A 41,905-nucleotide genomic window follows, 5' to 3' on the forward strand; every position below is an offset into this window, starting at 1 on the left:
GGTGCAATTCTGTAGGTTGAATATCCATTATTCGGGTAAACCCGTCAGTGGCTTTTCCTCCTGCCTGTTCCACTATAAATGCCATTGGGTTACATTCGTATAATAACCTAAGTTTCCCATTATTAGCTTTAGAACTTTTTGGATAGATAAAAATTCCGCCTTTAATCATATTTCGGTGAATATCTGAAACCATAGATCCAATATACCTGGAGGTGTAAGGCCTATCCTCCTTTTCTTCCTGGCAATATTTAATATACTTTTTCACACCAAGGGGAAAATGCACATAATTACCCTCGTTCATAGAATAAATACTTCCGTTTTCCGGGAATTTTATATCGGGATGCGACAAGTACCAGGAACCTAAAGCTGGATTCAAGGTAAAGCCATTAACCCCACAACCAGTAGTGTAAACCAACATAGTAGAAGTACCATAAATTATATAACCGGCCGCCACTTGCTTGTTGCCAGGTTGCAAAAAATCTTCTTTGGTAACCGGTGTACCAATTGGGGTGACCCGTCGGTAAATGGAAAAAATAGTCCCTACGGAAACGTTCACATCAATATTTGAGCTTCCGTCCAGAGGATCCATAAGTACAACATACTTATTTTGGTTATCCATATTTTTTCCAGAAATAGTAATAAAATCGTCGTTTTCTTCGGAAGCAATTCCACAAACAATCTCGCGATTAATCAGGGTTTGAATAAAAGTTTCATTGGCGTAAACATCCAGTTTTTGCTGATCTTCCCCCTGGATATTGGTGTCCCCCTGCAAGCCTAAAATATCTACAAGTCCGGCCTTATTAACCTCATGGTTTACCACTTTAGCCGCCAAACGTAAAGACCTGATTAAACGGGAAAGTTCCCCTGAAGAATAGGGAAACGCGGCTTGATTATCTATAATAAATTCGCCTAGAGTCTGATTTTTCTTAACCATTACGTACCAATATCGTTATTTGTATCAAAATTATTCATTTTTCTGAGTTACTAAAACGTTTTCGTGAATTATATATTGAAAAATCATCAAATAAAAGTTGCTTTTGGCTAGGCTTCGTGAATTTTTCGACTGCTATTTCTAGAAAATAGCTGTTTTGAAATTTCATTCTTTATTTTTGTGTCTAAAGCGATAAAAATGGAATTTAAAATTAGAAAAGCAAAGCCGGAAGATATGCCAGCGGTTTTAGAGCTTATACAGGAACTTGCCGAATTTGAAAAAGAACCCGATGCGGTAATTATTTCTGCAGAAGACCTTAAAAGAGATGGTTTTGGCCCCAACCCCTCCTTTACTTGTTTTGTAGCTGAAGCCGCCGGGAAAATTGAAGGTATGGCCCTATGTTATTTTAGGTATTCTACCTGGAAAGGAAAAACCGTTCACCTGGAAGATCTGGTAGTTAGGGAAAATATGCGTGGCAAAGGCTTGGGAAATGCACTTTACAAGCGGGTTATTGAATTTGCTAAAGAAGAAGGTGTAAAGCGTACCGAATGGGTGGTTTTAGATTGGAACACCCACGCCAGAGACTTTTACAGCCGTAGTGGAGCTACCGTTTTCACCGATTGGTGCACCGTACAAATGGAAGAGGAAGCAATGGATGAATTCCTTGAGAAATCACGTTAATAATACGCTAAGCCGATATTAATCGGCCTTTTTATTAAAATCAATTCCTACTTTTGTAGAAACACCAGACTTATGGAATACGTGATACGCGAAGCTAAGCGGGAAGATATGCCCGCGGTTTTGGAGCTTATAAAAGAACTTGCCGCCTATGAAGAAGCTGCAGATCAGGTTGAAATTCGTGTGAGCGATCTTGAACACGAAGGTTTTGAAGAAAGCAATTTTAAATGTTTTGTAGCCGAAGTAAAAGGGAAAATTGAAGGAATGGCGCTGGTTTATTTTAGGTTCTCTACCTGGAAAGGCCGTACCGTTCACCTGGAAGACCTTATTGTTCGCAAAAAGATGCGTGGTACCGGACTTGGAGGCGCGCTATACAAAAGAGTTGTAAAATACGGTCACGATAATAATGTGAAACGTGTAGAATGGGTAGTTTCTGAAGGCAATAAAAATGCCCAGGAATTCTATGAAAATACCGGAGCAGATATTAAGAAAAACTGGTACACCGTGCATATGGATGAAACCGGAATCCAAAAAAATATCGATTAAAATTTTATGAAAGTTTTTAAGTTTGGAGGCGCATCAGTGAAAGATGCGGCAGGGGTAAGAAATGTTAAGAATGTACTGGACAAGACCGGAAATGGGCCGAAGGTAATCGTGATTTCGGCAATGGGAAAAACCACCAATGCCCTGGAAATTGTAATTAAAGATTATCTATTTGAAAAGCAAATCCCTCAAAGCCTCCAGGCTGTGGAAGATGCCCATTTTGAAGTTATCAATGAGCTTTTTTTAGATCCACAGGCTTCAATTTTTAATAAAGTAACCGCAGCTTTTACCGAACTTAAGAATTTTCTTCTGCATAATAAATCAGAACAATACGACTTTGTTTACGACCAGGTAATTTGTTACGGGGAGTTAATTTCTACCTTAATTGTTAGCGAATATCTAAATTCCCAAAACATAAAAAACAACTGGCTGGACGCCCGGGAATTTGTAAAAACCGATAGCGTTTACCGGGATGCCGGTGTAAACTGGGAAGAAACCCAGGAAGCTATTCAGCAAAATTTAAATATAAATCAGGTAAATATCACCCAGGGTTTTATCGGTTCAGACCCTAATAATTTTACCACCACACTTGGTAGGGAAGGAAGTGATTACACGGCTGCAATTTTTGCTTATTGTTTAAATGCAGAAAATGTAACCATTTGGAAAGATGTTCCCGGTGTTCTAAATGCCGATCCGCGGGAATTTGAAAATCCTGAATTGCTTCAGCAAATCTCGTACGAGGAAGCCATAGAACTGGCATTTTATGGTGCTTCTGTAATTCACCCAAAAACATTGCAGCCACTTCAGCAAAAAGAGATTCCGTTGTTTGTAAAACCCTTTTTAAAGCCGGAAAGCGAAGGCACCAAAGTTGGGAAAGGCCAGCTAATTTTTCCGGAAATACCATGTTTTATCGTTAAAAAAGATCTGGTTTTAATTTCTCTTTCTACCCTGGATTTCTCTTTTATGGTAGAGGAGAATATAAGCGAGGTTTTTCGGCTTTTTCATCAGTATCAAATGAAAGTTGATTTAATACAGAATTCTGCCATTAGTTTTTCGGTTTGTGTAGATAATAAATTCAACCAACTGGAGAAATTACTTCAACATTTAAAGGCCAGGTTTAAGGTAAGTTTTGTGCCCGGGGTTTCTTTGTATACCATTCGGCATTTTAATGATGAAGCGAGAAAAAGCCTTGAAAAAGACAAGGAAATCTTACTAAAACAACTTACGCACAATACCCTTCAAATTGTTACCCGCAAATAAAAATTTCTATCTTTATTCTTACTAACTAATTTAATTTTAAATGGGAATTGTAAGCTCCCGGGAAGTCGCCAGGGTGATGAACCTCGAAAAACTAGGCCCTTTAGGGACATCTATGGGCTGGCTAATCCTAAGAACCACAAAACTTTCCCGGCTTAATAGGGAATACCAGAAACGAAAAAGTCTTAACGGAATTGAATTTATAGACTCGATTTTAGAAGGCTTTGAGATCGATTTTGAAATTCCCGAAAAAGACCTGAAACGAATTCCAAAAACAGGTGCGTTTATAACAATTTCGAATCATCCTCTCGGCGGAATAGACGGAATGATCCTGATGAAATTGTTGCTAAATCAACGCCCGGATTATAAGATTATCGCCAACTTTTTACTTCATCGTTTAGATCCGCTGAAGCCTTACATTCTGCCTGTGAATCCGTTTGAGGATCATAAAGAAGCAAAATCCAGTTTAGGAGGAATTAAAGAAGCGATTTCCCATTTAAAAGATGGCCACGCGCTGGGAATGTTTCCGGCGGGTGAAGTTTCTACTTATAAAGATGAAAAAGTAATTGTAGATAAACCCTGGGAACCAGCGGCGATGAAACTTATCCAAAAAGCGCAAGTTCCCGTGGTGCCAATTTATTTTCACGCCAAGAATTCCACCTTTTTCTACCGGCTGGCCTCTATGAGCGATATTCTGCGTACTGCAAAACTACCTGGTGAAATACTTACGCAAAAGAGACGAAAAATAAAAGTGCGCATTGGTAATCCAATTTCTGTAGAAGATCAATTAGAACATACTAATTTGGAAGCTTTCACGGCTTTGTTGCGCCGAAAAACCTATATGCTGGCTAATGTTTTTGAACGAAAAAAGCTTTTTGAAAAAATTCCAAAGCACCTGAAACTTCCAAAATCTCCAAAAAAGATCGCGGTAGAAACGGCTGAAGCTTTAATGGAAATCGAAGTTGAAAATTGTCGCGAAATGGACAAGCGTTTACTGTCCAGTAAAAATTACGAAGTTTTTCTCGCCAAAAAAGAAGTGATCCCACATATCGTAGCCGAGCTGGGTAGATTGCGCGAAATAACCTTTAGGGAAATTGGCGAAGGCACTAATAATGCTACCGATCTTGATAAATTTGACGATTATTATTACCACCTCTTTTTATGGGATAATGAAGCCAAAAAAGTAGCCGGAGCTTACCGTATGGGAATGGGAAATGAAATCTATGCCAGGTACGGAATTGACGGATTTTATCTTCAGGAGCTTTTTAGGTTTGAGCCGGAATTGCACAAAATGATGAGCCAGTCTATAGAAATGGGTCGGGCTTTTATCATTAAAGAATATCAGCAAAAACCAATGCCGCTTTTCTTACTCTGGAAAGGAATTGTGCATTGTACACTACGTTTTCCGGAGCATAAATACCTGATTGGTGGGGTAAGCATCAGTAATAAGTTTTCAAATTTCTCTAAATCGCTGATGATCGAGTTTATGAAATCGCATTACTACGACCCCTATGTCGCTCAATACATTAAGCCGAAAAAAGAGTTTAAAGTAAAATTAAAAGATGCCGATAAAGATTTTGTTTTTGACGCCAGCGAAGCCGATTTGAATAAATTCGACAAGATTATTGATGAAATTGAGCCCGAAAATATACGCTTACCGGTCTTGATTAAAAAATACATCAAACAAAATGCGAAAGTGGTTGCCTTTAATGTAGACCCGCTTTTCAATAACGCGATAGACGGGTTAATGTACATTAGAATTGCAGATTTACCCGAAAGCACGGTAAAACCGGTGATGGAAGAATTTCAGAAAGAACTGGAAGCTAAATTCAATTCAGAGCAATAGGCTGTTAATTTCATGTTATTCTGATGCATTCCCTATGAAGGTTTTCAATTCATCCTTATCTTCAAACTGATTAAAATTTAAAGAAAAATGGAAAAGATATTAATAGCCGGATCTACCGGACAAACAGGAAAAAGGGTAATTGAAATTTTAAACAACACCGAACATTTTAAACCCATTGCCATGATTCGTAAAGAGGAGCAGAAGCAAATCTTTGATGATATGGAGGTAGAAAGCGTGATGGCAGACCTTGAAGGCGATGTAGACCACGCTTTTAAAGGAATAGACCGTGTAATTTTTGCCGCTGGTTCCGGCGGTAACACCGGCCCTGATAAAACTACAGCGGTAGACCAGCAAGGCGCCAAGAAAATGGTTGATGCCGCTAAGAAATTTAATGTAAAGAAATTCATTATGCTTAGTGCAATGGGAACCGATAAACCTGAAGAAGGCGGAGACCTGGAACATTACCTAAGAGCGAAAAAAGAAGCTGACGATTATTTAGTAGACAGCGGAATTGTTTATACAATTGTTCAACCCGGCAGGCTTACCGACGATATGGGACTTGCTAAGGTGAAATTAGCGCCCAAACTAAATGAGCGTGGGGAAATTTCCCGGGACGATGTAGCCTTTTTACTGGTAATGTGCCTTGCTGATCCATTAGGGAAAAATATGGCTTTCCAGGCTCTGGAAGGAGAAGAGTCAATTAAATCTGCACTTATAGAATTGAGTCAGAATAATTAAGAGAAAGTTACTGGAATAACTTTTATATAAATGCTGTTTGATAATATCAAGATGTTAGATCCTGAAACAAGTTCAGGATGACGTTGGGATTATTAAACAGCATTTTTTAATTTATAGATTATCATTTACAAACTTTTCGCACCAGGCTTTAATATCATTTCTGGTAGTTTTAAACGCTTCCTGAATTTCTTCTTCTGAACCTTCTATTTTTGAGGGATCTTTAAAATTATGGTGTAACCGCACCGCATTCTTTGACGGAATAAACGGACAATTCTCATTCGCGTGATCACAAACCGTGATGATAAAATCAAATTCTACATCTTTATATTCATCTACATTATTGCTGGTATGATAAGAAATATCCAGGCCATCATCTTTCATTATGGCAACCGCTTTTTTATTTAAACCGTGGGTTTCAATTCCTGCGCTGTAAATTTTAGCTCTCTCTTTAGCGAAATGCTTTAAATATCCATGTGCCATCTGGCTTCTGCAGGAATTCCCGGTACAAAGTACGAGTACGTTTTTCATAAAGATTTGTTTTAGCAACAACCACCGCCTGGTGCACACTCGTTTACGGCGACTTCTTCCGGTTGAGCCACGCCACAGGTTTCTTTCGCTTTACAGTCGGTTGGGTTTACGTCTAATTTCATCAATAAATTGCCATTTTTAATCGTAAATCCAGTTACGAATAATTGAGCGGTGTGAAAGTTTGCATTGCTATACTCAAACTTTACCTCCGCTTCCAAATCGTAAGCTTTCATCTGGCCGACTTTATCTAAAATGGACAAAGCTTTGGCAGTTTTCATAAATTCAGTTTTTCCAATTTCTTCCGGACTTTCCCAAAGCTGGATAATCGTTTCGTTCCAGGCATCAGTTCCAGCTCCACAGTCTACCGAGTCGATTTTTTGATGTTTTACTTCCGTAATATGATAATTTGCACCAACCAGTAAGTTGGGTGCGTATTCAAACAGCAGGGGTTTTTCCTGATGTTGTTTCAGCAAATCGAATAATTCTGATGTTTTCATAATCTAAATATTTATATATCGCAATATTACGATTAATAAAAATTAGAACAAAGAAGATTTAATTATTTTTCTGTTTATCTCTATAAAAGAATGCCTTAGCTTAAAGAAAAGCCCTGTCGTTAGGTTCCCAGAGCTCTATTTTATTTCCTTCTAAATCAATTATCCAATCGAATTTACCTTCCTCCACTTTTTGAACTTCTTCCATCACTTCTACACCTTCGGCCTTTAAGGTTTCCAGTAATTCTTCTAGATTTTCAACGCGGTAATTCATCATAAAATCTTTTTCTGAAGGTTTAAAATGATTGGTATCTTCCTTAAAAGGACTCCATTGTGTAGAGCATTTATTTCCGTTTTCGTCCATCCACCAAAAAGTACAACCCCATTGATCGGTATTTAAACCCAGGTGTTTGCTATACCATTCCTTTATCGCTTTTGGATCTTTGGTTTTAAAAAAAACCCCACCGATTCCAGTGACTCTTTTATCCATATTTTCTGAATTAATTTTTCTGAAAATACGATAATTCAGTTAAAGTTTTAAACTATGAACGTCATCACAATCCCAATAATTATCGGGACTGTAATGACGAAAACTTGCTGTTTCAAGGTAGAATTTTAAGATATTAGATTCTGAAATAAATTAGAATGACGGAAATCTGTGAATAAAAAAACCTCACAGGTTTTGGAAACCTGTGAGGTTTAACTACTTCAATTAAGTAAATTACTTCTCCTTCCCTTTTCCAAACTTATCTATGATTTTACCGGCGATTACGCTGGCGAGGCGTTCGTGAGATTCTTTGGTCCATCCCGCCACGTGCGGACTTAAAATCACGTTTTGTAAAAACATAAGTTCCCGCATAGCATCTGGAATCTGGTTCTCTATACTCAAGGAAACGTTTTTTTTATTAGAAAAAAGACTTTCAAAAGAAGCTTTTTCGTATTCCAAAACATCAAGACCGGCGCCAAGTACGCGGCCATCCTTCAATGCGTCTACAAGATCTGCCGTAACCACGTTTTTTCCGCGGGCGGTATTTATAAACCAGAAGGGCTTTTTATAGGCATCAATAAATTCTTTGTTGATCATTTGATCGGTCTCCGGCGTCCAGGGTGTATGCAAGCTCACTACATCACATTTCTCCCGGAATTCTTTCAAAGAGACCTGCCGAGCATTTTCGTCGCCTACACCGTCTTTAATATCATAACAGATTACTTCAACATCAAAGCCGCGTAACTTTTTAGCGAAAGCTTTTCCCATATTTCCGTAGCCAATTATTCCTACAGTTTTTCCGTCTAATTCCAAACCGCGGTTTTCTTCGCGCTGCCAAAGGCCATTCCGCACTTCCCTATCGGCTTTATTCAGCCTATTAAAAAGCGAAAGAAGCATAGCTAAAGTGTGTTCTCCAACGGCATTTCGGTTTCCTTCAGGGGCAGAAAATAAGGTGATTCCGTGTTCTTCTGCGTATTCAACATCAATATTTTCAAGGCCTGCTCCTACCCTGGCAATAAATTTCAAATTAGGCGCGCCATCTATAAATTCTTTATCTATGGTATAACGGCTCCTAATTATAATCCCATCGTAGAGATGCTGATTTTCCAGGGTTTCCTCCCGTGTTTGAGAAAATCCCTCAATATTATGATGCCCGGCATCGTCCAGTTGTTTGATTAAAGTTGGGTGATTGGTATCTGAATGTAAAATAATCATTGCTCTAAAATTGAGTTTTTAAATTTTATAAAATAACGACCGCCGGAAGAAAGCTCAAAAACGGGCTTTTTCCTCATTACAATAAAATTAAGTTTGAGAATAGATGATGTATGTTGAAATGAAGGCGGTTTCATTTGTCTACTCACTAAGTGAGGTTTATATGAGGCTGTCTGCAAAGTTTATTGAATCGTCAAGCTGAACTTGTTTTAGAGCTTGCTCCGAAATTTATTCGGAGATCTAAGTTTATAATAATTCAAACATGTTAGAAGCTGAAACAAGTTCAGCTTGACGCCAATAGACCCAATTGAACAGCCTAATTTTGGTTTTCAAAAGTTCCTCGAGAGCTATTATTCGAGGTATTTCAATTACGAAAACCCAAAGTTAAAGAATGATTTTTAAAACTTAAAGCCTGAAGCCTTTTAGTTAGAAACCAAGCACTAATTTAGAAATGTAGAAGAAGAGGAAAATCCCGAAAATATCGTTACTGGTAGTAATAAATGGCCCCGTTGCAATCGCAGGATCAATCCCCTGTTTATTTAAGATGATAGGCACAAAGGTCCCCACCAAAGCGGCTACTATAATTACCGCAAGTAAGGATGAGGCTATGGTAATGCTAACCAATTGATCCTGGCCAACGATATATCCAAACAGCATAACCAGAATTCCTAGAGCGACTCCATTTATTAAACTGAGGCTTACTTCTTTTATTAAACGTTGTATTAAACTGCCGCGTAAATTATCGTTTGCAAGTCCCTGTACAATAATCGCACTGGATTGTACTCCAACATTTCCCGCCATTGCCGCAATTAAGGGCGTAAAGAAAAATAAAATAGGAAATTGTTCCAGGGCTTCTTCAAATCCTTTCATTATGTAAACACTTCCCAAACCACCAAAAAGGCCCAGTACCAACCAGGGCAAACGCGCCCTTGTTAATCTTAAAAGGCTATCATCTGCTTCTACAGATTCAGAAATACCGGAAGCCATCTGGTAATCTTTTTCGGCTTCTTCTTTTATAAAATCCACGATATCATCAATGGTAATCCTTCCAACAAGGCGGCCCATTTCATCTACAACCGGAATTGCCTCCAGGTCATATTTTTGCATTATTCGGGCTACTTCCTCTCCTTCGGTATGCACAGTTACATAATCTACCTGCGGAATGTACACATCCTGGATATTCGCGTGGCTGGGCGCGGTAAGCAAATCTTTAAGCGAAAGCCTTCCTTTAAGCTTATTTTTATCGTCTACAACATAGATGGAATGCACGCGGGTCACATTTTCGGCTTGTTCCCGCATTTCTGTCATACAGCCGGTCACACTCCAGTTCTCGTTAACTTTTACGAGCTCTTTCGCCATAAGTCCACCGGCAGAGTCTTCGTCGTAACGAAGCAGCTCCACAATATTATCGGCATGTTCCTCGTCTACGAGTTCTGCAATAACATTTTGTTGGCGTTCGGGAGAAAGTTCAGAAATGATATCGGCGGCATCATCGGTATCCATTTCTTCCAGCTCTTCAGCAATCTCCTTGGCCGAAAGTGTGTCCAGAATACGTTCCCGAACTCCTTCTTCCAGCTCCATTAAAGCTTCAGCCGTTTTCTGGCTGTCCAGAAGCTTAACGATGTAAGTGGCCTCTTCTAAAGAAAGTTCAGTTAAAATTTCAGCAATATCAGCGTGGTGCACGTCTTCAAGGTGCAATAGTAATTCCTCGTTATTCTCTTGCTCTATGAGGAATTTTAATTTTTCTATTAACTCACTACTGATTTGAAATTGCATACGGCTGAATTTTAAGGGTCAAATCTATAAATTCCTGATAACCGAGTTGCTCAGGACGTTTGTCAAATATAGTATCTTCCCTTAAATTATCGGGTAAATCGAAAGTTTTTAAACTGTTGCGCATTGTCTTTCTACGCTGCTGAAATGCTGTTTTTACTACCCTGAAAAACAGTTTTTCGTCACAAGGCAGGCTGAAATCTTCTTTTCTTATTAATCGCAGTACCCCGCTTTCTACTTTTGGCGGCGGATTAAATACTGAAGGCGGCACGGTAAACAAGTATTCGGCTTCGTAAAAGGCCTGCACCAGCACCGAAAGAATTCCGTAGGTTTTATTGCCTTCTTTCCCACAAATTCTCTGGGCAACTTCTTTTTGAAACATTCCAGAAAACTCAGGGATCTGGTGTTTTAATTCTAAAACTTTAAAAACGATTTGTGTTGAAATATTGTACGGGAAATTTCCAATAACCGCAAAAGCCTCATCGCGAAAAATAGTTCCCACATCGTATTTTAAAAAATCGTATTGATGAATCCTATTTTCCAGCTGCGGATAATGTTCCTGAAGATAAGCAACGCTTTCAGTATCAATTTCTATTACGTGAATTTCGGCGTCCTGTTTCAGCAAGTATTTCGTTAAAACGCCCATCCCGGGACCAATTTCCAGAACTTTGTTATATCCTTTATAACTAAGTGTTTCAGCTATTTTCTCAGCCACACTTTCATCGGTTAAAAAATGTTGCCCAAGATGCTTTTTTGCCCTTACCTCACCATCCTCCGACTGTGGAGGCCTGCCTTTTTTCTTATACTTTCCCATAAATTACTGCTCGCTAACTACCTGCATTTCGGTTCTAAAAGCCACGAATTTTCCTTCAAAAGCTTTGCTTTTCCCTTTCAATCTTTCGGCATCTTCTTCGTAATATTTTTCCAGTTCAGCTTTATTTTCAGCAGTGTATTGAACAGAATAAGTAATCCCACCCATAGCTTCGGTTACCATTACGCGGGTCATTAAAGCTTTTTTGAATTTTCCGGTATCCAGCATTTCAGGGATATGCTCTTCTTTCATCCATTTCACCCAATCGTCGTGAATAGCTTCTTCAATATTTATGGTTACGTTATATATGTACATGTTGATTTTTTATGGGGTTTCCTGGTAATCTCCTCTTAGTTCCCGGTACTTTTTGCGGGCGTCCACAAAATAAATACTGTCGGCAAAGTTAAAAATTATTTGCTCGTAATATTCTTTGGCCTTTTCCAGATCCTGCAACTCATTTGCATATAATTCGGCTAAATAATAATGAGCATTATCGGCCAGGATATCGGTATTAAAATTCGCAATTATCGCGAGGTAATTATTTTCCGCCTTCTTAGGCTGGTCGGTTTCTTCAAATAACCTGGCTTGTTTCAGCAAGGCTTCATCTTCTATTTTTTCGCCCTTATGAAGGTTTAAAATCTCTCCTAAAAGTTCAATTGCTTCTAAATTTTTCTCCTGAAAATCCAGCAAATCGGCACGGGCATATTTTTTAAGCGCAGTTTGAGTTGAATCTTCAATAGAATTATCCTCAATTAGCAAACTCAATTCCATCGCATCGTTGGCGATAAGCTGTGAGGTAGAAGATTTTAAGACATCCAATTGCTGTTTTGCCCATTTAAAATCGCCTTTAAAATAACTGGTTTTAGCAACTTTAAACCGGGCATTTTGCGAGATCTGATCGTTTTTTACCAAATTTTGAACCTGGGAATAATAAATAAGCGCTTCATTAAATTTCTCCTGAAGTACTAAAATATCTGCCAGTGCCAGTTTAATAATCGCTTTGTCAAAATCACGATTTGCCTGCTCTGAAAGTCGTTTCAATAAAGCGATGCCTTCTTCTTTCTTATCTTGTTTAAAGGCAAGAAAATTCGCAAAATCAATCTGTAAATTCAGCGTATTTAGTCCGGTTCCAAACTGTTCCAATAATTCAGAATATCTTTTTTCTACTTCGGAATAAGTTTTTTCATCTTCTTTTTCCAGTCGCATTTTTAGTAAAAACTGGTTTCCCTGCAACACGATATTTTCTGAAGGTGCTTCTTCTATCACATAGTCTACAATCTCAATAGCCGCGTCAAAATCCTCAGCTTCCCGGGCCATGACTGCCAGGTTTAAAATGCTTTGCAAACTATTATCGCTTCGTCTGTAAATAGCCTTTTCCTGGGAAAATGCCTTTAAAAATTCCTGCTCCTGGATAAAAAGCCAGCTTAGCATTTCGTTATAAAGCAAGCTAGGATTTTGCTGGAGTCTTGTGAGCAGCAACCTTCTAAAAGCAGTATTGGCTTCCGTTGAAGGATCTGCTGAAATATACTTACCGAATTCACGATTTGCGATCGAGAAAAAATCTGGGTTCGCTTCAATCAACTCCAGGTAATTCTTAAACATTTCTTCGGTTTTACCCTGTTCCCCGTAAATTCTCGCGAGTTGTAAATTGTAGTTCAGTTCATTATTCAGCTCCATCGCCTTTTCATAGGTTTCAGCGGCATTTTTAAGCAGGCTATATTTTTGAAAAGTTCGGGCTATGGAATAGGCGTAATTTGGGCGTGCGTCTACCGCGCTTAAGGCTTCCGCGTAGAACTGCTCTGCTCTCTCGGTATTTTGCTGAAGTTCATAATTATGCCCAAGTTCAATTAAAAGCGTAGGATTGTTGGCCGAATTATTCAATTTCTCCCTCAGCAATTCTTCGGCTTTTGTGAAATTTTCCAGTTGCTGATGACTTTCCACCAACCCGAAAAAATAGGAAGTATTTTGCGGATTTTCTTTCAGTAATTGTTCGTAGGTTTTTAGCGCTTTTTCAAATTCTCCCTGATCGAAAAAATTACGAGCCAAAATCTCAGACTGCGCCCAGGCCCCTGAAATGGAACAAAATAAAATTAAGAATATTAAAGCAATGCGCATCCCGTAAAGATAAGGATTTGCCCTGTGAATCAATATTTTTAGCCGTTTAATCTATGAGGTTGAAACCTGTATAAGGCACCAAAACATCTGGAACTTTAATTCCATCTTCGGTTTGATAATTCTCCAGAATACCTGCAAGTACACGCGGCAAGGCTAAAGCACTTCCGTTTAGTGTGTGTGCCAGTTCTTTTTTACCTTCTTTATTTTTATAACGAAGTTTAAGCCTGTTAGCCTGGAAAGTCTCAAAATTTGAAACAGAGCTAATCTCCAGCCAACGATCCTGCGCAGTAGAAAATACTTCAAAGTCGTAAGTAAGTGCTGCAGTAAAACCGAGGTCACCACCGCATAGTCTTAAGATTCGGTAAGGTAATTTAAGATCGGCTAAAATATCTTTAATATGTTCCACCATATTATTTAAAGCCGCATAAGAATCTCCGGGTTTTTCAATCCTTACCAGCTCCACTTTATCAAACTGGTGCAAACGGTTAAGTCCGCGTACGTGGGCGCCATAAGAACCCGCTTCCCGTCTAAAGCACGGAGTATAACCGGTACAGGCAATTGGAAAATCCTTATCGGTTAGCAAGCGATCACGGTACATATTTGTAATTGGCACCTCGGCCGTTGGGATCATATAAAGATCATCGGCTGTGATATGATACATTTGGCCTTCTTTATCGGGCAACTGTCCTGTTCCCAAACCGGAAGCTTCATTGATCATCAATGGCAATTGATATTCGGTATAACCGGCATCAATCGCTTTATCCAAAAAGTAAGTGATTAATGCACGTTGCAGCCTGGCTCCTTTTCCTTTATACACAGGAAAACCGGCCCCGGTTACTTTATTTCCTAGCTCAAAATCTATAATATCATACTTTTTGGCCAGTTCCCAATGCGGAAGCGAACCTTCGGCTAATACCGGTACATCGCCCTCTTTAAAGATCTCTACGTTATCTTCTTCTGAAGTTCCCGCTGGCACTGATTCGTGCGGAACGTTAGGAATGGTATAAAGCAGGGTTTCCAGTTTTGCGACAGTTTCAGAAAGTTCTTCAGATAGCGCTTTGGAATCTTCTTTTAATTTCCCGGTTTTTTCTTTGATCAGGTTGGCTTTTTGATGCTCGCCGTTTTTGAACATCATTCCAATTTCTTTGGAAAGCCTGTTAGATTCAGCTAAAATGTCATCGAGTTTTACCTGGGTTGCACGACGCTTTTCGTCTAATTGCAACACCTCTTCAAGTATACTTTCGGCCTCGAAATTTCGTTTTTTGAGCCCTTTAATGAATTCCTCTTTATTTTCCCTGATATGGTTAACCTGTAACATAGTTTTATTTTACTCGATAATCGAGATTTAAATACTCCGAGGCCTACCCGAATCATTCAGGCGGCCTTGCCTGCCCTATCCGCAGGCGGGCCTCGAAATTATAAATTATTTTCTCTTAATGCTTCGTGGACTTGCCCCGAAGTAATTTAACTGATTTGAAGCAGCAAATGTAACAAAAGCCCTCTAAAAATCTAGTCTAATTTTGAAGGTAAAATCCAATTGTGATGTTTAAAATGTTGCCATTTTTCAGCAGCAAGGTCAACTTTTGGGTCTATGAATTTTTCATAAGGCCGGCCGTTTATGCTTATTTCAGATTTCACAAAAACCTTTACATCTTTACCTTTTTCGGCATAATCTTCCTTTAAACGTTGCGCAAACTGCCACATCATATCGGGTTTGGAACTTACCGACCGCATTTGTTTGGGACTTAAATACCTGGCTTTATTCACGTAAATAGTGTCTCTTTTTCCTTTTTCAACTACTTTAAAAGTGGTTTTTCCAGAACGGGAACGCAGCATCATTCGCCAACTGAGGCGATGGGCTTCTTCGGTCCACAACACATTATCCTGGAAAAACCAATGTCTAAGAGGTAAAGCGATCTGGATCACAAACCAGATTGAAAGCACTGTTATTAATGGTTTTCTATAAGAAGGGATTATTATTTCGCCCTTGTCATAGTACGGTTTTTTATTCCGAAGGATGTATTTATTGATCTTTTCTGAAGGAAAAAAGAACAGGCAAAAAGCCAGTGATAAATACGGGAAGATCCCAATGTGGAAAATAAAACTATTAAACAGGTGAAAGAAAATAGCGAGAATAAAAGCCGGTACTCGGGTTCGTTTCCACAAAAGAGCGGGGATTATTAATAAATCGAATAAAATTCCGAAATACGCGATAGCATATCTAACCCAGTCCTGCTGAAGAAATTCGCCTACCAGCCAGTAATCGGCTTTTCCGCGCATTAGCATTGCCGGCAAAGTACCATCTAACCAATCTGGATATAATTTTGCTACTGAAGCGTAGGTGTACACAATCCATAATTGAAGGACGATTAATACCCAAACCCATTGCGGCATGGAAATTTTCTTAAGATCTGGTTTTTTCCAGGCGTCTATAGAAAAATAACGATGTGCAGGTAGAAAAAACATAATGCCGCACAGCAGCATCAGTAAATAATAATGATTATTATAAGAAGATTTTTGCATCAGGTAGACTCCCGCCCACATTATAGTATAACAAAAAATACTAAGGCGGTATTTAAAGCCCAGCATTACAAAAAGACCAAACAGTCCTAAAATTCCGTAGTAATACAACATTCCATCACCCGGTAACGGTTGCAGGAATTCAAAACCAATAAAATTAAAGGTGAAGTCGGGCTCAATAAGTGTTCTGCGAATCCACCCGGTAAATATAGCCCCAACGGCTTCAAGCGTAATAAGCAAGCCAAAAATAATTCGGAAAGCAATAAGCGCCGAATTATCTACTTGCTTAAAGAGCCATTTATTCAGCATGGTTATCTTTAATATATTGCCTGGAGAAAGCTTCGTCCTGTCGCATTGCTATTTTTAAAGCTTCAATAGAATTGAATTTCTTTTCATCGCGAATTCTTACCAGCATTTCTATACGCAGCTCTTGTCCGTAGAGGTCTTCATCAAGATTAAAAAAATAAGTTTCAATGCTTTGCTCTTCTCCACCAACCGTGGGATTGGTTCCAATATTCATCATCCCGAAGTAGCGTTTACCATTAATTATAGATCTCGCCACATAAACCCCGTTTTTAGGAATCAATTTATAGTCTTCTTCAATGCTTAAATTCGCAGTGGGATAATTGAATTCTTTTCCCAAACCGCGACCTTTTACCACTTTTCCCTTTAAACTAAAAGGCGTTTGCAGGTAACTATTGGCCTGCTCCACCCTACCGTCTAAAAGCGCGTTCCTGATCTTGGTAGAACTTACCGCTACCTGGTCTACTTCCTGCTTGGTGATTTCTTCTACATCAAAACCATATTCTTCACCAAACTTCTTTAGCGTGTTAATATCTGCGGTGCGATTTCGACCAAAACGATGGTCGTAACCAATGATCACTTTCTTCGCCTTTAAGCGATTAACTAAAATATCACGCACAAATTCCTGCGCGGTAAGCCTTGAAAATTGCTGGGTAAATGGATGCACCACTAAATGATCTATCCCGGTGTTTTCCAGAATTTCGATGCGTTCTTCTATGGTATTTATAAGTTTTAATCCGCTTTCTTTTTGCAGAACCATTCTTGGATGCGGAAAAAAAGTGAAGATCACCGACTCAAGATTCTCGATCATCGCGGCATCTACGAGACGCTTTATAATTTTTTGGTGACCGGCGTGAACCCCATCAAAAGTACCAATGGTAACTACTGTTTGTTTTTCACTCCTAAAAGCATTTGCTCCTTTATGTATTTTCAAGGCCTACTTATTTTCCGTTAAATGAATTCATTGTATTTGAAACGCCTGCCGTTCCAAAAGATTTTACCAACTCGGCCGATTTCTGAAAGCGTTCCGGCAATACTTTTTTCTCTTCTTCTCCCCATTCACCAAGCACATAATCTACTTGCTGGCCTTTGGAAAATTCGTCGCTAATTCCAAATCTAAACCTATTGTATTTCGTGGTATTCAACGTACTCTGGATATCTTTTAGTCCGTTATGCCCACCGTCACTACCTTTGGTTTTTAATCGAATAGTGCCAAAAGCCAGATTAAGATCATCGGTGATCACCAGAAGATTTTCTATGGCTATTTTTTCTTTCTGAAGCCAGTAATTAATGGCTTTCCCGCTTAAATTCATATAAGTTGAAGGCTTCAGCAGCACAAAGGTTCGGCCCTTGAATTTGAATTGAGCTACATCTCCTAATTTCCCTGTAGAAAAACTTACTTCTTCTTTTTCGGCTATATAATCAAGAATTTTAAAACCTATATTATGGCGGGTATTTTGGTATTTAGGACCGGGATTTCCCAACCCGGCGATCAAAAATTTCTTCATGGGATCTTGTTCTTCTTCCTGGGGCTTTTTCTTACTTAGTATTTTTCCGAAGAAAGACAGCATAGCGTTTGTTTTGGTAAAGATAAAATTATTAGAATATCTAACTAAAAGTTTTTAATAAGGATTGAAAGACAAATTAGTTAACTAACCCGGAGCAAACCCAAAATAAATTTTGAAAAAAAACAACAGATTATTTTAAATCTCATTTAGTGAGGAAACAAAAAAAGCACCCCGTTTGGGATGCTTTTAGATTTTTGCTGAAAAAAGAAAAGATTAATTATCTTCTCCTTCTTTAACTGCAGCCTCATCACTTGTTTCAGTAGATGGTACTTCGTCTGCTGGTACTTCATCTTCATCTTCGTCGTCCTCAAGGGCAACAATATTACGTGAAGTTCTAACCTGGCAAATTACTGTGTTATCTGGGTGCTGAATCTCGTAAGACTCATCTGCAACAGCAGTGACGTAAAGTTTTTGACCAATTTTAAGTTTGGTAACGTTTGCAGTAATATAATCTGGCAATTCGTTGGCCAAACCTCTTACTTTTAAACGACGTAGGTTGTAACGTAAAACACCCCCATTTTTAACACCTCTCGCGATACCTTCGGTATGGATAGGAATTTCCATAGTGATTGGTTTATCATCACTAATCTGGTAGAAATCTACGTGCAAAATAGCATCGGTAACCGGGTGGAATTGAATGTCCTGAAGAATGGCGTTAAATTTCTCGCTATCTCCAAATTTAATTTCCACTGTATGCACATCTGGGGTGTACACAAGGTCGTTAAACGAAATTTCTTCTGTTGCAAAATGCAACGGCTTGGCATCTCCCCCGTATAATACGCAAGGAACCTGTCCAGCATTACGCAGGGCCTTCGTGGCTTTCTTTCCTACGCTTTCTCTTTTAGATCCGTTGATCGTAATTGATTTCATTATTCAAAAATTTTAGGCTGCAAAAGTAGCGCTTTTTTCCTTTCTATAAAACCCTGACTTAAAATTCTTTAAAAAGAAGATTTTAATTAAGAAATATAACCAAAAACCTGACAATAAATTATCTGCAGTCAAATTTCGATTACATAATGAATTTAGAACTGATGGATTTATTGTTGTGTACCCTATTCATAACATCGGCAAAAAGATTGGCACAGCTCACCACTTTAATTTTTCGACTTTCCTGCCTTAGTGGAATAGAATCGGTTACAATTAGCTCCTGAAGTTTGGATTTCTCAATCCGGTCGTAGGCTTCTCCGGAAAGTACCGGGTGAGTACAAATTGCACGTACGCTTTTTGCTCCGCGCTCCATCATTAAATCTGCAGCTTTGGTCAAAGTTCCGGCAGTATCTACCATATCGTCTACCAAAACCACATTTTTACCTTCAACATTACCAATAAGTTCCATATGCGAGATCACATTGGCTTTTGCCCGTTGCTTATAGCAAATTACCACGTCGCTTTCCAATGCTTTAGAATAAGCATAAGCTCGTTTAGAACCTCCCATATCTGGTGATGCAACCGTTAAATTATCTAACTTTAAATTCTTCAAATGCGGAAGAAATACCGTGGAAGCATAAAGATGATCTACAGGTTTTTCGAAGAATCCCTGAATTTGATCAGCATGCAGATCCATGGTTATAATTCTGGTAGCACCGGCGGTTTCCAGAATACTGGCTATCATTTTTGCTGCAATTGGCACTCTTGGTTTATCTTTTCTATCCTGGCGTGCCCAACCGAAATACGGAAGTACAGCCGTGATATGTCTTGCCGAAGCCCTTTTAGCAGCATCAAGCATTAAAAGCATCTCCATTAAATGGTCTGAGCCCGGGTGGGTAGAACCAATAATAAAAACTCTTGAACCTCTCACCGACTCTTCAAATGAAGGCTGAAATTCACCATCGCTATAAGTGGAAGTAATTACATTTCCTAGTTTGGTACCGTAAGCAGCCGCTATTTTTTCAGCTAAAGCTTTACTCTGGGTGCAGGAAAAAATTTTGGCCTCGGGAATTACGTTGGGCATGTTGTGTTGTTTTTGTGTGAATGTTGTTTGTTGTGCTGCAAATTTAGAAATTAATTCCTTTCACACCTCACGAATAAGTTTAGAGTGAAATTTTAAAATTAGAAAAAAACATTTGGGGGTGGGAAAAATTTTTTACTTTTGCCCTCCACTTGCTCGAGTGGCGGAACTGGTAGACGCGCTGGATTCAAAATCCAGTAACTTCGGTTGTGCGGGTTCGATTCCCGCCTCGAGTACTTTTAAGCCTACAAACAACACCAAAACCCCGTAAACTTCACTGTTTACGGGGTTTTTCATTTTTTACAATATCAAATAATATCATTTAAATAGGTATTAAAAGTGTCCTATTCGGTGCCCTTTCTGAATTTTAAAAATAGGTCACCGAATTCACCTTAACATATTGATTTAATGGTTTTTACATTCATATTATTTGGTTTTTTTTCTTTAGATTTAGCATTCAAAAATATATCATTATGCAGAACTTATTATCAATTCTCTTTTATATCAAGAGAGGTAAAACCGACAAACAAGGGAAAGTTCCTATTTATATGAGAATCACCTATAATGGGAAAAGAGCCGAAGTTAGCACAATGAGAAAAGTAGAATTAAACAAATGGAATTCAAAAGCCAATTGTTTTAAAGGCAATTCCATTGAAGCTAAATCAATAAATAGGAACCTGGATATTATGAAGAACCGTCTATACAGCATATATCAAAAACTTCAGGATACGGACGAAAATATTACCGCAACTATATTGAAGGATATTTATATAGGTAAAGACGATTCAAAAAAAGGAATTTTACAAATATTTGAGGATCACAATTTAAGAATGGAAAAACTGGTTGGAAAAGATTATTCCTTTAGAACCCTTCAGCGCTATAATACTACCAAAAAACATTTAACAAATTTTATTTCATCGAATTATAAATCAGATGATTTTCGGGTTAAAGATATTGATACCAAATTCATTAATAGTTTTATTTACTATCTCAAAACAGAACTCAACCTCTCTCACAATTCAGCTTTAAAATATTTAGCCTACTTAAAAAAAATTGTTAGGATTGCTGTTGCCAATGGTTGGTTGGAGAAGGATCCATTTTATAATTTAAAACTAAAACGCCAGTCTATTGACCGGGAATTTTTGACTAAAGAAGAAATTATTAGAATAATGGAAAAAAGCTTCATTATCCCCAGAATGGAACAAGTAAGAGATGCATTTCTGTTTTCATGCTACACCGGGTGCTCTTATTCAGATATTGAAAAACTAACCACCCAAAATATTATTAAAGGAATTGATGGTTCACAATGGTTAAAGTTTAAGAGAACAAAAACCAAATCGCTTAGTAGCATTCCTCTTTTGACAGTTCCGGAAGAGCTTATTAAAAAATATAAAAACTTTGAAAATCCTAAAGGCACCTTGTTACCGGTGCTATCAAATCAAAAAACCAATAGTTACTTAAAAGAAATTGCCGATGTATGCGAAATTCAAAAAAAACTAACCTTCCATGTTGCCAGACATACATTTGCCACCACTGTCACCCTTTCAAATGGTGTCCCGATTGAAAGCGTAAGCAAAATGCTTGGGCATAAATCATTAAAAATCACCCAACATTACGCAAAGATTTTAGACGAAAAGTTAAGTGAGGATATGAATAACCTTAGAGCACGAATAGCTAGCAATGAGAACAAATAAAAATAACTGGCTGGAATCGCTGATATAAAAGCGAATACACTCTACAAAATTTAAAGCGGCCATTTTTTTCCTTTTCTTTTTTGTTACTTAGTTTCTCGAAAGTCCAGTAATCTCATCCAAAAGCAACGAAACATGAAAAAATCTATATTTTTAAAATTCTCATTATTCCTGGCACTTATCTCCTGTGAACAATCTAAGAATAATCAGGAATCTACAGATAGATTAGTTAACCATCCCAATGCCACGGAACAAACTGAACAGGTATTGAGACATGTAGTATTATTTAAATTTAAAGACAGCGCTACAGAAACTGATATCCAAGAGATAATAGACGCATTTAGGTCGCTTCCAAATAAAATTGATGGGATTCTAAATTTTGAATGGGGAACAGATGTTAGCCCAGAAGGATTATCAGATGGTTTTACCCATTGTTTTTTTCTCACCTTTAAGGATGAAAAATCCAGGGACGAATACCTTCCTCACCCTGCGCATGAAGCTTTTGGAGATATAGTGGGGCCTCATCTTGATAAAGTACTCGTGATAGACTATTGGCCAAAGCCATAGAAATATAAACTTTAGTAATATGATTATCATTTATTTATTTCGATAACAAACCATAAACTGCCGGGAAATCTTGGCGAACACCTAAAGGCGATTTTTATACGATATTTTCCTTATAAGCGAAGAGAGCTCAAAGCCCAAAATTTTAGAGTGCAAGAATTCTTCAATATTCAGTCTAAAGCCTTAATTAGTAAGGGCTTTTTGTTAATTCAATTCTATAGGTTCAAGTTATTTGAGTAAATATGAGTACTAAATATCCTCTAATAGCTATCACGCTCTCTTCACTGGATTCTCCTTGTTTATGCACCATCTAACCAGTAAAGAGGAACATTAGTTGACAGCATTGAGTTTTACCTTCTTAAGCCCCCCTTCCAGGTTGTACATCTTCTTCCCGCTAAATATTTTTTTGAGTTCAGAAATGGCTTTTGAACTTCTTATGCCGGATGCACAATAAACCAGCAAATTATCATCGGAAGCTAATTCGTCACACCTGTTTCTTAATTCCGAAAGGGGGATATGTAGCCCGCCAAGGTTGAATGAGATTCGTTCTTCATGATTTCTTACGTCAAGTAAGGTAAATGATGACCGGGATTCTAAATACTCCTGATAAGAGATTGAATCGCCAGGTTTGGTTTCACAGGAAAAATTAATTTCCTTTAATTCTGTTATCTCCACATCAGTATTTTTAGAAAATGGCAGGATTCGGGTTTGCATTTCGAGCGCATCAAAAAGGAGCAATTTTCCCCACAATACATTTCCTATTCCCAGGATCATTTTTAACACTTCATTTGCCTGAAGATTTCCGATGATTCCCGGCAAGATCCCCAAAACACCGACTTCACTACAGGACGGCATCTCTTCGGGCGAACCTGGCTCCGGAAACAGGCAGCGGTAAGTGGGTCCATTTTGATAATTGAAGACCGAAACCTGTCCCTCAAACTTAAAAATTGAGCCGAATACCAAGGGCTTTCCTGCCAGAACTGAGGCATCATTTGCAAGGTATTTGGTGATAAAATTATCACTTCCTTCCACTATGATGTCATAATCCGAAAATAAATTAACTGCATTTTTTGCCGTCAACCGCTCATTATAAGACACTATTTCTATCGAAGAATTCATCTCCTGAAGCTTGTTTTTTGCAGCTATTACTTTCGGCTCCCCAATATTTTTTTCCGCAAAAAGAATCTGCCGTTGTAAATTTGAACTGTCAACCAGGTCGGCATCTATAACCCCTATTTTTCCAACTCCGGCTGCGGTAAGGTATTGCAAGACAGGACATCCAAGTCCGCCGGCACCTATAACCAATACCTTCGCCTGCTTGAGTTTTAGTTGCCCCGCTTCACCGATTTCCTTCAGTAGGATATGCCGTAGATAGCGCTGTTTTTCTTTTTCTGTCAACATCTTTACCAGCTTTTTTCCCAATCTTTCCAAACAGGTTCAATTCCGCTTTCCGAAAGCATTTTTGCAATAATTTCGGTACTTCTTTCGTCGGAAATTTCAAACTGCTCCAAAGATTGTGGTTCCACTACATAACCTCCGGGATTCGTTTTAGATTCAGCACTCATGGAATTGATGCCCAGGTGAATGATATTATTTCTAAAGATTTCACTTTCCCGGGTAGAAATAGACAATTCCACTTCTTCATCCAACAATCTGTAGGCACAAATAACCTGAAGCAAATCGGGATCTGTCATTTCTATTTTAGGTTCAAGTCCGCCGCTAAACGGCCGCAAACGCGGAAATGAAATGGAATACCTGGTTTTCCAATAGGTCTTTTGCAAATATTTTAGATGCAAAGCAGTGAAAAAGCTATCTGCCCTCCAATCTTCTAGTCCGAAAAGCGCACCAATCCCAATCTTATGGATTCCCGCTCTTCCAAGCCGGTCTGCGGTTTCCAATCGATAATCAAAATTCGATTTTTTCCCTTTTGGGTGATGGATCTTATAGGTCTCGCGGTGATAGGTTTCCTGATAAACCAGCGTTGCGTAAAGTCCGTTTTCAATCAACTTCTCGTATTCATCCTGGTCCAATGGTTGAATTTCAATAGAGATATTGGAAAAATATGGCCTCAGTAGTTTAACCGCATTGCACATATAATCAATGCCTACAGTCTTATTCGCTTCCCCGGTTACCAGTAGGATGTGGTCGTAGCCTTTTGACTTTAAAAATTCGGCTTCCTTGATTATTTCGGCATCGCTCAAGGTTTTCCTCGGAATTTTATTCGTCATACTAAACCCACAATAAGTACAAATATTCTGGCATTCATTGCTCAGGTACATGGGAGCGTACATTTGCATCGTATTTCCAAAGCGTTTTTTGGTAATCTTCTTGCTTTGTTGCGCCATCTGTTCCAGAAAAGGCTTTGCGGCAGGAGAAATAAGGGCTTTAAAATCCTCAAGATCCCTCTTGCTGCTCTGCAATGCAGAATGTACATCGGCTTCTGTTTTGGAGAAAATGCTTTCCAGCACCTCCTCCCAGGAATATTTACTCAAAGTTTCTTTGAAACTACTCATAAAGAAATTGTGTTAACGGGCTACTTGCTTCGGCTTGTTGTCTCTGTGGCGCCAGTTTCGCGGTGTAGGCAATCCTTCCCGCTTCAACAGCGAGTTTAAAAGCTTTTGCTATTTCCACCGGATTTTGAGAAACCGCGATTGCAGTATTTACCAACACCGCATCAGCACCTATTTCCATCGCGTGGGCGGCGTGAGACGGGCTCCCGATTCCCGCATCTACGATAACCGGCACATTGCTTTGTTCAATTATAATCTCCAGGAAATCCTGTGTTTTTAAACCTTTATTGCTCCCAATTGGGGCACCTAAAGGCATTACACACTGAGCCCCTACTTCTTCCAGGCGTTTGCACAAAACAGGGTCGGCGTGGATGTAGGGCATTACTACGAATCCCAGACTCACTAATTCCTCACAGGCTTTTAAAGTCTCTATAGGGTCGGGCAATAAATATTTAGGATCGGGATGTATTTCTACTTTTACCCAATTTGTTTCCAGTGCTTCCCTGGCCATTTGAGCAGCAAATACAGCTTCTTTGGCATTCCGAACTCCCGAAGTATTTGGGAGAAGGCTGATGTAAGGATCTTTTAAGGCAGCGATCATCTGATCATCGTCATTGCCCGGTTCCACCCTTTTCAAAGCCACGGTAACCAGTTCACTTTCTGAGGCTAAAACCGCCTGTTGCATTACTTCTGAAGAGCTGAATTTTCCTGTTCCCGTAAACAAACGGGAAGAAAAGGTCTTATCTGCTATTTTTAATTGATCTGTTTTGCTCATAATTGTTTTTCTGAAAATTGTTGTTGAATTCTCCTAAAGATCATTTCAGGCTTTGGATGCGTAGTAAGCCATCCAGAAATTGCCACACCGTTAACCCCACTTTCTGCTAAAACCGGAAGGTCCTCCGGAATAATCCCGCCAATGGCGATTACGGGAATTGATTTTCCTTTAGCACGAAGATTGCTTAACAGCTTACGATAACCAGCTGGCCCTAATATGGGACTAAGGTTCTTTTTGGTGGTTGTAAAGCGGAAGGGACCGAGGCCAATATAATCTACCTGCTTTTCACAAAGTCTTTCACAATCCTCCAGTGTGTTTGCCGTTCCTCCAATGATCTTATTTGGCCCCAGGAGCTTTCTGGCTTCCAATGGGCAGTTGTCTTCTTTGCCTAAATGAACGCCACTGGCATTAACTTCTTTTACAACCTCCGGAAAGTCATTGATGATCAATTTCACCTGAAATTGATCACAAATTTCCTTAGCTGCTTTTGCTGTTTCGAGAACTGTCTCATAAGCTTCGTTCTTGAGGCGCAACTGAATCCAGTCTGCCCCGGCGGCACACATCCTGCGAATGTTTTCCAGGTGTTCTTTGGGCGTTTCTCCCTGTGATATGTAGTGTAAGTTGGAGATCATATGTTATGGTTTGCTAACAATGTTTTGTTTGATGCTAATATTTTTTCGATGTAATCTTTTGCTTTTCGGGCAGCTTCGGGAAGTGAATCCCCCAACGCCAAATGTGCTGCAAGTGCCGAGGATACAACGCATCCGCTGCCGTGCTTTTCTGAACAACCGGTTCGGTTTGGCTTAAAGCTCAGGCATTCCCCTTCAGTGGTAAAAAGTTCATCCAGGCCGATAAATTCTGGCCGATGTCCTCCTTTGAGGTATAAATTGGTTTGGCTGCTTATTTTCCGAATCGTTTCTTCCATATTTAATTCCGGATAAAATACTTGCAATTCCTCAAAATTGGGAGTGACAAGGAAAACCCTCTCCATAACCGATTCCAAATTCTTCTGAAATTCATGTGGTTCCTGAAATGAGAATCCGCTACTAGACTTTAAAACCGGGTCCCAAATAATTTTAATATTTTGATTTATAACCAGTAGTTTGTCAATCACTTTTGTCAAAACCTGAAGATTCTCTACAATTCCGATTTTCGCTATTCCCACAGGAAAACTTTCCAATAAAAGTTCCAGTTGCTGAAAGATAATAACTTCAGAAGTCCAGTGACAGGCTTCAAATTTTTTATCATTCTGAATAGTATTTGCAGTGTTTACCGCCAAACCGTAACAGCCCAGCATTTCAAAGGTCTTGACATCTGCCAACAATCCGGCTCCACCTGATGGGTCGAATCCGGCGATACTTAAAACAAATGGCCTGTTAGTGGTAGACATTTCTGTATTCATTATAGATTTCAGTAAAAGCCTTGTTCCTGTATTCAGTGAGCCATACAGCTCCCAATACTGCTACTCCTGCATATCCCATTTCTTTTGTTTTGGATATTTTATCTGCTTCAATTCCGCCTAAAGCGATGACTTTTTGTTGCAATTTTTCCACATTAAAAGTTTGCCCTTCATATCCTTGTTTTGAAACCGAATTGAATACCGGACTCAAAAAAACATAATCAAATGATGAAGTATTATTTTTCAACTGTACTGAATCGTGAAATGAGGAACTGATCGTAAAGCCGTTTGATTTATACCTCTCAACAAATTCAGCTAAATTTTTTTGATTGTTTCGGAAGCTTTCCTTTAAATGAATTCCTTTTACCGGAAAAATTTCAGCTAAACAATGATGTTCATGAATTACCATTTTTTGAATATATTTTTCTTCAAATTGTGATAACCAACCCTTTAATATTTCTACGGTCATTCCCGGTTTACGAACATGTAAAAAGGGCAGCCCATTTTCAAAAAAATGAATGAGCTGTTCCTTTTCATCACTGTAATTTTCTTCCGAAGTAATAAGAACAAGCATCTAAATTTCGGTTTACAGGTAAACTTCACTTCCTTTTGCTTTAAATTCTTCCGATTTCTTTTTCATTCCTTCTTCAATCGCCTCCTGGGTATCCATTCCATTTGCTTCCGCAAAATTCCGCACATCCTGCGTGATTTTCATAGAGCAGAAATTTGGTCCGCACATAGAACAGAAATGGGCAACTTTAGCATTTTCAGAAGGTAAAGTTTCATCGTGGTAAGACCTCGCCGTATCTGGATCAAGCGCCAAATTAAACTGATCTTCCCATCTAAATTCGAACCGGGCTTTACTCAAAGCATCATCCCTGTGCTGTGCTCCCGGGTGACCTTTCGCTAAATCTGCAGCGTGGGCAGCGATTTTGTAGGTAATTACTCCTTCCTTTACATCGTCCCTGTTTGGCAGTCCCAAATGCTCTTTTGGGGTCACGTAACAAAGCATTGCGCAACCAAACCAACCGATCATCGCCGCGCCAATCCCACTGGTTATGTGGTCATAGCCGGGAGCGATATCTGTGGTCAATGGACCCAAAGTGTAAAAAGGAGCTTCCCCGCATACCTCCAGTTGCTTGTCCATATTTTCCTTGATCATGTGCATAGGGATATGGCCAGGGCCTTCAATAATACATTGTACATCGTGTTTCCAGGCGATTTTTGTAAGCTCCCCCAAAGTCTCAAGCTCGGCAAATTGGGCGTAATCATTTGCATCGGCAATACTTCCGGGACGTAGCCCGTCACCTAAAGAGAACGAAACATCATAAGCTTTCATGATCTCACAAATCTCCTCGAAATGTGTGTACAGAAAACTTTCCTTGTGGTGCGCCAAACACCATTTTGCCATTATAGAACCTCCTCGGGAAACCAGTCCCGTGACACGTTTCGCAGTATGCGGTACGTAAGCCAAACGCACGCCGGCGTGAATGGTAAAATAATCTACTCCCTGCTCGGCCTGTTCTATTAGCGTATCTTTGAAAATTTCCCAGGTGAGGTCTTCTGCTTTTCCGTTTACTTTTTCCAGGGCCTGGTAAATAGGCACGGTCCCAATAGGTACCGGTGAGTTTCTAAGGATCCATTCGCGGGTTTCGTGAATGTTCTTTCCGGTAGAAAGATCCATAATGGTATCTGCTCCCCATCGGCAGGCCCAAACTGCTTTTTCCACTTCTTCTTCGATAGATGAGGACACGGCAGAATTCCCGATGTTGGCGTTAATCTTCACCAGGAAGTTGCGGCCAATAATCATCGGCTCATTTTCGGGGTGATTAATGTTGGAAGGAATAATTGCCCTGCCGCGAGCGACCTCATCTCGCACAAATTCCGGAGTAATTACTTTCGGAATACTGGCCCCAAAACTGTTTCCAGGGTGCTGTTCTGAAATTTGGGTTATCTCCTCCAGCTTCTGGTTTTCACGGATGGCAATATATTCCATTTCGGGGGTGATAATGCCTTTCCTTGCATAGTGCATCTGAGTAACATTCTCCCCGGGTTTTGCTTTAAGAGGTTTTCTGTTTCTTTTAAAACGCAGCTCGTCCAGCTTTTCGTTGTTTTCCCTTTCGCGCCCGTAAGCCGAAGAAAGGCCTTGTAATTGCTCTACATCTTCCCGGCCGGCAATCCAGCCGTTGCGAATAGGTTGTAAGCCTTTTCGAACATCTATCTCTACCATTGGATCTGTGTACGCACCGCTGGTGTCATAAACCAATACAGGCTCGTTTTTCTCTACTTTTCCGTTGAATTTATCTACCGTGTCGCTAAGGGAGATCTTCCGCATAGGGATTTTAATATCCGGATGGATTTTTCCGCTTACATAGATCTTTTCGGAATTGGGAAAAGGTGCGCGGCTAATGGTTTGCTGCTTTGGAGTCTGGTCCTTTTTCATAATTACTTCTGTTTAGTGTTGGTATTTTCTGGCTTACGGAAATGCTTCCGAAGCACATTTATCCTCCCTGAGTAGCCCTGATAATGAGTATGTTTTCACCTTCGGCCAATTCTCGCCGGTTCCAATCGTTTTTAGAAATAATCTGATTATTGATAGCTACAGCAATTCCTTTTTCAGAAATATCAAGCTGCGTCAAAAGGTCCTGAAGATTGGATGGTGAATTAAAAGTGTGGGCGGTGTTGTTTACGTTTACAGTTATCATTTGTTGATATTTAATAGCTGTAAACTGCAGGGGGATCCCCTAAAGAAAAAAGTAAATACAAACCAGAATTCCTTCAAAAACGGAATTATGGTAGAAAATATGTAGATAACACTTTTCCCTTCGCGGGTATTAACCGGATCAGGTTCAAAGGGTTTTATCTCAGCCAATTTTAAAAATCAGCACCCCTAAAGTTTACGTTTTCAAATGTAAAGGATTTTTTTTGGGAAATAAAAATTTTTGCCGGCCTCAATTTTTTTCATCGCCAAAAAAGGTTTCTCTATAGTCCTGTACCATCTACTAAACCTAAATAAATAATATTTAATTTTTTTTCAAAATGAATTAGAATAACCTGGTAAAACGTACCTAATTAACTTTACTTTCTGTATTCAGGAAAGTTGAAGGCTACAATGGTAGATATGGAGAAGTATTAAAAGTTTTTGGTAATTATAGGAATATGATTCATCAGGTAAAACCCTTTCAGCCTATGGCTATATTATTTTGCAGTAGCCGCTTTAATGGTTCATTTTGCACACGGTGATTACAAATACTTTTACACGGCATTCTATGGCTGTATGTCATGTATAATAGCGCTAGCAACAAATGAAAATTTTAAACTGATATTGTGATAATAAAACGTAGAGTTTAAAATAATTTTCTCAGGACTGAATTAGTCTATAAGAGCAAAAATGACAACCCCCTTAAAAGGAGTTTTTGAAGATTTAACTTATAGATTTTACAGACCTCATTTAAGCTTCTGGACTTATTTCCTTATCGGAATCGGTTTCTTATTTTCATCAATTGCCACAAACGCAAACTCTCCCTGAATGGCTTTTTCCCTATGTTCAGAATACATCTGTTCAGTAAAAACTTCTACATTTACCTTGAGGCTTTTGTTTCCCAGGTGTACAACTTTTCCGATAAGTTCAACGATTGTTCCTGAAGGAATTGGTTTTCTAAAGTCAATTTTGTCGCTACTCACGGTAACCACAGTTTGTCTTGTAAAACGTGTAGCCGTTATAAAGGCTACTTCATCCATCATCTGCATTGCAGTTCCCCCAAAAAGGGTATCATAATGATTAGTAGTATTCGGGAAAACGGCTTTAAAAATTCGTGTTTCCGATTTTCTAATATTTTCTTCGACTGTCATTTCTCAATTTTTGGTGATCTATAAAATACACCCAAGATATCTTTCAGTTTACTTTGGTAATTTTGGTTGTGGAACTCTGTTTTTAGTTCTTTCATACATCTTGCACAGAGGCAGTTTTCATATAAACCTCGGATGTACTCAAGTTCCTTATTCTCTAACTTTATATCAGAGCACTGACAGAGTTGTATGGAACCAACCTTACATTCAAATTCTGTCTTACACCTTGGGCAGTATTTTTCTTCGTGCTTAATCAATTTTAATCAGAGATGATATTAGGTTACCACAATAGTTTCCCTGGCTTTTTCTGCCGCTTTAACCATCGCCTTTAATGCTTTTTGAGTTTCTTCCCATTTCCTGGTTTTTAAGCCACAATCTGGATTTACCCAAAGTTGCTCTGCAGGAATTACTTTTTGAGCTTTTTCAAGCAAGGCAAGCATTTCTTCTACTGAGGGCACTCTGGGCGAATGTATATCATAAACACCCGGTCCAATTTCATTAGGGTAGTTAAAATTGGAGAAAGCCTTTAGTAATTCCATTTGGGAACGGGAACATTCAATAGTAATCACATCGGCATCCATATTGGCTATACTTTCAATAATATCATTGAATTCAGAATAACACATATGTGTATGGATTTGAGTGGAATCAGCCACCCCGCTAGATGCAATTTTAAAGCAATCTATGGCCCATTTTAAATAATTCTGCCAGTCTTCTTTACGCAAGGGTAGTCCTTCTCTAATAGCCGGTTCATCAATTTGAATTATTCGTATCCCTGCATTTTCCAAATCTTTAACCTCCTTTCTAATAGCCAAAGCTATTTGTTTACAGGTTAGGGATCGGGGCTGGTCATCCCGTATAAAAGACCACTGAAGAATAGTGACAGGACCTGTCAACATTCCTTTGATCCATTTTTTTGTTAAGGATTGTGCATATTTTGACCAATAAACCGTCATAGATTTTGGCCTGGAAACATCGCCATAAACAATTGGAGGTTTCACACATCTACTTCCATAACTCTGCACCCAGGCCTTCTTTGTAAATAGAAATCCGTCCAACTGCTCTCCAAAATACTCCACCATATCGTTTCGTTCATATTCCCCGTGAACCAGAACGTCAAGTCCAATTTCTTCCTGCCACCGAATGGTCTTTTCGGTTTCTTGCTTTAGTAAGCTATCGTATTGCTCGGGGGACAATTTTCCTTTTTTGAATTGAGCCCTCCAACTTCTTACCTCTTTGGTTTGGGGAAATGACCCAATGGTTGTAGTAGGAAATTGAGCTAAGTTCAATACTTTCTGCTGTTCTTTTTTTCGTAAACTAAAAGGATTCTTCCTTTGAGTGTCTTTTTTTGAAATTTGATTAAGCCTATCTTTAACTACCTTGTTATGAATTAGAAAAGAGGTTTTCCTGTCTTTAAAGGCGTTTTTATTTTCATTAAATTCTTGCAGGGTTTGTTCTTCGGCTGTACCATTTGCCAGGGCCTGAAGTGTTTTTAATTCCTTCACTTTTTGTTTAGCAAAAGCCAGCCAGTTTTTGATTTCAGGATTTAATTCTGTCTCCAGTTCAAGATCGTAGGGGATATGTAATAAAGAGCAGGAAGGAGCAATTAAAAGTCTGTTAGACCCTAACTTTTCCTGTGCTTTTTGAATGATTTCCAGTGAACCTTCAAAATCATTTTTCCAGATATTGCGACCATCCACGATGCCAAGGGATAAGTTCAGGCCTTCGGGAATTTCATTTAGAACATCGTCCAGTTGGGATGGGCATCGTACAAGATCAATATGCAATACATCTACCGGAAGCGAAAGGCTTAATGAAAGATTGTCCTTTAAACCTTCAAAATACGTAGCGAGCATAAATTTCAGGTCAGGGAATTGTTTTTTAATTTCCCCGTATACAAAAGTGAAAACTGCCCTGCTTTTTTCATTTAGATCTAAAGCTAAGAAAGGTTCGTCGAACTGAATATATTCTGCTCCTTCTTTTTGTAGAGCAGCTAAAAGATCAATGTAAACCGGTAGTAGCCTATCCACCAAATCTAATTTATCGAAGCCCTCTTCTTTTTCTTTACCCAACAAAAGATAAGAAACCAAACCAATAATCACAGGTTTTGGTTTAATTCCGGCTTTTTTTGCTTCTATAAATTCATCAAGAATTTTGTCGTAACTAAGCAGGAATTGTTGATTTTTAGTAAACTCAGGAACGATATAGTGGTAATTAGTGTCAAACCATTTAGTCATTTCCATCGCAGTAATATCCAAACCATCCTTCTGATAACCCCTGGCCATAGCGAAATATAAATCCAGCTGGGTTGTGGAGGGTTTTTCTGCTATTACCTTATAGCGTTCAGGAATAGCTCCCAGGCTAAGGGTCATATCCAATACCTGATCGTAATACGAAAAATCATTGCATGGAATCAGGTCAATTCCTGCTTCTTGTTGAAGTTTCCAGTTTTTACTGCGACTTTCTTTTCCTGCCTGGAGAAGATCCTGTAGTTCATTTTTGCCTGACCAATACTGCTCGCAGGCTTTTTTGAGTTCTCTGTTGCTACCAATTCGCGGATAGCCAAGAATGTGCGTTTGCATTTCTAACTTTTAATAATTAAACAATTAGTTTTTAAAAGCCTTTAAAATGCTTCGTAATGCTGAGCGATAAGAAAAATGAGGGAAATAAGAGGATGTACCGAAAGGATATACCTTTCCTGTAAAATGAAAAGTATTTTTGGAGGCACATCTCTAAGACCTAAGCTTCAGACCGCGAAAGCATTGTCCAATCAGAATAGGCAGGTCTCCTGACTTGTAACGGTATCTGTCATCCTTCCCGCATTAGGCAGTGGATATTCCAGGACAGTACCTTTAAATTGTTACTTACAGTTGCGCGACAGTTCGTGATTTGCACACGATTCCCTATTAATCTACCTTAAGTAAAACCTTTTCTGTTTGATGAAGTATGGTAAAGAACTTATGAAGGATAAACTTAGGAATTATTTTTTAATTTCTAAGCCTTGCCTAAGTTTATGTCTAATAATTCAAATCGTCTTACATTTGGTAGTAACTCATTATAAGTATTGAAAATCTTAATTAAAAGAAATAGAACTATATCAAAAAATGAAAAATGACAGCAAGAGGGTAACACGCTACGCGATGTTGGGTAGTCATTTTCCATTTGTATTACATCATTTGAATGCAGGTTGCATCAAATCTTGTGTGTCCTGAAAACAGCTATGAACTTTTTTATGAAAAAACGCTCTCAGCCCAATAACGACGGTGAATTTTTTATGAAAAAATGAATTTTCAACACCACTCACCACTTTTACTTCCACTCCGCAAAAGCTCCATTTCAGAAAAAGAGGTTCGTTAAAAAATGTCTTAACACAGGCCAAAAAGCTTTGGAAATAAAGTGGTAAATGAAGTGATATGAAAAAGCTTTTAGGCTCAAGTCCGCTGGGTAGAAGTTTAATCCAAGAAACTACTATAATAATCAACTTAATAATAAAAACCTTTTGAGGTGATTAGAAATCTTAATCGACTCAATTTTCCAAAAATCAATTCCCGAATTATTAACTATTACCAGGTCTCTAACAGGGATATAATTTCCAGAATCCCATATTTAATTTTAAAACTTCTCAAGTATTCTTCCAATTTTCTACAGTTAACTTTAAAGAATTTATTTTTAAATCTTAAAAACCTGGATTCATTTTCTAACCATCTAAAGAGCTATTAAATTCTATTTAATAGTTGAAATTTTGCCCTTGGGGGCAAAAGTTGAATAGCAAGAGGGTAACGGGCAAAGCCACGTTATAATGTTTCAACTTATTGATTATCATTTATATAATATTTTTAAACAACCTGATTTTAAAACGATTTGCGACAAATGGCCTGGAAAGCCGCATAACCAGGTTAGAATTTGCGACAATTCGAAAAATGAAAAGTAAAAAACAGCCCACTTCTAGTAAGTTGAAAATTAAAAATACTTCCGGTTTGAATGAATACTTTTACTTACTAACCCACTCACCACTTTTACTTCTACTACGCAAAAGCTCCATTTCAGCAAAAGAGGTTCATTACAATTGTCTTGGACACGAGCCAAAAAACTTTGAAGATGAATTGGTAAATGAGATAATTCGTTGAAACTTTTTGCCTCAAGTCCGCCTGGTCCGAACTGAAATTCAACAATCAGAATTTCAAGTTTTCTCTTTTTTTGGAAGCTTCCGACACCACCTTCCCTTTTGCTGCCAAAGCAACAAGCTTTGAAATTAATCGGAGTGCATAAACCGGTATCCTATTTATAACTCCTATATAATTTCAAAGCCTGAAGATACAGTGGGCATCAAAAGGTAATGCGAAGGCGCTGGAAGAAGTAAATAAAAAACAACGGAACTATCTTTTCATTCTGATCTACATCCGGTTCCAGTACACCCTCAAAAGGAAAATGCTCCAGATGAAAAAAGTAAATGGCTGAAAAGAGTTTTCAACATCGGCAACATTTTTAAAATAGTCCTTTAATTCCATTTGAACTTTTGAATTTTACTTCCTAATTTTTATTAATGCATTTTAGTGTCCATTGAGGCTTTACCCCTTATCATCACTGGAGTTATCAACAATACCACTTTTTATATTATGGAAGTTATGCTCTACATTTAGCCCTGGTTTGACTTTCTTTTAACTTAAAATTTCTCTTATGGAAAAAGGATTTTCTCAGCCGCTGCGGCAAAGTCTTCATTCCCTCGAAGTGAAGATCGATGAGCTCATAAGAGCTACAAAGGTACAGCCACTGGCACATACCGAATACCTCCTGCTCGATAATGCTGATTTCATTCAGTTATTTAAAATTACGGCAAGGACCGCACAACACTGGCGAGAGGATGGGGTGATTGAATTCCTACAGGTGAAAGGAAAGATCTATTATAAAATTGGTGATGTCAAAGCTTTTATTGATCGGAATCGCCAGGCAAGAAAACAGCGATGAAGGAGGTTAACTTATCGGTTCCCATCCAAATGCTGATCGATGCCCAGGTAAATGGGTATGTCAATAAGCTGCGTTTCTTTTTGCTTTTAAAATTTTGCTATCCCAGTGGAAAGCTAAAGTTCGATAGAGAAGATCTACTGGATATGGAATGGATGGGAATGATCAAGTCCCGAAAAACTACCAAAAAATATATTGAATTTTTATGTGAGAAAGGCTGGTTACAGCTTAATGCTAAAACCGGCTATTATATCGTAAAGTCTTTTGACCGCATAAGGGAGGAAGAAGGCTGGAGCGTAAGAAAGGCTTTTTCAATAGGATTTGATTCATACCTAAACCTGAAGGCCATTATAGGAGGCATTTTATATGCCTATTTGCATACCGATTTCTGGAGAAAAACCAGGAGGAAGAAAAGCGTACACTTAAAAGGCAGTACCTATCATTTTCTATCCCCTAGGTTTAACTTTAAAGAACAACCTGCACCGGTGGCCGTTTCAGGATTAGCTTCTATTTTTTCAATCTCTGCTGCTACAGCATCACGATTGAAGAAACTGGCCGATCAGTATAAACTGATCGAAGTGGAAAAGCATTATAGTCCGCTTATTTTTAATAAAAAGGCTATGAACTTGTGTCTGAAGTACAATGATAAACCTCATAACCTGGTTTACCGGGATGGTGGTTACCGATTACAGCTAATTGACACTATTTTACCTCTTTTTCCGTTCAAAAACAGGCAAAAACTGAAAGCATAAAGAAAAGGCTATAGATAATTATTCAAAAAATACTTTTCTTTTAGCCTTGCGTTTTTTGTTTGTTTATTTGGTTTGGTTTGTTTTCGGGTATTTTGGTGATTTTTGTTTGCCGATGATGGCTTTTAATAGGTTTTAGTGCCCGCTAAGCAGCCATTTTTAATATCCTCGATACCACCTCAATTACTGGTTAATTGTTGTCTACATGAAGTCCAGGAATACTACGGGTTTCGAGCTTGCACACCACTTGTTCACTACTCTTCCATTACTAGTACACTAATGGGACACTACCCTACTAACACTAGTCTATTTCTGGAATTGCTTTTATACCAGGGGTTTTGCTGGCCAGATTAAGTCAAAGTAATCGTCAAATAGTTTTTCCCTACCAATTGTATGATTTTCCTCCGACCCTTTATATGCGTCAATCATATTGGGATATCGATAGTGCTAAATGGATATTGATGTATACTTTTATTTTGACAAGCTTAGCATTAAACATCATTCTAAAATAGGATATTACGCCATTTGTCATTATTTTTGTGATAAATGACGTCTGTTATGGGAGAGACAATTAATCATAAAAAGGAAAGAGAGACAGTAGCAAAATGGCTGGACCTCAAATCACTCTCCTTAAATAAAGGGAATGCTTCGTTTGCATACCTAAAAGTTTTAAAGGAAGGTTTGAACAGGAATTCAATAAATTCTTTCATCAAACATTCAAACTTGACGCTAAAACAGGTGGCAAAATTGATTCACGTTTCCGAGAGAACCTTACAGCGGTATTCCCCCGATAGGTCTATAGATATTAATTCTTCGGAACGACTGATAGAACTTACTCGACTTTTTCACAAGGGAATTAATGTTTTTAATGAAAAAGAAAAGTTTATCATCTGGTTGGATCGGCCAAATAAATCCCTGGCAAATTCGAAACCAATCGATTTAATTGAAACCAGCATTGGTATTGATTTAGTTATGGATGAATTACTTAGAATAGAACATGGTGTTTTTTCATGATTGTCTATAGAATTGCCAAGAAAAAATGGATTAAAGATTTAAGCGGAACCGGTGCTAAAATAACCGGAGGTCGCTGGAACCCTAAGGGCTTTCCTGTTTTATATTGCGCATCAACTTCCTCTTTGGCGATTCTGGAAAAATTAGTTCACGTAGATTTTGATCTTTTGCCAAATGACCTGTACATCGCAGAAATAGAAATTCCTGAAAACAGTATTCATGAATTGAGACTAAAAGATTTACCTAAGAACTGGAATAAATATCCAGGCCCGGATAAGCTTAAGTTGCTTGGGGAGAATTGGATTCTTGAAAATAAATACTTGGTCCTTCGAGTACCAAGTGCTGTAAATCCTAATGAAACGAACTATTTAATTAATGTGGATCATCCGGATGACAGTAAAATTAAAATTAGGAAAACCTATCCTTTTGAAGTCGATGAGCGTTTGATAAAATAAGTCTTCAACCTCACGATCATAATCAAAATAATATCGATTATCCAAAAAATAAGAGTGCCCACGCCGTTGTATATGCTAATCACATTTAGTGAGCGAAATTCAACTCACCTTACGGGTTTACAAGAACCCTCGTAATTTATAATAATCTTTTGTTTAGAATTGACCTTTTTTAGTTCCAATCTATGGGCTTTCCGTTTAATACTTTATTAAATGAGAGCCCACGCGTTGTATATGCTAAGCGCATTTAGTGAGTGAAGTTTTCAACCTCACCTTTCGGGTGTACAAGCACCCTCGTAATAATTTAACCTATGATAAGTTCAATACCGGCTTTCTCTGCCTTGTATTTTATTTTGGTCATCAGATCATAATAATTCCAATTCCTTAAGACAAATGTTTCTTCTTTAGCTATTTCAATTTTCTTCTCTTGATCTACTAAAATGAGCGTTCCCGCCTGGTGTTTTACGCAGAAGTTGATAAGCTCCCTGCTATACACGTGCAGTCGCTGGTTCACATAATTATGCTCTTTATCCTTAAATCTTGACAGGGCTTTTGTTTTCCGTGTACGCCCATTTCCCGACCTGGCATATTTGACGCCTTCCCGGGTTCTTTGACAGGCAGCTTGAATGGCCAACCTTCGGTATAGAAATTCTTCCCTGCTACCAATACTAAGTTTAGCCTTTCCGATCTTCACTATAATGGGATATTCCAGGGACAGGCTAGCCTCCGCGACCACTTCCGGCCGTAATTTGTGCTTTTCTTTCTCAATTTCAAAGGCGGCCAGCATAAAAATCTTTCCATCTTTTAACTTTAGATAGGAAGTGCGCATCTTAATCTCTCCCTTTGTTAGCTGGTGCATCAATTTCCACTTGTCATTAAATGCCCTGCCTAAATAGGTCTTTACCGGAATTGAAAAGAATCGAAAGCAAAAGGCACTTTTATCAGGGTTAAATTCCAAACCACAAACTCCTTCCATAGTAAAGGGAAAAGCCATTTCCCTTTTAAAATTATGTAAGGAACGCTCGCCTTTCCAGTATTCTTCCCTGTTTTTCTTAAAGGTACTTTGAATGCTGTTATTGAGTTGGGATAATATGTTGGTAGGCATTTTTCCTTTGTAGCGGTCAGAAACTAGCCGGTAGGTGGTATTCATCCGGGAGCGGTTAAAAATACCAAGTTCATCCTTTTTTTCATCCACCAGTTTATACTTGACCCCTTCCGATAGATAGAAGAACTCCTGTATCATTTCTTGGACATAGAGGTGGGAAACAATAAGGTTTGCAGCCTTGTAGCTAAGGTAACGCCATTGGTACAGCTTACTTTTGGCCTCCTCACGTTCTTCTTTGGTAGACAGATCGATCTTTAACTGGATTCGCCTGGTTAGTGTTATCGTTTCCTTTTCCATCACTAAGCAGATTGTTGTTGTTCGTGTTTTAACTGCATCAGCTTATAGGCGGTCATAAATTCCTGGTGGACCTCCTTTTGAGAAAGATTCAGCTCATTGGCTATTGCAGCAAATGAATATTCTTTTTCCGTACGCAGTTGTAAGACCTTTTCCTGTTCCTGGGTCATCTTCCTCTGAATCTTTACCGCTACCAGCGGCTTTGGTTTTGTTTCCAAATTGCTCCCCTGGTGGATAATGTTTTTAATATCCTCAATAGCCCTTTTTACCTCGTTACTAGTGTAGGTAACACTGCTGCCCATTATCTGGCCAATAGTTTTATAGCGGAAGTCATATTTTAAACAAAGTTCAACCAGGCGACGTCTTTCGCTGCTAAGCAATGGAAAAACACTTCGTATCCGGTCGAAGGCTTTTTGTTGCGCCTCGTGGTTTAGTAGGTGCTCATCCTCTTTTTCTGGATCATAACCGTGCAAATATTCCTGGTAGTTCTCATAACTTTCCAGGGAATTGACGGTCTTAAAAAACTTATTTTTAGGACGGACACAGTAGGTGCAGCATTCCCTTTTCATCACCATTCGCAGGAAATAATAAATATGTTCCGGTCGTTCTATCCGGTCTCTTTTTTCCCATAATATGAGGAAAGTATCCTGCACCAGGGTTTCTACGGCAAAATCATCATCTAATATTTGTCGGCCCACCCAGAAGATATTGCGGTGGTACTTTGTGTAAATAAACTCCAAAGCATCGGGATGTCCTTGTTGCAATAATTCAAAAATACGCTGTAACATAAGCAGTCGCTTTTAAGTGGAGGCAAATACCTCCAGAATTAAAATGGATTTAGCTAAAGCGAATTCTTATAATGTATAAAGAGAAGGTAGCTTTGAAAACAATTGAGAAGAGTGCCTGTTTTCTACAAACAAAAAAGGCGTGGAAACTCAACTTACCGATTCGAGGTACTGGTATACCCTGCAACAATAAGCAAGCCCACGCCCGGGTCGTGAGCATTGTGCTTATCATCTCGTTGCATAAAAATTACCAGTTTTCGAACCGAGACTCAAAGCGAAATGCTTCTAATATTTTACTTAAAGAAGTTTCGCAAATATATTAATATGAGATAAATATATAAATAATTTTCTAATGTTGTAATATATTCCAACATAATTTGTGAATTTTTTGCCCACCTTAGTTGTAGATAGGGCTACAATGCAGAATAAAAATTATAAAGAAGATTATCTACTTAAATTTGGAGCTAATTTTGGCAAGATTCGACAGAGTAAAAATTTAAGCTTTAGATCTTTATCGCAAAAATGTGATTTAGATTATGCAGATCTAAACAAAATTGAAAAGGGAAAGAGAAATATTACACTTACCACAATTATTGAGTTAGCAAAAGGTCTCGATATTCAACCTCGAGAATTATTTAACTTTAATTTCTCCTTTAAGAATTTAGAAAAGTAATTTTTCGATTAGCAAATTATAACCCTACTTCCTCTCTTTACGTTTTTCCGTATACTCTATTTATTTTAATGGTTTATATTTAGCAAAACTGCGATTATCCCGGGGGGATTTATTCTTAAAATACTATATTAAGCGGTATAAAACGTGTTGTAAGCAATTTTAACAAAGAATAAGCGAAAGAAATACAAATATAATTGATATATCAATTATATTTACAACAATAATAAACCTATGGAATACAAAGCATCTTCTGAAACTATTTTCTACCAAATAGAAAAAGCTATAAAGCAATACCGAGTAATGGCACAAGGAAACTTGAACAAACTCGAATATAAAGTAACAATAAACCAAATTCTACTAATGTTGCAAATCGATAGAAACCCTGAGATTAGTCAGGTAGAATTAGCAGAACTTTTATTTAAAGATGTTGCTTCTGTAACTCGAATGATTGAACTTTTGGTGAAAAGAAACTTCTTACTGCGAGAAGAGGATAAAAAAGACCGAAGAAAAAAAGCTTTAAAAACTACCGATAAAGGAAAACGAGTTTTGGAATTAGCAATTCCTATTATCAAAAAAAACAGAGAAATTGCTCAAAATGATATAACCGAAGAAGAAAAGGAAATCCTTTTTAAGCTATTGGGGAAAATAATATTAAACACTTCAAAATGAAGAAACTAATCACAACACTAATCCTTTTTTCTTGTCTCACTTCTTGTAAAACCACTACCAAATATGGCAAAGAAGTTGAGACAAAAAAAGCAATTGAATTAGACAGCTTATTTAAAGAATATCACAAAGTTGGAAAATTTAATGGAAATGTTTTAGTCGCTGAAAATGGTAAAATTATATATGAAAACAGTTTTGGCTACTCCAACGAAGAAAACAAAATCCCTCTAAACTTGGAATCGATTTTTGATTTAGCATCGCTTTCAAAACAATTTACAGCTACTGGAATTGTACTTTTAAACGAGAAGGAAAAGTTATCATACAATGATGATATAAGTAAATATATACCCGAACTAAATCATTATAAAGGAATCACAATTAAAAACCTTTTAAATCATACAAGTGGACTTCCGGATTATGAAGAAGTATTTAAAGAATATTGGGATAAAAGCAAAATCGCTACCAATGCTGATTTAATTAGCTTGTTTGAAAAAGTTAAACCAAAAACCTATTTTACAGCAAGGAAAAAATTTGAATATAGTACAATACTCCCCATCTGTAAGACAGTTTAAAGATATTTATAATTATTTATGATGCTATTTTTTTGAGGTTATAAATTTGATCAGGTGGTACTTTTCCTATTTCTGTATGTCTTCTCTTGGTATTGT

At 38.3% G+C, this 41,905-nt stretch carries 42 protein-coding genes, 1 tRNA gene and 2 riboswitches (1 of these 45 running past the window's edge); of the genes, 15 read left to right on the forward strand and 28 right to left on the reverse strand.

Going from position 1 to position 41,905, the window contains the following annotated elements:
• Positions 1 to 934, reverse strand: the 5' portion of a protein-coding gene (fbp, locus tag LB467_RS09240) for a class 1 fructose-bisphosphatase (RefSeq protein WP_224473745.1). It extends 74 nt beyond the left edge of the window; 934 of the gene's 1,008 nt are visible here — the first part of the coding sequence; it begins with the start codon at positions 932 to 934; its stop codon lies beyond the left edge, outside the window.
• 195 nt (positions 935 to 1,129) lie between these two features.
• Between fbp and LB467_RS09245 the strand changes: the two genes are divergently transcribed.
• The 5 genes from LB467_RS09245 (at position 1,130) to LB467_RS09265 (ending at position 5,993) form a co-directional block, all read left to right on the forward strand.
• Positions 1,130 to 1,612, forward strand: a complete 483-nt coding sequence (locus LB467_RS09245) for a GNAT family N-acetyltransferase (RefSeq protein ID WP_224473746.1) — start codon at positions 1,130 to 1,132, stop codon at positions 1,610 to 1,612.
• Between the two features lie 72 nt (positions 1,613 to 1,684).
• A complete protein-coding gene (locus LB467_RS09250; RefSeq protein ID WP_224473747.1) occupies positions 1,685 to 2,155 on the forward strand; it encodes a GNAT family N-acetyltransferase in 471 nt (156 codons plus the stop codon).
• A 6-nt stretch (positions 2,156 to 2,161) separates the two neighbouring features.
• A complete protein-coding gene (locus LB467_RS09255; RefSeq protein WP_224473748.1) occupies positions 2,162 to 3,412 on the forward strand; it encodes an aspartate kinase in 1,251 nt (416 codons plus the stop codon).
• A 40-nt stretch (positions 3,413 to 3,452) separates the two neighbouring features.
• A complete protein-coding gene (locus LB467_RS09260; RefSeq protein ID WP_224473749.1) occupies positions 3,453 to 5,255 on the forward strand; it encodes a GNAT family N-acyltransferase in 1,803 nt (600 codons plus the stop codon).
• 87 nt (positions 5,256 to 5,342) lie between these two features.
• On the forward strand, positions 5,343 to 5,993 hold the full coding sequence (locus LB467_RS09265) for an SDR family oxidoreductase (RefSeq protein WP_224473750.1): 651 nt from the start codon (positions 5,343 to 5,345) through the stop codon (positions 5,991 to 5,993).
• A 111-nt stretch (positions 5,994 to 6,104) separates the two neighbouring features.
• Here the strand turns inward: LB467_RS09265 and LB467_RS09270 are convergent, their stop codons facing one another.
• From LB467_RS09270 to LB467_RS09335, 14 genes are all read right to left on the reverse strand, one after another.
• Entirely contained in the window at positions 6,105 to 6,521 is a 417-nt protein-coding gene (locus tag LB467_RS09270; protein WP_224473751.1) for an arsenate reductase ArsC, read from the reverse strand.
• Between the two features lie 11 nt (positions 6,522 to 6,532).
• The gene (locus tag LB467_RS09275; RefSeq protein ID WP_224473752.1) at positions 6,533 to 7,018 is read right to left on the reverse strand and encodes a DUF6428 family protein; all 486 of its coding nucleotides are present in this window, start codon (positions 7,016 to 7,018) and stop codon (positions 6,533 to 6,535) included.
• A gap of 100 nt (positions 7,019 to 7,118) precedes the next feature.
• On the reverse strand, positions 7,119 to 7,505 hold the full coding sequence (locus tag LB467_RS09280) for a VOC family protein (RefSeq protein ID WP_224473753.1): 387 nt from the start codon (positions 7,503 to 7,505) through the stop codon (positions 7,119 to 7,121).
• 231 nt (positions 7,506 to 7,736) lie between these two features.
• Positions 7,737 to 8,717, reverse strand: coding sequence for a 2-hydroxyacid dehydrogenase (locus tag LB467_RS09285; protein WP_224473754.1), 981 nt, complete (start codon positions 8,715 to 8,717; stop codon positions 7,737 to 7,739).
• Positions 8,718 to 9,140: 423 nt separating this feature from the next.
• Complete coding sequence (gene mgtE / locus LB467_RS09290) at positions 9,141 to 10,490, reverse strand: magnesium transporter (protein ID WP_224473755.1); 1,350 nt, start codon at positions 10,488 to 10,490, stop codon at positions 9,141 to 9,143.
• The gene (rsmA, locus tag LB467_RS09295) at positions 10,471 to 11,301 is read right to left on the reverse strand and encodes a 16S rRNA (adenine(1518)-N(6)/adenine(1519)-N(6))-dimethyltransferase RsmA (protein WP_224473756.1); all 831 of its coding nucleotides are present in this window, start codon (positions 11,299 to 11,301) and stop codon (positions 10,471 to 10,473) included. Before rsmA ends, mgtE begins: the two co-directional genes overlap by 20 nt.
• A 3-nt stretch (positions 11,302 to 11,304) precedes the next feature.
• Complete coding sequence (locus LB467_RS09300; RefSeq protein ID WP_224473757.1) at positions 11,305 to 11,613, reverse strand: DUF4286 family protein; 309 nt, start codon at positions 11,611 to 11,613, stop codon at positions 11,305 to 11,307.
• A 9-nt stretch (positions 11,614 to 11,622) separates the two neighbouring features.
• The gene (locus LB467_RS09305; RefSeq protein ID WP_317196359.1) at positions 11,623 to 13,446 is read right to left on the reverse strand and encodes a tetratricopeptide repeat protein; all 1,824 of its coding nucleotides are present in this window, start codon (positions 13,444 to 13,446) and stop codon (positions 11,623 to 11,625) included.
• A gap of 13 nt (positions 13,447 to 13,459) precedes the next feature.
• Positions 13,460 to 14,731 (reverse strand): serine--tRNA ligase, encoded by a 1,272-nt coding sequence (gene serS, locus LB467_RS09310; RefSeq protein ID WP_224473758.1) that lies wholly within the window; start codon positions 14,729 to 14,731, stop codon positions 13,460 to 13,462.
• Positions 14,732 to 14,922: 191 nt separating this feature from the next.
• Complete coding sequence (locus LB467_RS09315; RefSeq protein WP_224473759.1) at positions 14,923 to 16,242, reverse strand: HTTM domain-containing protein; 1,320 nt, start codon at positions 16,240 to 16,242, stop codon at positions 14,923 to 14,925.
• Positions 16,232 to 17,170, reverse strand: coding sequence for a bifunctional riboflavin kinase/FAD synthetase (locus LB467_RS09320; protein ID WP_224473760.1), 939 nt, complete (start codon positions 17,168 to 17,170; stop codon positions 16,232 to 16,234). Before LB467_RS09320 ends, LB467_RS09315 begins: the two co-directional genes overlap by 11 nt.
• 7 nt (positions 17,171 to 17,177) lie before the next feature.
• A complete protein-coding gene (pth, locus tag LB467_RS09325) occupies positions 17,178 to 17,807 on the reverse strand; it encodes an aminoacyl-tRNA hydrolase (RefSeq protein ID WP_224473761.1) in 630 nt (209 codons plus the stop codon).
• Positions 17,808 to 18,017: 210 nt separating this feature from the next.
• Complete coding sequence (locus tag LB467_RS09330) at positions 18,018 to 18,674, reverse strand: 50S ribosomal protein L25/general stress protein Ctc (RefSeq protein ID WP_224473762.1); 657 nt, start codon at positions 18,672 to 18,674, stop codon at positions 18,018 to 18,020.
• A gap of 139 nt (positions 18,675 to 18,813) precedes the next feature.
• Positions 18,814 to 19,755: a ribose-phosphate pyrophosphokinase gene (locus LB467_RS09335; RefSeq protein ID WP_224473763.1), complete on the reverse strand. Its 942-nt coding sequence runs from the start codon at positions 19,753 to 19,755 to the stop codon at positions 18,814 to 18,816.
• Positions 19,756 to 19,906: 151 nt separating this feature from the next.
• Between LB467_RS09335 and LB467_RS09340 the strand changes: the two genes are divergently transcribed.
• From LB467_RS09340 to LB467_RS09350, 3 genes are all read left to right on the forward strand, one after another.
• A tRNA-Leu gene (locus tag LB467_RS09340) sits at positions 19,907 to 19,988 on the forward strand.
• A gap of 237 nt (positions 19,989 to 20,225) precedes the next feature.
• Entirely contained in the window at positions 20,226 to 21,446 is a 1,221-nt protein-coding gene (locus LB467_RS09345; protein WP_224473764.1) for a site-specific integrase, read from the forward strand.
• Positions 21,447 to 21,578: 132 nt separating this feature from the next.
• Complete coding sequence (locus tag LB467_RS09350) at positions 21,579 to 22,010, forward strand: Dabb family protein (RefSeq protein ID WP_224473765.1); 432 nt, start codon at positions 21,579 to 21,581, stop codon at positions 22,008 to 22,010.
• Positions 22,011 to 22,337: 327 nt separating this feature from the next.
• On the opposite strand, the gene moeB is transcribed toward LB467_RS09350, so the two are convergent.
• The 11 genes from moeB to metE all read right to left on the reverse strand — a co-directional run bounded on the left by moeB (position 22,338) and on the right by metE (position 33,122).
• The gene (gene moeB, locus LB467_RS09355) at positions 22,338 to 23,408 is read right to left on the reverse strand and encodes a HesA/MoeB/ThiF family protein (RefSeq protein ID WP_224473766.1); all 1,071 of its coding nucleotides are present in this window, start codon (positions 23,406 to 23,408) and stop codon (positions 22,338 to 22,340) included.
• 2 nt (positions 23,409 to 23,410) lie between these two features.
• Positions 23,411 to 24,520 (reverse strand): 2-iminoacetate synthase ThiH, encoded by a 1,110-nt coding sequence (thiH, locus tag LB467_RS09360; RefSeq protein WP_224473767.1) that lies wholly within the window; start codon positions 24,518 to 24,520, stop codon positions 23,411 to 23,413.
• A complete protein-coding gene (locus LB467_RS09365) occupies positions 24,513 to 25,292 on the reverse strand; it encodes a thiazole synthase (protein ID WP_224473768.1) in 780 nt (259 codons plus the stop codon). The genes thiH and LB467_RS09365 overlap by 8 nt, the downstream gene beginning before the upstream one ends.
• On the reverse strand, positions 25,289 to 25,924 hold the full coding sequence (gene thiE / locus LB467_RS09370; RefSeq protein WP_224473769.1) for a thiamine phosphate synthase: 636 nt from the start codon (positions 25,922 to 25,924) through the stop codon (positions 25,289 to 25,291). The genes LB467_RS09365 and thiE overlap by 4 nt, the downstream gene beginning before the upstream one ends.
• Positions 25,921 to 26,694: a hydroxymethylpyrimidine/phosphomethylpyrimidine kinase gene (locus tag LB467_RS09375; protein ID WP_224473770.1), complete on the reverse strand. Its 774-nt coding sequence runs from the start codon at positions 26,692 to 26,694 to the stop codon at positions 25,921 to 25,923. The genes thiE and LB467_RS09375 overlap by 4 nt, the downstream gene beginning before the upstream one ends.
• Positions 26,669 to 27,265 carry a thiamine phosphate synthase gene (locus tag LB467_RS09380; protein ID WP_224473771.1) on the reverse strand — a complete coding sequence of 199 codons (597 nt, stop codon included), beginning with the start codon at positions 27,263 to 27,265 and terminating at the stop codon, positions 26,669 to 26,671. Before LB467_RS09380 ends, LB467_RS09375 begins: the two co-directional genes overlap by 26 nt.
• A gap of 12 nt (positions 27,266 to 27,277) precedes the next feature.
• Positions 27,278 to 29,134 (reverse strand): phosphomethylpyrimidine synthase ThiC, encoded by a 1,857-nt coding sequence (gene thiC, locus LB467_RS09385; protein WP_224473772.1) that lies wholly within the window; start codon positions 29,132 to 29,134, stop codon positions 27,278 to 27,280.
• Positions 29,135 to 29,192: 58 nt separating this feature from the next.
• Positions 29,193 to 29,396, reverse strand: a complete 204-nt coding sequence (thiS, locus tag LB467_RS09390; RefSeq protein WP_224473773.1) for a sulfur carrier protein ThiS — start codon at positions 29,394 to 29,396, stop codon at positions 29,193 to 29,195.
• A gap of 98 nt (positions 29,397 to 29,494) precedes the next feature.
• A riboswitch (TPP riboswitch) is annotated at positions 29,495 to 29,593 on the reverse strand.
• A gap of 563 nt (positions 29,594 to 30,156) precedes the next feature.
• Entirely contained in the window at positions 30,157 to 30,543 is a 387-nt protein-coding gene (locus LB467_RS09395; protein ID WP_224473774.1) for an acyl-CoA thioesterase, read from the reverse strand.
• On the reverse strand, positions 30,540 to 30,797 hold the full coding sequence (locus tag LB467_RS09400) for a cysteine-rich CWC family protein (RefSeq protein WP_224473775.1): 258 nt from the start codon (positions 30,795 to 30,797) through the stop codon (positions 30,540 to 30,542). Before LB467_RS09400 ends, LB467_RS09395 begins: the two co-directional genes overlap by 4 nt.
• A gap of 18 nt (positions 30,798 to 30,815) precedes the next feature.
• Entirely contained in the window at positions 30,816 to 33,122 is a 2,307-nt protein-coding gene (metE, locus tag LB467_RS09405; RefSeq protein ID WP_224473776.1) for a 5-methyltetrahydropteroyltriglutamate--homocysteine S-methyltransferase, read from the reverse strand.
• Positions 33,123 to 33,301: 179 nt separating this feature from the next.
• A riboswitch (cobalamin riboswitch) is annotated at positions 33,302 to 33,486 on the reverse strand.
• Between the two features lie 1,731 nt (positions 33,487 to 35,217).
• Here metE and LB467_RS09410 point away from each other — a divergent pair.
• The 4 genes from LB467_RS09410 to LB467_RS09425 all read left to right on the forward strand — a co-directional run bounded on the left by LB467_RS09410 (position 35,218) and on the right by LB467_RS09425 (position 37,717).
• Positions 35,218 to 35,505: a DNA-binding protein gene (locus LB467_RS09410; protein ID WP_224473777.1), complete on the forward strand. Its 288-nt coding sequence runs from the start codon at positions 35,218 to 35,220 to the stop codon at positions 35,503 to 35,505.
• The gene (locus LB467_RS09415; protein WP_224473778.1) at positions 35,502 to 36,254 is read left to right on the forward strand and encodes a hypothetical protein; all 753 of its coding nucleotides are present in this window, start codon (positions 35,502 to 35,504) and stop codon (positions 36,252 to 36,254) included. Before LB467_RS09410 ends, LB467_RS09415 begins: the two co-directional genes overlap by 4 nt.
• A gap of 555 nt (positions 36,255 to 36,809) precedes the next feature.
• On the forward strand, positions 36,810 to 37,265 hold the full coding sequence (gene parS, locus LB467_RS09420; protein ID WP_224473779.1) for a type II RES/Xre toxin-antitoxin system antitoxin: 456 nt from the start codon (positions 36,810 to 36,812) through the stop codon (positions 37,263 to 37,265).
• The gene (locus tag LB467_RS09425; protein ID WP_224473780.1) at positions 37,262 to 37,717 is read left to right on the forward strand and encodes an RES family NAD+ phosphorylase; all 456 of its coding nucleotides are present in this window, start codon (positions 37,262 to 37,264) and stop codon (positions 37,715 to 37,717) included. The genes parS and LB467_RS09425 overlap by 4 nt, the downstream gene beginning before the upstream one ends.
• Before the next feature lie 301 nt (positions 37,718 to 38,018).
• Here LB467_RS09425 and LB467_RS09430 read toward each other — a convergent pair whose 3' ends face one another.
• Positions 38,019 to 39,116: a hypothetical protein gene (locus LB467_RS09430; protein WP_224473781.1), complete on the reverse strand. Its 1,098-nt coding sequence runs from the start codon at positions 39,114 to 39,116 to the stop codon at positions 38,019 to 38,021.
• 2 nt (positions 39,117 to 39,118) lie between these two features.
• Complete coding sequence (locus LB467_RS09435; RefSeq protein WP_224473782.1) at positions 39,119 to 39,901, reverse strand: RNA polymerase sigma factor; 783 nt, start codon at positions 39,899 to 39,901, stop codon at positions 39,119 to 39,121.
• 415 nt (positions 39,902 to 40,316) lie between these two features.
• Between LB467_RS09435 and LB467_RS09440 the strand changes: the two genes are divergently transcribed.
• From LB467_RS09440 to LB467_RS09450, 3 genes are all read left to right on the forward strand, one after another.
• A complete protein-coding gene (locus tag LB467_RS09440; RefSeq protein ID WP_224473783.1) occupies positions 40,317 to 40,571 on the forward strand; it encodes a helix-turn-helix domain-containing protein in 255 nt (84 codons plus the stop codon).
• A gap of 231 nt (positions 40,572 to 40,802) precedes the next feature.
• Complete coding sequence (locus LB467_RS09445) at positions 40,803 to 41,240, forward strand: MarR family winged helix-turn-helix transcriptional regulator (protein WP_224473784.1); 438 nt, start codon at positions 40,803 to 40,805, stop codon at positions 41,238 to 41,240.
• Positions 41,237 to 41,809, forward strand: coding sequence for a serine hydrolase domain-containing protein (locus LB467_RS09450; protein ID WP_224473785.1), 573 nt, complete (start codon positions 41,237 to 41,239; stop codon positions 41,807 to 41,809). The genes LB467_RS09445 and LB467_RS09450 overlap by 4 nt, the downstream gene beginning before the upstream one ends.
• Positions 41,810 to 41,905 lie beyond the last annotated feature (96 nt).

Origin of the sequence: Salegentibacter tibetensis (assembly GCF_020164485.1) — a bacterium.
Taxonomy (GTDB): Bacteria; Bacteroidota; Bacteroidia; order Flavobacteriales; family Flavobacteriaceae; genus Salegentibacter; species Salegentibacter tibetensis.

Excerpts from the sequence above, each read along its gene's own strand:
- LB467_RS09245 (WP_224473746.1), top strand. The coding sequence starts at position 1,130 with ATGGAATTTAAAATTAGAAAAGCAAAGCCGGAAGATATGCCAGCGGTT.
- LB467_RS09250 (WP_224473747.1), top strand. The coding sequence starts at position 1,685 with ATGGAATACGTGATACGCGAAGCTAAGCGGGAAGATATGCCCGCGGTT.
- LB467_RS09255 (WP_224473748.1), top strand. The coding sequence starts at position 2,162 with ATGAAAGTTTTTAAGTTTGGAGGCGCATCAGTGAAAGATGCGGCAGGG.
- LB467_RS09260 (WP_224473749.1), top strand. The coding sequence starts at position 3,453 with ATGGGAATTGTAAGCTCCCGGGAAGTCGCCAGGGTGATGAACCTCGAA.
- LB467_RS09265 (WP_224473750.1), top strand. The coding sequence starts at position 5,343 with ATGGAAAAGATATTAATAGCCGGATCTACCGGACAAACAGGAAAAAGG.
- LB467_RS09270 (WP_224473751.1), bottom strand. The coding sequence starts at position 6,521 with ATGAAAAACGTACTCGTACTTTGTACCGGGAATTCCTGCAGAAGCCAG.
- LB467_RS09275 (WP_224473752.1), bottom strand. The coding sequence starts at position 7,018 with ATGAAAACATCAGAATTATTCGATTTGCTGAAACAACATCAGGAAAAA.
- LB467_RS09280 (WP_224473753.1), bottom strand. The coding sequence starts at position 7,505 with ATGGATAAAAGAGTCACTGGAATCGGTGGGGTTTTTTTTAAAACCAAA.
- LB467_RS09285 (WP_224473754.1), bottom strand. The coding sequence starts at position 8,717 with ATGATTATTTTACATTCAGATACCAATCACCCAACTTTAATCAAACAA.
- mgtE (WP_224473755.1), bottom strand. The coding sequence starts at position 10,490 with ATGCAATTTCAAATCAGTAGTGAGTTAATAGAAAAATTAAAATTCCTC.
- rsmA (WP_224473756.1), bottom strand. The coding sequence starts at position 11,301 with ATGGGAAAGTATAAGAAAAAAGGCAGGCCTCCACAGTCGGAGGATGGT.
- LB467_RS09300 (WP_224473757.1), bottom strand. The coding sequence starts at position 11,613 with ATGTACATATATAACGTAACCATAAATATTGAAGAAGCTATTCACGAC.
- serS (WP_224473758.1), bottom strand. The coding sequence starts at position 14,731 with ATGTTACAGGTTAACCATATCAGGGAAAATAAAGAGGAATTCATTAAA.
- LB467_RS09315 (WP_224473759.1), bottom strand. The coding sequence starts at position 16,242 with ATGCTGAATAAATGGCTCTTTAAGCAAGTAGATAATTCGGCGCTTATT.
- pth (WP_224473761.1), bottom strand. The coding sequence starts at position 17,807 with ATGCTGTCTTTCTTCGGAAAAATACTAAGTAAGAAAAAGCCCCAGGAA.
- LB467_RS09330 (WP_224473762.1), bottom strand. The coding sequence starts at position 18,674 with ATGAAATCAATTACGATCAACGGATCTAAAAGAGAAAGCGTAGGAAAG.
- LB467_RS09335 (WP_224473763.1), bottom strand. The coding sequence starts at position 19,755 with ATGCCCAACGTAATTCCCGAGGCCAAAATTTTTTCCTGCACCCAGAGT.
- LB467_RS09345 (WP_224473764.1), top strand. The coding sequence starts at position 20,226 with ATGCAGAACTTATTATCAATTCTCTTTTATATCAAGAGAGGTAAAACC.
- LB467_RS09350 (WP_224473765.1), top strand. The coding sequence starts at position 21,579 with ATGAAAAAATCTATATTTTTAAAATTCTCATTATTCCTGGCACTTATC.
- moeB (WP_224473766.1), bottom strand. The coding sequence starts at position 23,408 with ATGTTGACAGAAAAAGAAAAACAGCGCTATCTACGGCATATCCTACTG.
- thiH (WP_224473767.1), bottom strand. The coding sequence starts at position 24,520 with ATGAGTAGTTTCAAAGAAACTTTGAGTAAATATTCCTGGGAGGAGGTG.
- LB467_RS09365 (WP_224473768.1), bottom strand. The coding sequence starts at position 25,292 with ATGAGCAAAACAGATCAATTAAAAATAGCAGATAAGACCTTTTCTTCC.
- thiE (WP_224473769.1), bottom strand. The coding sequence starts at position 25,924 with ATGATCTCCAACTTACACTACATATCACAGGGAGAAACGCCCAAAGAA.
- LB467_RS09375 (WP_224473770.1), bottom strand. The coding sequence starts at position 26,694 with ATGAATACAGAAATGTCTACCACTAACAGGCCATTTGTTTTAAGTATC.
- LB467_RS09380 (WP_224473771.1), bottom strand. The coding sequence starts at position 27,265 with ATGCTTGTTCTTATTACTTCGGAAGAAAATTACAGTGATGAAAAGGAA.
- thiC (WP_224473772.1), bottom strand. The coding sequence starts at position 29,134 with ATGAAAAAGGACCAGACTCCAAAGCAGCAAACCATTAGCCGCGCACCT.
- thiS (WP_224473773.1), bottom strand. The coding sequence starts at position 29,396 with ATGATAACTGTAAACGTAAACAACACCGCCCACACTTTTAATTCACCA.
- LB467_RS09395 (WP_224473774.1), bottom strand. The coding sequence starts at position 30,543 with ATGACAGTCGAAGAAAATATTAGAAAATCGGAAACACGAATTTTTAAA.
- metE (WP_224473776.1), bottom strand. The coding sequence starts at position 33,122 with ATGCAAACGCACATTCTTGGCTATCCGCGAATTGGTAGCAACAGAGAA.
- LB467_RS09410 (WP_224473777.1), top strand. The coding sequence starts at position 35,218 with ATGGAAAAAGGATTTTCTCAGCCGCTGCGGCAAAGTCTTCATTCCCTC.
- LB467_RS09415 (WP_224473778.1), top strand. The coding sequence starts at position 35,502 with ATGAAGGAGGTTAACTTATCGGTTCCCATCCAAATGCTGATCGATGCC.
- parS (WP_224473779.1), top strand. The coding sequence starts at position 36,810 with ATGGGAGAGACAATTAATCATAAAAAGGAAAGAGAGACAGTAGCAAAA.
- LB467_RS09425 (WP_224473780.1), top strand. The coding sequence starts at position 37,262 with ATGATTGTCTATAGAATTGCCAAGAAAAAATGGATTAAAGATTTAAGC.
- LB467_RS09430 (WP_224473781.1), bottom strand. The coding sequence starts at position 39,116 with ATGGAAAAGGAAACGATAACACTAACCAGGCGAATCCAGTTAAAGATC.
- LB467_RS09435 (WP_224473782.1), bottom strand. The coding sequence starts at position 39,901 with ATGTTACAGCGTATTTTTGAATTATTGCAACAAGGACATCCCGATGCT.
- LB467_RS09440 (WP_224473783.1), top strand. The coding sequence starts at position 40,317 with ATGCAGAATAAAAATTATAAAGAAGATTATCTACTTAAATTTGGAGCT.
- LB467_RS09445 (WP_224473784.1), top strand. The coding sequence starts at position 40,803 with ATGGAATACAAAGCATCTTCTGAAACTATTTTCTACCAAATAGAAAAA.
- LB467_RS09450 (WP_224473785.1), top strand. The coding sequence starts at position 41,237 with ATGAAGAAACTAATCACAACACTAATCCTTTTTTCTTGTCTCACTTCT.